Annotated in this window: 47 protein-coding genes and 1 tRNA gene (1 of these 48 running past the window's edge); 23 read left to right on the forward strand and 25 right to left on the reverse strand. The window is 39.8% G+C overall.

The window, feature by feature from the left end; all coding sequences use genetic code 11:
- Both AC5SLP_RS13925 and dut read left to right on the forward strand, forming a co-directional pair.
- A protein-coding gene (locus AC5SLP_RS13925) for a patatin-like phospholipase family protein (RefSeq protein ID WP_495255767.1) crosses the window boundary here: on the forward strand, positions 1–144 show its end. 630 nt of this gene lie to the left of the window's left edge; 144 of the gene's 774 nt are visible here — the last part of the coding sequence; the start codon falls outside the window, past its left edge; the stop codon is at positions 142–144.
- Between the two features lie 22 nt (positions 145–166).
- The gene (gene dut, locus AC5SLP_RS13930; protein ID WP_495255768.1) at positions 167–865 is read left to right on the forward strand and encodes a dUTPase; all 699 of its coding nucleotides are present in this window, start codon (positions 167–169) and stop codon (positions 863–865) included.
- Positions 866–889: 24 nt separating this feature from the next.
- Here dut and AC5SLP_RS13935 read toward each other — a convergent pair whose 3' ends face one another.
- Complete coding sequence (locus AC5SLP_RS13935) at positions 890–1,435, reverse strand: 6-carboxytetrahydropterin synthase (protein WP_495255769.1); 546 nt, start codon at positions 1,433–1,435, stop codon at positions 890–892.
- 180 nt (positions 1,436–1,615) lie between these two features.
- Between AC5SLP_RS13935 and AC5SLP_RS13940 the strand changes: the two genes are divergently transcribed.
- The 5 genes from AC5SLP_RS13940 (at position 1,616) to AC5SLP_RS13960 (ending at position 6,486) form a co-directional block, all read left to right on the forward strand.
- Positions 1,616–3,079, forward strand: a complete 1,464-nt coding sequence (locus AC5SLP_RS13940) for an NAD(P)/FAD-dependent oxidoreductase (RefSeq protein WP_495255770.1) — start codon at positions 1,616–1,618, stop codon at positions 3,077–3,079.
- Positions 3,080–3,170: 91 nt separating this feature from the next.
- A complete protein-coding gene (locus tag AC5SLP_RS13945) occupies positions 3,171–3,320 on the forward strand; it encodes a hypothetical protein (protein ID WP_495255771.1) in 150 nt (49 codons plus the stop codon).
- A 151-nt stretch (positions 3,321–3,471) separates the two neighbouring features.
- Positions 3,472–4,050 (forward strand): 7-carboxy-7-deazaguanine synthase QueE, encoded by a 579-nt coding sequence (locus tag AC5SLP_RS13950; RefSeq protein WP_495255772.1) that lies wholly within the window; start codon positions 3,472–3,474, stop codon positions 4,048–4,050.
- Positions 4,050–4,718 (forward strand): 7-cyano-7-deazaguanine synthase QueC, encoded by a 669-nt coding sequence (queC, locus tag AC5SLP_RS13955; protein WP_495255773.1) that lies wholly within the window; start codon positions 4,050–4,052, stop codon positions 4,716–4,718. The genes AC5SLP_RS13950 and queC overlap by 1 nt, the downstream gene beginning before the upstream one ends.
- 58 nt (positions 4,719–4,776) lie before the next feature.
- Positions 4,777–6,486, forward strand: a complete 1,710-nt coding sequence (locus AC5SLP_RS13960) for a CHASE4 domain-containing protein (protein WP_495255774.1) — start codon at positions 4,777–4,779, stop codon at positions 6,484–6,486.
- Positions 6,487–6,507: 21 nt separating this feature from the next.
- Here AC5SLP_RS13960 and AC5SLP_RS13965 read toward each other — a convergent pair whose 3' ends face one another.
- Positions 6,508–7,071: an NAD(P)H-dependent oxidoreductase gene (locus AC5SLP_RS13965; protein ID WP_495255775.1), complete on the reverse strand. Its 564-nt coding sequence runs from the start codon at positions 7,069–7,071 to the stop codon at positions 6,508–6,510.
- A gap of 126 nt (positions 7,072–7,197) precedes the next feature.
- Between AC5SLP_RS13965 and AC5SLP_RS13970 the strand changes: the two genes are divergently transcribed.
- Genes AC5SLP_RS13970 through AC5SLP_RS13985 form a run of 4 tightly spaced genes read left to right on the forward strand, consistent with a single transcriptional unit; the run spans position 7,198 to position 9,829 of the window.
- Positions 7,198–7,551, forward strand: a complete 354-nt coding sequence (locus AC5SLP_RS13970; protein ID WP_495255776.1) for a winged helix-turn-helix transcriptional regulator — start codon at positions 7,198–7,200, stop codon at positions 7,549–7,551.
- Positions 7,542–7,871 carry a DHCW motif cupin fold protein gene (locus tag AC5SLP_RS13975; protein ID WP_495255777.1) on the forward strand — a complete coding sequence of 110 codons (330 nt, stop codon included), beginning with the start codon at positions 7,542–7,544 and terminating at the stop codon, positions 7,869–7,871. The genes AC5SLP_RS13970 and AC5SLP_RS13975 overlap by 10 nt, the downstream gene beginning before the upstream one ends.
- A 21-nt stretch (positions 7,872–7,892) precedes the next feature.
- Positions 7,893–9,242, forward strand: a complete 1,350-nt coding sequence (locus AC5SLP_RS13980) for a DUF2157 domain-containing protein (RefSeq protein ID WP_495255778.1) — start codon at positions 7,893–7,895, stop codon at positions 9,240–9,242.
- On the forward strand, positions 9,239–9,829 hold the full coding sequence (locus AC5SLP_RS13985) for a GDYXXLXY domain-containing protein (RefSeq protein ID WP_495255779.1): 591 nt from the start codon (positions 9,239–9,241) through the stop codon (positions 9,827–9,829). The genes AC5SLP_RS13980 and AC5SLP_RS13985 overlap by 4 nt, the downstream gene beginning before the upstream one ends.
- A gap of 5 nt (positions 9,830–9,834) precedes the next feature.
- On the opposite strand, the gene AC5SLP_RS13990 is transcribed toward AC5SLP_RS13985, so the two are convergent.
- The 4 genes from AC5SLP_RS13990 to AC5SLP_RS14005 form a co-directional block, all read right to left on the reverse strand.
- A complete protein-coding gene (locus AC5SLP_RS13990; protein ID WP_495255780.1) occupies positions 9,835–10,263 on the reverse strand; it encodes an acyl-CoA thioesterase in 429 nt (142 codons plus the stop codon).
- 65 nt (positions 10,264–10,328) lie between these two features.
- Positions 10,329–11,729: an ATP-binding protein gene (locus AC5SLP_RS13995; RefSeq protein WP_495255781.1), complete on the reverse strand. Its 1,401-nt coding sequence runs from the start codon at positions 11,727–11,729 to the stop codon at positions 10,329–10,331.
- Entirely contained in the window at positions 11,723–12,394 is a 672-nt protein-coding gene (locus AC5SLP_RS14000; RefSeq protein ID WP_495255782.1) for a response regulator transcription factor, read from the reverse strand. The genes AC5SLP_RS13995 and AC5SLP_RS14000 overlap by 7 nt, the downstream gene beginning before the upstream one ends.
- Before the next feature lie 58 nt (positions 12,395–12,452).
- Entirely contained in the window at positions 12,453–13,121 is a 669-nt protein-coding gene (locus AC5SLP_RS14005) for a phosphate signaling complex PhoU family protein (RefSeq protein ID WP_495255783.1), read from the reverse strand.
- A 137-nt stretch (positions 13,122–13,258) separates the two neighbouring features.
- On the opposite strand from AC5SLP_RS14005, the gene olsF reads away from it, so the two are divergent.
- Entirely contained in the window at positions 13,259–14,974 is a 1,716-nt protein-coding gene (gene olsF, locus AC5SLP_RS14010) for a bifunctional ornithine lipid synthase OlsF (protein ID WP_495255784.1), read from the forward strand.
- 121 nt (positions 14,975–15,095) lie between these two features.
- On the opposite strand, the gene AC5SLP_RS14015 is transcribed toward olsF, so the two are convergent.
- The 12 genes from AC5SLP_RS14015 to AC5SLP_RS14070 all read right to left on the reverse strand — a co-directional run bounded on the left by AC5SLP_RS14015 (position 15,096) and on the right by AC5SLP_RS14070 (position 27,741).
- Positions 15,096–16,697 (reverse strand): methyl-accepting chemotaxis protein, encoded by a 1,602-nt coding sequence (locus AC5SLP_RS14015; RefSeq protein WP_495255785.1) that lies wholly within the window; start codon positions 16,695–16,697, stop codon positions 15,096–15,098.
- A gap of 133 nt (positions 16,698–16,830) precedes the next feature.
- Complete coding sequence (locus AC5SLP_RS14020) at positions 16,831–17,607, reverse strand: dioxygenase family protein (RefSeq protein ID WP_495255786.1); 777 nt, start codon at positions 17,605–17,607, stop codon at positions 16,831–16,833.
- A gap of 9 nt (positions 17,608–17,616) precedes the next feature.
- Entirely contained in the window at positions 17,617–17,847 is a 231-nt protein-coding gene (locus AC5SLP_RS14025; RefSeq protein ID WP_495255787.1) for a hypothetical protein, read from the reverse strand.
- A gap of 166 nt (positions 17,848–18,013) precedes the next feature.
- On the reverse strand, positions 18,014–18,805 hold the full coding sequence (gene pstB, locus AC5SLP_RS14030; RefSeq protein ID WP_495255788.1) for a phosphate ABC transporter ATP-binding protein PstB: 792 nt from the start codon (positions 18,803–18,805) through the stop codon (positions 18,014–18,016).
- A 13-nt stretch (positions 18,806–18,818) separates the two neighbouring features.
- Positions 18,819–19,658: a phosphate ABC transporter permease PstA gene (gene pstA / locus AC5SLP_RS14035; protein ID WP_495255789.1), complete on the reverse strand. Its 840-nt coding sequence runs from the start codon at positions 19,656–19,658 to the stop codon at positions 18,819–18,821.
- On the reverse strand, positions 19,651–20,517 hold the full coding sequence (gene pstC / locus AC5SLP_RS14040) for a phosphate ABC transporter permease subunit PstC (RefSeq protein WP_495255790.1): 867 nt from the start codon (positions 20,515–20,517) through the stop codon (positions 19,651–19,653). The genes pstA and pstC overlap by 8 nt, the downstream gene beginning before the upstream one ends.
- Before the next feature lie 69 nt (positions 20,518–20,586).
- Positions 20,587–21,582 (reverse strand): phosphate ABC transporter substrate-binding protein PstS, encoded by a 996-nt coding sequence (pstS, locus tag AC5SLP_RS14045; RefSeq protein ID WP_495255791.1) that lies wholly within the window; start codon positions 21,580–21,582, stop codon positions 20,587–20,589.
- Positions 21,583–21,788: 206 nt separating this feature from the next.
- Positions 21,789–22,232, reverse strand: coding sequence for a YaiI/YqxD family protein (locus tag AC5SLP_RS14050; RefSeq protein ID WP_495255792.1), 444 nt, complete (start codon positions 22,230–22,232; stop codon positions 21,789–21,791).
- Positions 22,233–22,234: 2 nt separating this feature from the next.
- Positions 22,235–23,482: a DEAD/DEAH box helicase gene (locus AC5SLP_RS14055; RefSeq protein ID WP_495255793.1), complete on the reverse strand. Its 1,248-nt coding sequence runs from the start codon at positions 23,480–23,482 to the stop codon at positions 22,235–22,237.
- 150 nt (positions 23,483–23,632) lie between these two features.
- Positions 23,633–25,243, reverse strand: coding sequence for an inorganic phosphate transporter (locus tag AC5SLP_RS14060; protein ID WP_495255794.1), 1,611 nt, complete (start codon positions 25,241–25,243; stop codon positions 23,633–23,635).
- 77 nt (positions 25,244–25,320) lie between these two features.
- Entirely contained in the window at positions 25,321–26,448 is a 1,128-nt protein-coding gene (locus AC5SLP_RS14065; protein WP_495255795.1) for a nucleotidyl cyclase domain-containing protein, read from the reverse strand.
- 18 nt (positions 26,449–26,466) lie between these two features.
- On the reverse strand, positions 26,467–27,741 hold the full coding sequence (locus AC5SLP_RS14070; protein WP_495255796.1) for an O-acetylhomoserine aminocarboxypropyltransferase/cysteine synthase family protein: 1,275 nt from the start codon (positions 27,739–27,741) through the stop codon (positions 26,467–26,469).
- Between the two features lie 117 nt (positions 27,742–27,858).
- Between AC5SLP_RS14070 and ciaB the strand changes: the two genes are divergently transcribed.
- From ciaB to AC5SLP_RS14100, 6 genes are all read left to right on the forward strand, one after another.
- On the forward strand, positions 27,859–29,721 hold the full coding sequence (ciaB, locus tag AC5SLP_RS14075; RefSeq protein WP_495255797.1) for an invasion protein CiaB: 1,863 nt from the start codon (positions 27,859–27,861) through the stop codon (positions 29,719–29,721).
- Positions 29,722–29,821: 100 nt separating this feature from the next.
- On the forward strand, positions 29,822–31,270 hold the full coding sequence (locus AC5SLP_RS14080; protein ID WP_495255798.1) for an acetyl-CoA carboxylase biotin carboxylase subunit: 1,449 nt from the start codon (positions 29,822–29,824) through the stop codon (positions 31,268–31,270).
- Positions 31,271–31,336: 66 nt separating this feature from the next.
- Complete coding sequence (locus tag AC5SLP_RS14085) at positions 31,337–32,047, forward strand: ABC transporter permease (protein ID WP_495255799.1); 711 nt, start codon at positions 31,337–31,339, stop codon at positions 32,045–32,047.
- A gap of 148 nt (positions 32,048–32,195) precedes the next feature.
- On the forward strand, positions 32,196–32,987 hold the full coding sequence (locus AC5SLP_RS14090) for a substrate-binding periplasmic protein (RefSeq protein WP_495255800.1): 792 nt from the start codon (positions 32,196–32,198) through the stop codon (positions 32,985–32,987).
- Positions 32,988–33,047: 60 nt separating this feature from the next.
- Entirely contained in the window at positions 33,048–33,644 is a 597-nt protein-coding gene (locus AC5SLP_RS14095) for an Aq_678 family protein (protein ID WP_495255801.1), read from the forward strand.
- Positions 33,645–33,716: 72 nt separating this feature from the next.
- Entirely contained in the window at positions 33,717–35,486 is a 1,770-nt protein-coding gene (locus tag AC5SLP_RS14100; protein ID WP_495255802.1) for an EAL domain-containing protein, read from the forward strand.
- Here the strand turns inward: AC5SLP_RS14100 and AC5SLP_RS14105 are convergent.
- The 6 genes from AC5SLP_RS14105 to mraY all read right to left on the reverse strand — a co-directional run bounded on the left by AC5SLP_RS14105 (position 35,476) and on the right by mraY (position 40,016).
- Positions 35,476–36,159: a TVP38/TMEM64 family protein gene (locus AC5SLP_RS14105; protein ID WP_495255803.1), complete on the reverse strand. Its 684-nt coding sequence runs from the start codon at positions 36,157–36,159 to the stop codon at positions 35,476–35,478. The two genes, AC5SLP_RS14100 and AC5SLP_RS14105, sit on opposite strands and share 11 nt — an antisense overlap.
- Before the next feature lie 11 nt (positions 36,160–36,170).
- On the reverse strand, positions 36,171–36,566 hold the full coding sequence (locus tag AC5SLP_RS14110; protein WP_495255804.1) for a hypothetical protein: 396 nt from the start codon (positions 36,564–36,566) through the stop codon (positions 36,171–36,173).
- Positions 36,559–37,221 (reverse strand): YdjY domain-containing protein, encoded by a 663-nt coding sequence (locus AC5SLP_RS14115; RefSeq protein WP_495255805.1) that lies wholly within the window; start codon positions 37,219–37,221, stop codon positions 36,559–36,561. Before AC5SLP_RS14115 ends, AC5SLP_RS14110 begins: the two co-directional genes overlap by 8 nt.
- Positions 37,222–37,634: 413 nt before the next feature.
- A tRNA-Phe gene (locus AC5SLP_RS14120) sits at positions 37,635–37,710 on the reverse strand.
- Between the two features lie 51 nt (positions 37,711–37,761).
- A complete protein-coding gene (murD, locus tag AC5SLP_RS14125; RefSeq protein WP_495255816.1) occupies positions 37,762–38,955 on the reverse strand; it encodes a UDP-N-acetylmuramoyl-L-alanine--D-glutamate ligase in 1,194 nt (397 codons plus the stop codon).
- Positions 38,952–40,016 carry a phospho-N-acetylmuramoyl-pentapeptide-transferase gene (mraY, locus tag AC5SLP_RS14130; protein ID WP_495255806.1) on the reverse strand — a complete coding sequence of 355 codons (1,065 nt, stop codon included), beginning with the start codon at positions 40,014–40,016 and terminating at the stop codon, positions 38,952–38,954. The genes murD and mraY overlap by 4 nt, the downstream gene beginning before the upstream one ends.
- A gap of 84 nt (positions 40,017–40,100) precedes the next feature.
- Here mraY and gpmI point away from each other — a divergent pair, with 84 nt between their 5' ends.
- From gpmI to accA, 5 genes are all read left to right on the forward strand, one after another.
- Complete coding sequence (gene gpmI, locus AC5SLP_RS14135) at positions 40,101–41,591, forward strand: 2,3-bisphosphoglycerate-independent phosphoglycerate mutase (RefSeq protein WP_495255807.1); 1,491 nt, start codon at positions 40,101–40,103, stop codon at positions 41,589–41,591.
- A gap of 110 nt (positions 41,592–41,701) precedes the next feature.
- The gene (fabG, locus tag AC5SLP_RS14140; protein WP_495255808.1) at positions 41,702–42,445 is read left to right on the forward strand and encodes a 3-oxoacyl-ACP reductase FabG; all 744 of its coding nucleotides are present in this window, start codon (positions 41,702–41,704) and stop codon (positions 42,443–42,445) included.
- A 78-nt stretch (positions 42,446–42,523) separates the two neighbouring features.
- On the forward strand, positions 42,524–42,754 hold the full coding sequence (gene acpP, locus AC5SLP_RS14145; protein WP_495255809.1) for an acyl carrier protein: 231 nt from the start codon (positions 42,524–42,526) through the stop codon (positions 42,752–42,754).
- A gap of 74 nt (positions 42,755–42,828) precedes the next feature.
- Positions 42,829–44,037, forward strand: coding sequence for a beta-ketoacyl-ACP synthase II (locus tag AC5SLP_RS14150; RefSeq protein ID WP_495255810.1), 1,209 nt, complete (start codon positions 42,829–42,831; stop codon positions 44,035–44,037).
- A gap of 9 nt (positions 44,038–44,046) precedes the next feature.
- On the forward strand, positions 44,047–44,985 hold the full coding sequence (gene accA, locus AC5SLP_RS14155) for an acetyl-CoA carboxylase carboxyl transferase subunit alpha (protein ID WP_495255811.1): 939 nt from the start codon (positions 44,047–44,049) through the stop codon (positions 44,983–44,985).
- A gap of 32 nt (positions 44,986–45,017) precedes the next feature.
- Here the strand turns inward: accA and AC5SLP_RS14160 are convergent, their stop codons facing one another.
- On the reverse strand, positions 45,018–45,425 hold the full coding sequence (locus AC5SLP_RS14160; RefSeq protein ID WP_495255812.1) for a hypothetical protein: 408 nt from the start codon (positions 45,423–45,425) through the stop codon (positions 45,018–45,020).
- Positions 45,426–45,617: the final 192 nt, after the last annotated feature.

The following is a 45,617-nucleotide window of genomic DNA, read 5'->3' on the forward strand; positions in this document are numbered from 1 at the left end:
CAGAGCGATTTATGCATCAGTGATCCTGCTTTAAATGATTTTGGATTGTTTACTTTTCGGCAATTAGAGGCATGTTTTGAGCTAGGATACGCTAAAGGCAATGAATCCATTTTGACATTTATGGCGCAAAAAAGTATAATCTAGCGTTTTAAGAGAAGGACATAGTATGACAAGCAAAGATTATTTAACACAAATGTTTGCATTACAGCAAAAACTCAACGATGAAACCAATGGCATCGGTTGGGAAAATGGATACACCAAAAATAACCGCATGATTAATTGGAAGCGATGTATCTATATGGAGTGCGCAGAACTGATTGATAGTTTTAGTTGGAAACATTGGAAAAATATTCACAAAGATACCGATTGGGATAATGTCACCGTAGAGATTGTCGATATTTGGCATTTTGTGATGAGCCTTTTATTGGAAGATTATAAAACGAACGATAAAGGCAACCTCGAAAAGCTCGTTTTAGACGTGCTTGATGTTCAAGGGTTTGAAGCTTTTACAAAAGAGCCGCTTTCTAATGGGTCTGCCGATCCGATGGAGCTTATCAATGATATTGAGAGCATCATCCACGATACAACCGGGTTTGAGATGGATATGTTCGATGGTTTGCTTCGTGAATATTTTAGATTGGCACGCAAATGTGGTATCAACCTCAAAATTTTATACAAATTTTACGTGGCAAAAAATGTTTTGAATCAATTCCGTCAAGACAACGGATACAAAGAAGGGCACTATAAAAAAGTGTGGAATGGCAAGGAAGATAATGAAGTCATGCTCTCTTTTCTTGCAGGCGAAGCTGCTCCGACAGTGGACGCACTCTATCAAAAACTACAAAAGGCGTATGCAAAAGCCTAAAAACCATAGACCCCTTTACGGGGTTTATGCTTTCGTGTTATAAACGATACTTCTACTTTTGGGTGTTTCTAAAAACTCCACGTGCGATACTTCTACTCCCAAACGACTCATCTTCTTTTGAATAATTCCTAAAAGCCATGTCGAGATATTTTCGCTCGTAGGGACAAAATCAACGATAATATAGCCTTCATACATCTCTACAAGATGTTGCGGTTGATGTGCTACCATGCTTAAATCGGGTGTTTGGTAACCGCTATCATGCGTTAAAAGGTGTTGTTTGTCCGCAAAATGAGGTAACAATGTTGCAAAGAGCGGGTCGTGAATATCGATAATAAATTTGTGGTCTAATGTGGTGTCTAAAAAGAGTTTAAACCAGTTAAGGTGATGAAAGTCTGTTACCATGCCATTCTTAAGGGCATTGCTTTGAAGATAAACAATGATTTTTCCTTGGTGACCATGAAGGTGGCGACAGGCTAAGCACCCGCTTAAAGAGAATTCACTGTCGAGTTCTTGCGACCATACACGGTGTCCGTAACAAAAATCAAATTCTTTACTAATTTGCCAAAGCATTTTTATATCACCTTTCCTCATCAATTGACGTATAATATCAAAAGTTACCTATAAAATAGGATAACCTTTTTCCAACCTTAAATAACACTGGATTTGTCATTGTACAATTTTATTTTATCTTTTATTTGCTATTGAATAGTATACAATCAAAAAAGTTCATATTTTTTATAAGGATAATCTATGGCAAAAGTAGTTGTTTTGGGAGGCGGTGTTGCTGGGCATACTGCCGCACAGTTCTTGCGTAAATGGCTAGGGCAAACGCATGAGGTTGTTGTTGTAACCCCTAATAGCAGGTGGAATTGGATTCCGTCGAACATTTGGGTTGGCGTAGGACAGATGGATCAAGAAGAAGTTCTTTTCGATTTAGCACCTGTTTATAAGAAAGCAGGAATTACATATGTTCAAGCAAAAGCGCTTATTATTCATCCTGAGGGCAAGGGAGAAAATAGTAAAAATTTTGTTACCGTAGAACACACAAGTACAGAACGTGAAGGTGAAAAAGAAGAAATCACATATGATTATCTCATTAACGCAACCGGACCAAGACTTAATTTTGCGGCAACTGAGGGACTCGGACCTGATAATGGATTTACTGTATCTGTTTGTACCGCATCTCATGCAAAACATGCGGCGGATGAGTTAGAAAAAATTATTACTGCGCTCAAACGTGGTGAAGAGAAAAAAATCTTAATCGGAACGGGACACGGTATGTGTACATGCCAAGGTGCGGCATTTGAATATACCTTTAACGTCGATCATCGTTTACGCGCAGAAGGCGTGCGTGATAGAGCAACGATTACGTACATCTCTAACGAATACGAACTCGGCGATTTTGGTGTTGGCGGAATGCATCTTAAAATGGGTGGCTACATTACTAGCGGTAAAGTCTTTGCAGAGTCTTTGTATGCAGAGCGTGATGTGAAGTGGATTACCAGGGCGCATGTCAATAAAGTCGAAAAAGATAAAGTGCATTATGAAACACTTAGTGGCGAGATGAAAGAAGAGCCGTATGATTTTTCAATGCTGATTCCTCCTTTTGCAGGAGCTGGCATGAAAGCACAAGACAAACATGGAGAGGATATTACCTCTGCTATCTTTAATCCGGGCGGATTTATGTTTGTGGATGCAGATTACAGCAAAGCAACGGCTCCGTATGAAGAGTGGGATGCCGCCGATTGGCCACGTACGTGTCAAAATCAAAAATATAAAAACATTTTTGCCGCAGGTATTGCGTTTGCACCACCCCATATCATCTCTAAACCGATGAAATCACCTAACGGTACACCGATTAATCCCACACCTCCACGTACAGGTATGCCAAGTGCGATGATGGGAAAAGCGGTTGCGGCAAGTATTGTCGATATGATTAAAGGGGCGAGTGAGCCTACGCATACGGCATGTATGTCAGAAATGGGTGCTGCGTGTGTTGCAAGTGCTGGAAAAGGACTCTTCTCAGGAACGGCTGTGGCAATGACGATGTATCCGATTATTCCTGATTATAAAAAATACCCTGATTACGGTAGAGATTTAGGGGTTACTTTTGGAGAAATTGGTCTTGCGGGACACTGGGTGAAACACCTCTTGCACCATGCATTTATCTGGAAAGCCAAAATGAAACCGTTTTGGTCCATCATTCCTGAATAAAGAGGCTTAACGTAGGCTCTTTTAGGCTTTACCTAAAAGGCGTGATAAAAAAGTTCTGAAAGAACGAACAAGAGACATAAAGGAGAATCTTATGAAATTAACACCGTATTCACAAAATGCATTTACGCCCATTCCATCAAAGTTTACACTTTTTAGACGAACGTGTGTTATTTGGCAGTTTATCAAATTCATTATGATTAACATCAGAATGACAATTTTAATCCTCAAATCACACCACTAAAAGATTACATGTAATACTTACTTGCCTCTTGTTTAAATGAAAACAAGAGGCATTTTTTCAAATAAAGCTCTAAACCATTTCTTTGTATAATTAAGACAATAACGTATGAACCATAGTTCTGTTTGGTACGATTTACAAGGATAGACGCACGATGTTAAAAGTGGTAGAAATTTTTTATTCGATTCAAGGTGAGGGCACGCAAGTGGGTGTTCCTTCTATTTTTATTCGCCTCTACGGGTGCAATCTGACGTGCGCTTTTTGCGATGAGTTATTGCATAAAGGCGAATATGAAACTCTCAGTTTTGATGAGGTCTTAAATCGCATAAAATCCTTTCCTTCGATGCATGTTATCATCACGGGCGGCGAACCGAGCATCTATAATCTGAATGGATTTATCGAATATTTGCAAGCGTACATGTACTCCGTAGCCGTTGAGAGCAATGGGTTTAACTTTCAAAATATCGTGAACGCCAATTGGATTACTTACAGCCCAAAAAATTGGGACGATATCGCAAAACATGGCTATGATGAGGTGAAATTCATTGTAGCACAAGACTCTCCTGTGGAAAAAATTCTCGATTTTAAAAGCTATAAACCTATTTTTATTCAGCCACAAAATGAGGTAGACCGCCCCAATATGAACAATGTAAAATTTTGCATTGAGTTTGTCAAAGCGCATCCTCAATTTATCTTCAGTGCGCAATTGCATAAATTTTTAGGAGTTGCATAATGAGTCGGGCGTTGGTGGTCTTTAGCGGTGGACAAGACAGTACAACATGTTTGGGTTGGGCAAAAAATCGTTTTAAGTATGTAGAAACCATTACGTTTGATTATGGACAAAAGCACCGTGTTGAAATTGCTCAAGCCGGAAAAATCGCATCACTGTTGGGTGTTAAAAATACGTTGCTCAGTTTAGATGCCTTTACTCAACTGAACGATTCGGCGCTGATTGATGGCACGCAAGACATTGGGGCCCATCATAGAACGCACACCAATCTCCCAGCGTCCTTTGTACCCAATCGTAATGCCATCTTTTTTACACTCGCACACGCTTTTGCGCAAAAACAGGGCATCAATCATATTATCATTGGAGTCAATCAGACCGATTATTCTGGGTATCCTGATTGTAGAGAACCTTTTGTAAAAGCGCTGGAAGTTGCTCTTAATCTTGGAAGCGAAGCAGACATTACGTTTCACTATCCTTTAATGCATCTAACAAAAGCAGAAACATTTAAACTCTCGCAGGACGAAGGTGTTTTAGAACTCGTCCTCAATGAATCGCACACATGCTATAATGGTGACCATGGACATAAACATGCTTGGGGTTATGGCTGTGGGGAGTGCCCTGCGTGCGTGCTACGAAAAATTGGTTGGGAGACATATGCTAAAACGCTTTAAAGCGTTTTACATGTAAAAATAAATATGCGGTTTTGGCATAATGTCAAAGGAGCTTTTAATGAGTGTTAAATCTTCTTTTTTTATGTTAGCGATGCTGACATTTTTGCTGATGATTGGCTTTGAGTTTATTAACTGGAAAGATGATCGAAAAGAAGTTACCTTAAAAGCGGAACAGTACGCACAAGAGAGCGTTCAAAGTTTTAAAAAAGTCTTAACACTTAAATCAGATGCTTTCAAAAAACAAGCATTGGATTATGCGAGTTGGAATGATTTAGCGCATTACACTCATACAAAAGATGCGACATGGGCAGACGATAATTTAGCAGGCAGTAGCACTTCGTTTGGTATTGATGCTTTTTACATCGTTGATGCATCGAAAAATGTTCTTTTTGCCGAGACGAAAAAAGCATTTTTGAAGCCTATCGCTTCTTTGATTGATTTGACTCTTCTTGATATTAAAAGCCCAAAATTACGTCATTCTTTTATCAAAACGGAACATGGAATCGTTGAGTTTTTTATTGCACCGATTCATCGAGTCGATCAGACAATCAGTAATGATGTTTTAGCGCAAGGCTTTGTGATTATTGCGAAAATGTGGGATGAAACGTTTATGGAGGAACTTAATGCTTATGGCATTGCTCATATCAGCACACGCCTGCTTCCCCTTCATACGTATAACATCATGCATGAACTTCCTTTGCATAGGCTTGATGGAAAAGTAGCGGCAAAAATTTATGTGTATGTGCAAAATCGTATGGGCGAAGTGTTAGATACGTATGCGATGGAAGATATGAAGCTGAGCGTCATTCATACGCTTATTTTGATGGTTGTTTTTGCCCTATTGATTGCTAAATTTATCTCTGTGCCTTTACGTGATATTACGCTTGCATTAAAGAAGCAACACAAAGAGCCTTTAAAGCCTTATTTATCAAAAAAGAATGAGTATGGTTCCATCGCAATTGCTTTAAATGAAGCGTTTGAAACGAAAAAAGCCCTTGAAATCCTCAATCAAAATCTTGAAAAGAAAATCCATGATGAAGTCGCCAACAATAGGCTTAAAGACAGAGTGCTCTTTCAGCAAGCAAAACTTGCCGCACTTGGGGAGATGCTGACAAATATTGCGCATCAATGGCGACAACCTTTAGCAACCATTAGTGTGATTGTCAGTAAGCTCTATTTGAAAAACCAAAATGAGAAAATAACCCCTGAACTTCTAAATGATGAAATTCATCATTTAAGAGTCTTGATTCAAGAGATGTCCACGACGATAGATGACTTTAAAGACTTTTTCCAACCTGATAAAGAAAAAAGTGAATTTTCTCTTTTGACATGCATAGAAGAGAGTGTACGTATTAGCGATGGGGGACTTTCAAAGGGTATGATTGCTATGAACATCGACTGTCCGCCATCTCTTCTCATACATGGTTTTAAAAAGGAACTTTCGCATGTTTTTTTGGTGTTAATCAATAACGCGAAAGATGCCATCGTGGAACGGAAAATTGACCAGGGTACAGTGCTTATCAAAGCGTATGAACAAGAGCATTACGTCATTATTGAAGTCTGCGATAACGCTGGAGGCGTGGAGGAAGGCTTGCTTCCTCGTCTGTTTGACCCTTTCTTTACGACAAAAGCTGAAAAACAAGGAAGCGGTGTAGGGCTTTATATCTCCAAGCAGATTATCGAGCAGGGGATGCAAGGTTCTATGAACGCTATGAATGCTGAGGAAGGTCTGTGCGTTAGCATCGTTTTACCTAAAGCAGAATCATGAGTTCAAAGCATTTTCCCAAACCTACTCGGCAAGAAATTTCACAAGAGATGTACCCCAATCTTCACTTTTGAGTATGGCTTGATAATTTGCGATATCACGTTTGAGCGATTCTGGTTTGAGTTTCATCGCCGCATACGATGCAAAAATTCCACGAAATTCCATGCCTATAAAAGCAATCGTTGATTGCAGAGGTCTGAGGTATTCGCTGAGGGTAAAGTTGTTGTAAAAACCTGCTTGATAAGCGTACTCAGGTGAGCCAGCACTGACAACGATTTTACTCTCTTTTCCTGCTAGTTTATTGCCATCAGGTCCAAATGCAAAGCCATAACCCAAAACTTTATCTTGCCACTCTTTTAAAATAGCAGGTGTGCTGTACCAGTAAAGTGGAAATTGAAAGATAATACGTTCATGTTGTAAAAGAAGTGCTTGTTCTTTCGCAACATCGATGGCTTCAACGGTTTTGTACGTTGCATACAAGTCATGTACGGTAATATTCGGCTCATCTTTAATACTTTCAATCAAGGCTTTATTGATGGTCGATTCTTTGATATTGGGGTGTGCCAAAATAATCAGTGTTTTTTTCATAATTACATCTCCTTAAATATTTGATAAAAATATACCTTTACATACCTTAAAGTTGTTTATAGAAAAAAAAGTAAGTAAAGAACAAAAATGGAGATTGTGGTATAATAATCGAAAGAGGTGAATATTATGATAACAATAGATGACAAAACATTTCATTGTCCCGTAGAACTTACATTGGACATCGTTAATGATAAGAGTAAAATTTATATTGTGTATATTTTACTGGGTGGTCAGAAACGCTTTAAAGATATTTGCGAAGCATTTCCACAAATTACGCAAAAAACAGTGACGCAGAAACTCAAAGAGCTTGAAGCAGACCATATTATTGAGCGTACCGTGTTCGCAGAAGTCCCACCACGTGTTGAGTATGCCTTAAGTCCTATCGGAAAAGAGCTTGAAAAAGTACTGGGTTCTATGCACGCTTTTGGTGAGGCCTATGCAGCGCAGTATGGCTGTAAAAAAGATGTCTCATGCAAATGACCAATATTCCGTTTGATACAACCGATTGGAGTAGTATTGAACCCATAGAGCACAAAGGCGAGAGCGGAAGTGCCTTTTGGCGAACGAAACAGTGTGGTACTATTCGCGTGCGTATGGTGGAGTACACCGCAGGGTATAAGGCAGACCATTGGTGTCAAAAAGGACATATACTTTTGTGCCTAGAAGGTGAGCTTTACACGGAACTTGAAAATGGCGAAGAGCATCTTTTAAAAGCGGGCATGAGTTACGAAGTCGCCGATGAGACGATGGCACATCGTTCGTATACGAATAGTGGAGCGAAGCTTTTTATTGTTGATTGATTTTTACATGTAAAGGTAGGCATGAGCAAAGAGAATTACCAATGGCTTGAAAGAGAGCTTCCTAAGTGGGTCACTGAGGGCATTGTTACGGAAGAGAATGCAAAAGCGCTTTTAAGTCGTTATGCAGGTGAAATATCTGGGCATCGCTCTTCAGGGATAGCCTTTAGTCTGCTCGGGTTTGTGCTTGTTGGATTGGGAATTATCTCTATCATGGCATATAACTGGGATACGCTAGGACATGTGGAACGTACGCTCTTAGCTATCACGCTTTTAGTCAGTGCACAAGTCTTTGGGTTTTGGGTGAAGCGTTACAAACACAATGACACAGCGTTACGAGAAGGAAGTGGGGTCTTTTGGTTTTTAATGATGGGTGCATCCTTGGCAATCATTGGGCAAACGTACCATTTAGGCGGTACGGTTTTTGATTTCCTCGGTGTTTGGCTCTTACTCTCTTTAGGCATTATGTGGCTGCTTCCTTCTTCTGGGGCTGCATTTTTCTTGATTGTTTTATGGACGATAGTGTGGATCAATCATCGAAGTGACTTAAGTGCATTCTTGGAGATGCATACAGACTCTTTCCTTAATACATGGGTGCTGTTGGGTATAGTGCTTTGTTGGCTTGGCTACTATGTGTGGCAGTTAAGAACAGCCAAAAATGCCAATGCAACCACTCTACTTACTTGGGGACTTGCACTAGCACTGTTTTTGATTTTCCTCGCTGAAATTCTAACGCAAACACGCATGAGCCATCATTTGCGTAGCATGACCAACTATTTTGCGCTTTTCTTTGCACTGTATTACGTGGTAGGCGTGTTGTATCTTTCGCATGGTGACAAGATGTGGCAACGCCCTTTTGAACGAATTGGGAAATGGGGTGCTCTCGTTCTCTTGCTTTCACATGTCTCATTGAGGTCGTGGAATTTAATAGACGAATCGGCTTTAACACTGCAAGAATCTCTCCAGATTGGGTGGTTGGCGATAAGCCTTATCGTGATGTATGTGGTATTGTTAGTGTTGCTTAAACGCAAGGCTCAACAGGTTCCATCAGAGATGCTTGTCATCCTTTCACCTGTCATTTTCTTTATTTACACGTTTTTACAGAACAATCAAGCGATATCGGTTTTTGTTTCGATGCTCTTTCTCAATCTCTCTTTACTCCTTGGTACTTCATGGATGATTGTGCGAGGTGCCAAAGAGGGAAGTTTAGGGCTTATCAATCAAGGTATGCTTTTGATTGCTCTAACGATTTGGATTCATTTTATGGACGCAAAACTCGATTTGGTTGCGAAAGGTCTGGCATTTATCGTCACCGGCATTCTATTTTTAGCGATTAATGCGTTGCTCAGGCGAAAAATGAGGTCAAAAGTATGAAACATCTCAAACTCCTTTCGTGGATTTGTTTTGGGCTTTTATGTGCCGTACAAGTGGGCGTCATTGTTTTTCAGATTACGCGTTATGAGCGAATTCTTAATGAGGGTGAAGTGTTTTATTTGAACGTATCGCCACTCGACCCGTACGATCCGTTTCGAGGACGTTACGTCACGCTTCGTTTTGACACGGCAACAAAAGCACCTCTTGCTAAAGGCGAGTCTATGAAGATGCTTCCTAAGGCGTATGCCATTTTTGAACATCATGACCACAATGATAGTATTAAAGAGATATGCTTTACAAAACCATCTCATCAAAGCTTTTTAGAGGTGAATGTCAATGTTGCTAAACTAAAAGGAAGGCTTGATTATAAAGACACTAAAATGGATTTAGCAAATACGGTCTATTTTTCGTTGCCATTTGACCGTTTTTACATGCGTGAGGAGTTGGCGCCAAAAGCAGAGAAAGTTCTCAGACGAAATAGCGGCATAAGTGTAAGAGCAAAACTTAGAATTTTAGAGGGTAAAGGGGTCATTGAGGATTTGATGGTCGCAGATACCCCTCTTAGCCAATTCATTCTCAATCCATAAAAGCTTTATGCTTTGGATTTGACTTCAATTCCTAAAGCAATAAGCTCATTTTCCGTGTAAGGAATGGGCTTTTTCTTGCCATTTTCATCCACATTGACATACGTGATAACAGCGCTCGTGACATGCAAACAACGATGCGCGGCGCCATAGTATGAGCGCTCGGCATTGACTTCAATGCGTGTGGTGACCGAAGAGGTTCCCACTTTGATGATTTTTGCGTAACAGCTTAAAACATCACCGACTTTAACCGCTTCACGAAACTCCATAGAATTAACGGCAACGGTGACAACCCGTCCTGTATTTAAGTCACGGGCAGCAAGACTGCCTGCAATATCGATTTGTGACATAATCCATCCGCCAAAGATATTACCAGCAGGATTTGTGTCTTTGGGCATGGCAACGATTTTGATACGAGGTTCACCCATATTGTGCATATAACGCCTTTTTCTTAGAGACTTATAGCATCGTAAAGAAGCTTCACGATGCTATTTTGGACGTATCATAATACAACATTGTTTGAAGGTAATTTAAATGAAAAATCAGATCCAACACCTAAGGAACTTTGTATCTCTAGGTTGGTGTTATGGAGCTTTAAAATGTAATTCACAAGCGCTAACCCAAGTCCCATAGAATTATCCCATGAGTGTGAGTTTGTGCGGTAAAATTTTTGGGTCACTTTTTCAAGCTCTTCGGCTTTAATTCCAACCCCTTGGTCTTTTACATGTAAAGTGTTCTCAAAAAGCGTAATGACAACGGTTTCATCAGAATATTTAAGGGCATTGTCAATGAGATTGGAGATGACAATTTCCATCATCGTTCTATCTGCTGTGATGCTAAGATTCTCAGGCAATTCACAGGTGAGTGTGCGATTTGGATTTTTTTCACGAAACGCTTGGGTAATGTCTTGAATCATTTTAACGACATCAAACGTAGTGTTTTGCGCCGTAAAATCGCCATTTTCAAATTTGGTCGTCAGCGTGAGCCTGTCAATCATCGTAGAGATTTTTTGGCCGTTTTGAACAATCTTTCCTAAGAAACGCTCCCTGATTTGTGGGTTGGTATGCGGGTCATCTAAAAGCGTTTGCGCATACCCCATGATGGAGGCAATAGGGTTTTTAAATTCATGGCTAATGGCGGAGATGACATCACTTCTTTGCTGGCTAATCAGCTTGATTTTAGCGGTGTATTTTCGTTTCTGTTTAGCGCGTTTTTCAAGTTTTGCCGCGAGCTTTTTAAGATAATTCGCAATTTCAAAGAACTCCATACTAAAGTGCGATGAAAGTTTGATTCGGTAATCTTTATCGGCAATTTGTTGGAGGTTTTCGACGATTTTATCGATCTCTTGGCGAATTTTTTGGCTAAAAGAGTACGCCCCATACAGACCTATTAAAATGGTCACACTAAAAATGAGCGTGATTTTAATCCACAAGGCGTAGAAGTTGTGCATGATGGTGTCGATATTTTTTGCCAAACGTAAAAAATAGATATGATCATTCATGCTAAAACGATGCGCCACATAGAGAAAATTGCTTTTGATGGTATCTGAAAAACGGATAGAGTAGCCAAAAGGAACTTTATAGGATTTGATAATTTCCTCACGATGAGAGTGGTTATCCATCGTTTCGCTGTCATGGTCGCTGTCTGTGATAACCATGCCATCTTCGTTAATCAGGGTGAAACGAATATCGGTACTTTCACGAAAACGCTTTGCGAAGCTATCCAAATCGTTCATCTGTGGCAATTCGCGTACTAAAATCTTGATGTGGGATTCTAAGTTACTTCGGTAGTGGTCAATGTTGTCGCTTTTGATTGCAAAATAACTGACAATACCTGAGAGTAGAAGCGTGGTTAAAAAAAGTGCCAGAAGCGCTCGTGTGATGTGTTGATGAAGCATCAGCATAGGGTATATCCTACGCCCCAAATGGATTTAATGTACTCTTTATCTTTAGCAGGGTCAATTTTTTGTTTGAGGCGATTAATAGCGACATTGACCGTTTTATCTTGAAAAAACTCATCATTTTTCCAGACATGTTCCAACAAAAATTCGCGGCTTAACACCGAGCTTTTGTTTTCGATGAGCGTACGCAAAAGATCAAACTCTAGCTTGGTGAGTTCCACTTCTTTCGTGTTTACATGTAAACGATGCGCTTCCAAATCAAGACTCAAATCGCGATACGAAAGGATGCTTTTACTTTGCGGAGACGTGCGCGCCAAAATCGCTTTGATACGAAGAAGCAGTTCTTTCATATTGTAAGGCTTCGTGACATAATCATCCCCACCGCGTAAAAAGCCCTCTTCAACATTGTTATCGCTGTCTTTGGCGGTAACAAAAATCACTGCTTGTGAAAAGCCTTTTTTACGTAGACTTTCCACAAATTCACTGCCTTCAACCCCTGGTAAATTACGATCTACAATCAATAAGTCAATAGGTTCTTCTTGTAAACATTTTTCAACATTTTTGGTACTTAAAAAGCCTAACGTTTCATACCCTTCTTTTTGGAGGTGATACTCCAAAAGTTCCAGTAAATCTTCTTCATCTTCAATGATTAAAATAGTTTGTTTCATTTCGCCTCTTATTTTTACATGCACAAGATACTCAAACTTGTCGCACACCTAATCGATTTTAATACGTTTTCATCTCTCCGCCAACGCGAGCAAAAATCATGAGTTGAACGATATTGACACTTCGGTCAGCCATACGCTCTAATTTTCTCATCGTGCTTAAAATTTGAATAAAATCGGCGGATTGGTCAATCATTTTTGCGATGTCGCTTAAGATGTTTTTTTCTAAAATAGAGTACAGATCATCGCTTTTGCTCTCTTCGACTTTGACTTTTCGGTACGTGTCTTCTAAAGTTTCACGGTCTGCAACATCAATGGTGCTAATGGCTAAATTGACGGCTTGAATCGCTGTTTTACACAAATGAACAGAATATTCGTGTAATGAGATAAACGGCACATCGCCTTGAAGATGCAATGCCATACGTTTGCTAAAGCTACGAATATTTTCGGCGATTTTAACCAGTTCATTGGTGATTTTAAGGTAAGCGACCATTTTGCGTAAATCTTTCGCTTCAGGGCCAAATAGAGCAAGCGTCACGACGATTTCGTTGTCGATAGCATTGGCTTTTGTTTCGATGTTTTTGAGTAATGTTTTGGCAGATTCAAAACGAGAGCTATCTAAACTCTCCATTCCTGATAGAGCTTTTTCACTTGCCATCGTAATCTCCGCACCTAAATCTAGGAGCATCGTTTTGATTTGGGCAAGTCTCTCTTCGTATTTTTGAAGCATAGTGATTCCTTATAATAATTTGCTTCCATTGTAAACTCATTTCATTACAATATGGTAACATAAAAAGCGCTCCATCGTTACCACATCGTAATCACCTCTCTTTATAATCAACCCAATAAAACATAAAGGAAGTGAACATGGTAGATGTAGAAAAGACGTTAAGCCTCAAATACCCACGCATTATTTATTATCCAGCGGTTGTGAGAAATTTCGTTGTCTATCTGCTCAAAAAATTATTGCACCAAGATGAAATTAACGATTTCTTACTGCATGGTGAAGCCTACACGGGATTTGATTTTATCGAAGCCGTGTTAGAGTATTTTAACTTTGGTTATACGGTCTCAAACAAAGATAAGACCAATATTCCTCCCTCTGGTCGTGTGATAATCATTGCGAACCATCCTTTAGGAGCACTCGATGCTTTGGCGCTTATCTCGCTTGTTAAAGAGGTACGAAGCGATATAAAAGTGCTTGCCAATGATGTGTTGATGCAAATTGAACCGTTGCAAAACATCTTAATCCCCATCGACAATCTAAGTGGAAATACGGCTAAAGAGGCTATCAAAAAAGTGTATGATGCTTTAGAAGATGATGAAGCGTTGATTGTCTTTCCCTCTGGTGAAGTCTCTCGTGCGCAACCTACTGGGATTAAAGATACGAAATGGAAAAAAGGGTTTTTAAAATTTGCGCAAAAAACCAATTCGCCTATTTTGCCTGTTTTTATTGACGCAAAAAATTCACCACTGTTTTACACGCTTTCGATGGTCAATAAAAAGCTTTCCACTTTTTTACTTGCCCGTGAGATGTTTAAAAAACGCTCCAAAGTGATTAGCTTTAAAATCGGTGAAATGATCACGTACAAGACGATTCAAAAATCAGGTTTTAGCGACCATATGACTATCAACCTTCTTAAAAAACATCTGTATAAAATCAGCAAAGGCAAACGGGGCATCTTTACCACACAAACCGCCATCGCTCACCCAGAAGAGCGAAAAGCGATACGCTCTGAACTCAAAAAATCAACGCTTCTTGGCGAAACGAATGATGGCAAAAAAATCTATTTGTACGAGTACGAATTTGGCTCCATTTTAATGAAAGAGATTGGAAGACTCAGAGAATTTACCTTTCGAAAAGTGGAAGAGGGAACAGGCAGTAAACGCGATGTTGATGTGTACGATAAGCACTATAAGCACATCGTGTTGTGGGATGATGAAGAGCTTGAAGTGGTGGGTGCGTACCGCATCGGTGAGTCCAATTTTATCAATCAATATTTTAGTATGGAAGGATTTTATTCGCACACATTGTTTGAATTTACCCCTTCGTTTGAGCCTTATTTACACAATGCCATAGAGTTGGGACGCAGCTTTGTTCAGCCACGTTATTGGGGAACACGCGCCTTGGATTATTTGTGGCAAGGCATTGGGGCTTATTTGTATAACAATCCGCATATTCGTTACATGTACGGTCCTGTGAGCCTAAGTGATGTTTATCCTAAAATTGCTAAAAATCTTATCATCATGTTTTACGCACTCTATTTTTCAAGCACGCAAGAGCTGGTGAAAGCACGAAATAGTTTCTTTATGAGTCGTTTGGAAAAAGAAGAAGCCCTCGCTTTTTTCAAAGGCAATGATTATAAAGAAGATTTTACTGTCTTAAAAGAGCAACTCTCCCATATGGATTTAAGTGTACCCACTTTGTACAAACAATATACCGAATTGTGCGAAGAGGGAGGCATCAGCTTCTTGGATTTCAATATTGATAAAGAGTTCGCCAACTGTGTCGATAGCTTTATTTTAGTGGACATTGCTAAAATCAAAGAGGCTAAAAAGACGCGGTATATTAAAGGGGCATAAAAGGCGAGGGCGACTTTTTTATAGAGTCGCCTCAACACATTCTCGTGCTTCTAATCAGCTTTTTAACGAGTGTCAAATGTTTTACATGTAAAAGCGCTAGGAGAGCCTAAATAGACTACCTTTAGGCCGTTTTAAATGCTGCTAACGCAAGGCTAAGATTGCTTGAGAGTTTGGAGAGATGTTCGGCTGCGGAAGCAATCTCTTCAACACTACGTGCATTGGTGGATGAAATGTGATGCACTGCGCCGATGCGTTCTAACATCTCTTTTGCTTGAACACTTCCTTCTTTGGCATCAAGGGCACTTTTTTGTACCAATGCTTTGGCATCATTCATATTGGAAACGGTTTGAAGCATGAGTTTTTGAGTTGTTTCAGCACGTTGTCCTAATGCTTGAATCTCCTCAGCATTTTTCTTCATAAGCCCCGAAGAGATGCTGACCGATTGGGTGATGACCGCAACGGTGGCGTTACTCTCCACAAGGCTTTTTTGCGTACGTTCTGCTAGTTTTCGTACTTCATCGGCTACAACAGCAAATCCGCGTCCTTGTTCTCCTGCGCGTGCGGCTTCGATGGCGGCATTCAGGGCTAAAAGGTTGGTTTGTTCTGCGATGTCTGCTATGACAGAGAGAACCTGTTGTACTTGGGTCACTTCTTGGTCTAGATGCTCTAAACGGCTAGAAAGGTCGGTTTGGTTGATGACAACGGTTTGCAAGTCGTTGGAGACGGAAAGGACTTCGTTTGAAGCACTGTTTAATTTATCGGCGACATTTTGGATGACATTTTCAGAGTGGTTGGAACTCTCTTCGCTGGTGTGTAAAATGGTGGCGACATTTTTGGTAGCATTCACAGCATAATCTACCTCTTTGGCCGCTTCTTCGGTGCGCTTACCAATTTGTAAGGATGTGGAAGAGAGCTCTTCTGCCACGGCGGCATTTTCCGTTGCAGTGTGTTTTGCCTCATCGATGGCTTGGCGCAATTGTGCTAAAAGAACATTCACCGTTTGCATCATCATCGCTATCTCATCTTTGCCTTCTGTATCAATGACATGACTCAAATCTTTGGTTGAGCCGATGTAATCACACCCTTTTGTTGCCAGCTCCAGCGATTTTTTAATATGGGTCGCGACAAAGCCAAAAAAGAGATTGGTGATGATTAAAACAAGAACGGCTAGCACAATTCCAAAGAGGCGTGCTTGCTCTAATGTTTTATTCTCAGATGCTTCGATTTCACTAGAGAGTTTTTCAGAGGATTGAACTAAGAAGATAAATGTCTCACGTCCATGATTGGTCATTTTTGTAAATGCCTGACCATCGAGTGTTTTTGCAAACTCAGGAGTATTGACAACCGCGCCGTATTTTTTCATTAAAGCAAAACGATCATCGGTCTCTTGTCTCATACCCGGAAAAACGCTTTGAATTTTTTCAACCAGTGCAATGTGCTCTTGTTCTTTCAGCATCGGCTTGAGGTTATTGACCGTTGCAATAAGATTATCCAGTGCTTTGTAGCAGTTATCGATGAAAACAGGTTTAAAGGCAATTTGATACCCGCGCGATTGCATCAAAAAGTCATTGGTATATTTGGCGATATCACCCACAACTTGAACTTTCTCGACAGCCTTTTCTGCCTTTGTTGTATTGCTGTACAGTAAATATCCAAGGCTTATGGTTCCTACTAAAATAATGGCAAATAATGTGATGAGCTTCGTGCGAATTGTCTGTAACATAAGTTTTCCTTAAATTAAATAAGTAATTATTTAATTATAAGTAGTCTGTGTGAGATTTTGCGTGAGATAGCGCGCTAAATACGGGGATTTCACCTATTTAGCGCTTCTAGAAATTATCAATAAAGCAAATTTTTTAAGAAGAGAGCATAAACCCTTTCATGCTTAAACTGGCATTTTGGAAAATAGGTGTGAGAATGCTCACGTTGTCATCTTCTCTTCGCGTCCCTGCGATGTAAAGTACCGGGAGATAATGATCGACAAAAGGATGCGCTGTTTTAAAATCAGGGCAGAGCGTTTCGATATGGACGAGGCTTTCAATATCATTACATGTAAAAGCGTTTTCAACAAAGCTGTCCACGTTTTTGGTCCATGTGAGTGAGGGAGCATTGATATTGTAAAAATCAACCAAGCCTAAGTTATGGGTCAAATTGCCGCTTCCCATAATCATAATTCCTTCTTCTCGAAGTACACGAAGCTTTTCGCCTAACTTTACATGTAAATTCATAGGCACGTTTTTATTGATACTCAGTTGAATGACAGGGATGCTTGCTTTTGGAAATAAAAAATGAAGCGGCATCCACGCGCCATGGTCAAGCCCTCGCTCGATTAAAGGGACATCTAACAAATCGGCAATGCGTTTTGAAAGCGTATTATTGCTAGGAGAAGGATAATTCAGTTCATATAACGAAGGCGGGAATCCGTAAAAATCATAAATCGTTTCATAGCTAATATTAGAACTTATACTCACGGCTGTTTGGTTGGTAAACCAATGTGCGGAGATGACAAGAATGGCTTTTGGCAAAGGGAGTGTTAAAGAGAGCTCTTGTAACGCTTGCGTAAAACTATTGTCTAACACAAGGTTCATCGGTGAGCCGTGTCCTAAAAAAAAGCTTGGCATAATCTCTGACATTCATGTTCCTTATAATGTTTTAAAAGCACACCGTTGGGTAAGGGCTGCTTGAAGGAATATCTGATTACGGGCGAGACTTTGAGGAATTTTGTGCAAGTGTGATGGGCGTAACAAGTGAATAAAAAATGTCACACATGCGTTCAGTCGTAAGGAATTTTGGCGTAATGGAAGCCTAAAAAACGTACCAAAAACAACGATGCAGCGTGCAAAGAGGCGTTTGGTACGAAGTGTTTGAACCATAAAAATCCTTATAATCAATCAATTCATTAACGATTATAGCCACAGATTCTTAACAATTAAATAACGTTTGATGAAGAGATAGACGAAGTTTTAAAATATGTGCAATAATGAGCTAGTTTGGGAGCAAGAAAGTGTTTTACATGTAAAAAAATTTGGAAGACTGGATTTACCCAAATCTTCCCGTAATGTACTCTTCAGTTAATTTTTCTTTTGGATTAACAAACATGTCTTTGGTATGGTCAAGCTCGATGAGTTCACCTAAATACATAAATGCCGTATAGTCTGAAAGACGTGCCGCTTGTTGGAGGTTGTGCGTAACGATAATGACGGTGAGTTGTTCTTTAAGCTCCATAATAAGTTGTTCAATAGAAAGCGTTGAAATAGGATCAAGTGCGCTGGTTGGTTCATCAAACAACAAAACATCAGGCTCAACCGCAACGGCACGAGCGATGCAAAGGCGTTGTTGTTGCCCACCAGAAAGTGCGGATGCACCATCTTTCAGCCTATCTTTGACTTCATCCCACAGTGCCGCACCGCGAAGGGCTTTTTCAACTTTCTCTGTGAGAATTTTTTTATCTTTTAATCCTTGAAGTCGCAAACCATAAGCGACATTATCAAAAATACTCATCGGAAAAGGGGTCGGTTTTTGAAAAATCATACCGATTTTCATACGAAGTGCAATCAAATCAATATTTTTATCCAGAAGGTTTTGGTTGTCGCCTTGAAAATGAATTTCTCCCTCGTAACGATTGCCTGGGTAGAGGTCATGCATGCGATTAAACGAGCGAAGCAGGGTTGTTTTACCGCATCCGCTAGGTCCAATGAGTGCTGTTACTTTTTTCTTAGCAATAGGCATATCAATTGATTTAAGGTTTGGATCACTCTTTCCTGCGTAATAGAAATTAAAGTTTTTAACTTCTAATTCAAGAGGATCCGTCATTGATGTGATGGTAGCCATAAAATTCCTTTACTTATTTTTTCTTAATGAGGAGGCGTCCGCCGATATTGATGGCAAGAATGGCAAAGGCTAAAATTGCCGCACTTGCCCAACCAATCGCTTGCCAGTCTTCAAAAGGACTCATCGTGTAGTTAAACATCGTTACGGTGAGTGATGCCATGGCTTCTGACATATCGGTGGAAAAAAAGTTGTTGTTAAAGGCGGTAAATAGAAGTGGTGCTGTTTCGCCAGCCACTCTGGCAACCCCTAAAAGTACACCCGTGGTAATACCCGTAATCGCACCTTTATAGACGATTTGTACGATGACTTTCCATTTGGGTGCACCAAGTGCGTAGGCGGCTTCTCGAAGTTCCACAGGTACAAGGGCAAGCATGTCATCGGTGGTACGAATAATCACTGGAATCATGATAATGGCTAACGCAATACTTCCAGCCCATCCTGAAAAATGACCAATAGGCATGACTAAAATCCCGTACACAAAAACACCGACAATGATAGAAGGTGCTGACATCATAATGTCTGAAATATCGCGCGTAAAATTGGCAAAACGGGAGTTTCTGCCGTATTCGCTGAGATACGTACCTGCTAAAAGACCCATCGGTACGCCAATTGCCGTTGAAGCAAGCGTGAGCATCAAGTGTCCAACGAGCGCGTGACGAAGACCACTTGGCGTAATGCCAGGAGGCGCTCCATCTTTCATAAACAGCTCTAAAGAGATATGTGAAAGTCCATTTACAAGCAGTACGCCTAGTATCCAAAAGAGAAAAAAGATGCCAATGGCCGTTGCAACAAAGGCAAGGGATAGAGCGATGATATTTCTAATTTTTCGTTTTTTATAAGATGTATTAACCATTTTTTCTCACTTTTCGTAAAAAAGCAAATTTAGCAATCGCGATGACAGAAAAACTCACCACAAACAAAATCAGTGCTAAGTAAAAAAGGCTAGAGTAATACAAGTCTCCATCTGCCTCACTAAATTCATTTGCTAAGATGACAGGAATGCTGGTTGCCGGCTCTAAGATAGAAGAGGGCATATTGGTGCTGTTTCCCATGACAAACGTTACCGCCATTGTCTCGCCCAATGCCCTTCCTAAAGAGAGGATAATGGAACCGATAACCCCTACTTTGGCAAAAGGGATGATGACATCTTTAATGACATCCCATTTCGTAGCGCCAAGAGCATACGCGGATTCTTTTAAAATGTCAGGCGTTGTATCCATCGCGTCGCGTGAAACGGCTGCGGTAAAAGGGATAATCATAATGGCAAGAATAACACTCGCCGTTAGCGTGCCGATACCTGAACTATGGGTTAGTTTTTGAATGATAGGCACGAAGAAAAACAGACCCCACATACCATAAACAATGGATGGAATTGCAGCAAGAAGTTCTATCATGGTTCCGATTAATGATTTTAAACGTCCTCTTGCAATTTCAGAGAGGAAAATGGCAATGCCAAGCGCAAGCGGTGTAGCTAAAACCATCGCAGTTGCTGTGCTGGTCAGTGTTCCATAAATAGCAGGAAATGCACCAAATTTTTCCATATTAGGCGCCCAATCGGTATCGAAAATAAATTTGAGACCGAGAATATCAATCGCAAGTTTAGCGTGGTCATACAGAACATAAAAAATACTGACAAGAATAACAAGTACAGAGATAGACATGAGTCGTGAGAGATTTTCAAAGATAAAATCGCCAACATTAAAGTTTTTCATTGTTTCAGTATTTCCTTGGTGTTTTAAATAAGATAACAAAAAAGAGCAGGGAAAATTCCCTGCTTGACGTTATTTTGCTCCGTTTGCTTTCCAGTAAGTTACAATTGCGTCAATTGTCTCTTTTGGAAGTGGAACATAACCTAATTTTTGAGCTTCTTCAGCACCTTTGTTAAATGAATAATCAAAGAATGTTGCTACTTTTTTATTTTCCGCTGCTTTTTCAGTTGGTAATAAAATAAAGGTTGCTGCTACGATTGGGTAAGTGTTTTTACCTGGTTGGTTCGCTAAGATTTGATAAAATCCTTCTTCAGCTTTCCATTTAGCATTTGCTGCTGCTGCTTTGATGTTATCGGTTGTTGGTTTAACCCATGTTTTCTCAGCACTTTGAACAGTTGCCATTGGAAGGTTGTTTTTCTCAGCATAAGAAGTTTCGATATAACCGATTGAACCTGGAGTTTGTTTGATCATGTTGGTAACGCCTTCATTACCTTTTCCACCAATACCCACTGGCCATTTAACGGTTTTACCAAGACCTACTTTTTCATGCCATACGGTACCAATTTTGTCTAACCAATAGGTAAAGTTCCATGTTGTACCACTTCCGTCTGAACGGTGTGCAATCGTGATTGCTAAATCTGGAAGTGCAACGCCTGCATTGTCTGCTGCAATTTTTGGGTCATTCCATTTTGTAATCGTACCCATAAAAATGCCTTCAACGACTGCATTTGAAAGTTTGACTTCTTTACCATTAAGGGCAGGAATATTATATGCTAAACCAATCGCACCAACGACTGCTGGGAACTGCAATAATTTATCCGCAGCAAGTTTTGCAGGCTCTAATGGTTCATCAGATGCACCAAAGTCTACTGTACGTGCTTGGATTTGTTTGATTCCGCCGCCACTACCGATAGATTGGTAATTCACTTGAATACCAGTTGCTGCCTCATATGTGTGAGCCCATTGGTAATAAATAGGAGCAGGAAAACTCGCACCCGCACCACTGATTTTATCTGCTGCAATAAGACTGACCGCTGCCAATGCTGAAAGAAGAAGCATTTTTTTCATTGAGAAACCCCTTGTTTTTTTGTTTTCTACAGGGTGAAGTTTAATAAGATTTGATTACGATTTGATTACAGATAAGTAAGAAAATAGGGGAATTTTTCATGTGAATTTGTGCACACTTCATGCTTTTAAAAGTACCTACAATAGGCTTTTAAAAGCATGTTTAACTGTGCTGGTAGTTTGGGTGCATAAGCGAGGAAAAATAAAAATTAACGTTTTTGTAAGAGCGCGTTCAGCGCGTCTGCAAACGCTCTTTTTTGCTTCTCACCAATCGCACTAGGACCACCTGTGATTTCGCCTGCGTCTCTGAGTTCTTGCATTAAATTGCGCATAGCAAGAAGGCTTTTAATATTACTTTCATCGTAAATCGTACCGCGTGGGTCGAGTGCTAGCACACCTTTGCTAACGAGCCTATCCGCTAGAGGAATGTCAGCGGTAATGACCAAGTCTTCAGGCATTGCGTGTTCAACAATGTAATGATCCGCTTCATCAGCACCTTGCGCGACGATAATCATCGTCAGCAAAGGCGAATCTTGAAGCGGTATCTTTTTGTTGGCAACAAAATACGTTGTGATGTTGCGTTTGAGTACGGCTCGAAGAAGAATCTCTTTTAGAGCATTGGGAAACGCATCGGCATCAACGTAAATCATCATTGTTATCGTTCTCTTCTTTTGGGGGTGTATTCACGTGGCGCGTTGTCTCTGCGTTTGGGTTGTCCTTGTGGCTTTTGTCCTCTGCCTTGCTGAATAGGCACAGCTTTAATAGTTGGGTCAGGTTCAAACCCTTCAATGATTTCACGTTTAAATTTACGATTGATCAGTTTTTCAATGTTGGCTAAATACTCGTGTTCATCCACACATACGAGCGAAATTGCCTCACCATTGTTGCCTGCACGTCCCGTTCTGCCGATGCGGTGAACGTAATCTTCTGCAATATTTGGAAGCTCAAGATTGATAACATGCGGAAGTTGGTCGATGTCAAGACCTCGTGCGGCAATGTCAGTGGCTACAAGCACTTTAATGGCGCCATTTTTAAAATCACTCAGTGCTTTGGTTCGGGCACTTTGGCTTTTGTTTCCATGAATAGCCGAAGAGCTAATGCCGATTTTAACCAGATATTCCGAAACTTTATTGGCATGATGTTTGGTACGGGTAAACACTAAAACTTGCTCCCATCTATTTTCTTGAATCAGTTTGCCAAGTAGTGCCGTTTTACGTTTGCAATCAACTAAAATGACCCGTTGGTTTACGAGTTCGCTTGAAGTATTACGACGTGCCACTTCGACAATAGCAGGGTTTTTTAAAATAGACTCACAGAGCTTTTTAATATCGTCACTGTAAGTCGCTGAAAAAAGCAGGTTTTGACGTTTTGCTGGAAGGAGGGCAATGACACGACGAATATCTTTGATGAAACCCATATCGAGCATTCTATCGGCCTCATCAAGCACTAAAATTTCAATATGTTTAAGATCAATCGTCCCTTGAGAGACATGATCCAGTAGTCTTCCTGGTGTTGCAACAAGAATATCAATGCCTGCACGCAAGGTTTGAATTTGAGGGTGGATGCCTACACCGCCAAAAATAACGGCACTTTTAAAGGGTAAATATTTGCCATAGACTTTGACACTTTCGCCCACTTGCGCTGCGAGTTCACGGGTTGGGGTGAGAATGAGCACGCGAAGAAGCGGTTTGGCTTTATTGCGTGGTTTTTGAGAAAGTATCTCTAAAATAGGCAGCGTAAAGCCAGCTGTTTTACCTGTCCCCGTTTGCGCGCCTGCTAACATATCGCGGCCTGCGAGGATAGAAGGAATGGCCTTTTCTTGCACGGGTGTGGGCGTGGTATATCCCTCTTCTTGGACGGCTTTTAAGAGGGGTGAACTGAGGTTTAATTGTGAAAATAACATAAAATTAGGGTTTCCTTTAGGGTTGTCATAAAGACAGTGTGTCACAGTGGTTGAACGACATTTATCATTTACATGTAAAGTAGAGACGCTTGTTGTTTTGGAAAAGTCAAAGAGGATGACTTAGGGCATTATACCCTAAGCCTTTGAAAATTATAGAAGCATGCCACGAATCATAAAGTAGAAGATTGCTGAAAGAAGTGCGGAGGCTGGTACGGTGATAAGCCAAGCCGCAATAATCATTTTAAGCGCTGAGCGTTTAACCAGTTCATGTTTACGCACCGCTTTAATCGCTTTCTTCTCAATTTTACTGAGTTCTATCTCTCCTTCGTAAATATTGCGGATGATAGATTTTTCTTCGTTGATTTTATTCATTAAGTTTTTAACAAGGTATGGGTCTACTTTTTTGAGTTTTCCCAATGATTCTAAGGAGTGTTTATACTCTTCTAATTTATCCATTTCATCATCAAGTTTATGTTGCTTGAGTTCTTCTTCCGTCTCTTTAATGCGGTTTCTCATCAAATATTCACGTAAAAAACCAACACCAAAAACGGCACCAACAGCAATATGGGTTGAACTTACCGGTAAGCCTAATTGGCTCGCTACGATAACCGTTAATGCCGCAGAAAGCGCGACACAGAATGCGCGAATTTGGTCAAGTTCCGTAATCTCACTTCCTACCGTTTTGATGAGTTTGGGTCCATAAAGTCCTAGCCCCACAACAATACCAAGCGCACCTACGAGCATAACCCAAAAAGGGATACCCGCTTTAGTAGCAATACCACCTGTTGTCAGGGCATCATAAATACCCGCCAAAGGTCCAACGGCATTGGCAACATCGTTCGCACCGTGCGCAAAGCTTAAAAGTGCGGCTGAGAAAATAAGGGGAATATTAAAAAGTTTATTGATAGCTTCACGGGTATTGGGCAGGGAGTCAGCCATTCGTGCGATGGATGATTTTGTAAAGGAAAAGATGCCAATGGCAACGGCAAGTCCAATAGTGGCAGCTGTGATAAAATTCACATGGACCATATGGTTAAAGCCTTTAAGAATGATATACGTTCCAAAAGCCCATGTCATGACAGAGAGTAAAACGGGAACCATTGCTTTTGCTGCAAGGCGCTTGTCCTCTTGATAAATAATGGTCTTTTTAATCAAGAGCAGACACAATGCCGCAATAATACCGCCTAGAAACGGTGAAATAACCCAGCTAAAGACAATCTCACCCATCTTTGCCCAATTGACCATATGAAAGCCAGCGGCGGCAATGCCACTTCCTGTCACACCTCCTACGATAGCGTGTGTGGTCGAAACGGGTGCTCCTGAAGCCGTGGCAATATTGAGCCAAATTGCACCTGCAAGTAATGCCGCCATCATAATCCAGATAAACGTATTGGTATCTTTAATCATGGCAGGATTGATGATGCCGTTTTTAATCGTACCAACAACATCTCCGCCCGCAATAAGCGAACCTGAGGATTCAAAAATAGCCGCAATAATAATAGCACCAAAAATAGTCACTGCATTGGCGCCAACGGCAGGTCCTACGTTGTTAGCGACATCGTTTGCTCCAATATTGATGGCCATATAGCCACCAAAAATAGCGGCAACAATTAAAAGAGTTTGATTGGGAAGGTCGCTAGAGAGGCTGGATACATACCAAATAACAATCAGAATAAAAATGAGAGCTCCGCAGAGTTTCATAAAATCGGCAATTCCAAAACTTCTGATATTTTGAACATCTTTGATGGATTTTAACTCCATACCATTCCTTTTTGTAATCAATCGGTAATTGATTTTTTGTAGAATGGATAATGTAGTGTAATTTCACTTTAAATCTACTAAATAAGATGCTTGAGCTGCTGTCTTAACTCCATTAAAAGCCTATTTTGTCGCATTGCGATGTACTGTTTAATTTTTGATTTCATAAAAATATTTGGCAAAATATTGAGCACAATTGTTTCATTAATAATGCTAAAAATAGAAGCGGGCGCTGAGATAATCGTTAAGAAACCTTTCTCTGTTGGGAGTTGGAAATATATCTCAAATTCTTCATCAATTAACTGCTTTTGCAGGAGTTTTTCAACATCCACCATTTTTACATGTAAAACAACGGAACTCTCCGAAATATTCTCAATCGTTCCATCAAGCAGTTTGATTTTGGTACGTGAAAGGGTTGCGTTAATCATTTTTTCCGGTTGCACTCTAATATGGCTTCTATCCAGTGGGGATGCGTCTAAAAACTCCAAATTGGTAAGAACGACCAACGATTTTGGCGGGTCTACTTTGATGATTTTTGCTTTGATAATGCTTGGAATTTTATCGTGTTGTAAAAACGTAAAAGACTCTTTGGTGTAGTAATGAATTTTAGGTGTTGTAATTTTGAGTTGTGCGACACCTTCATCAAAATGAGCAACACTTGCCTCTTCTTGAATGGGGATGCCATTATAAAGATTGTGCAGTGTCAAGCGTTTGTCTTTACGTAAAATAGAGGTAAGCACATCATTTTTATTTTGTGTCTCATAAAAGTCAAAATCAAGGGTTCCATAAAAGATTTTTTTTCGGGTCGAAAGACGTGACATGACATAATATTTATCGAGTCTATCGAGCAGTGATTTATAGGTGTCCGTTGGGTCAAAAAGAGTGATACCAATATTTTTTAACTCAATTTTGAAATGCTGTTTCACCGTATGTTCAAGCTGTTTGAGCACTTTTTTTGCCTGATGGATTTTATAATCTCGCAAAATAACGATAAATGTGTCGATGCCTTGTTGTAAGATGGTATGAAATCCAAGTTCGGTGTGAATAAACGCTATCAAATCTTTAAAGAAAAAGCCATCTTCCAAATCGACTTCACATCCAAACTTCGCGAGACAAAAAGAGGTTTCGTGCATTTTTGCAAAGTTCATATTGGCTTCAAGAATCCCTCGGTTCATGTAGGTATTCACAGATTCATAGTGACTGGTCATGGCTCTACCTTTTTGATGTTAAATCGTATTGAGTGCTTGGTTAAAATCTGCGATAATATCGTCACTATTTTCAATTCCCACAGTGACGCGAATGAGATCCGGTGTGACGCCTGCTTGGAGCTGTTCAGCATCGCTTAATTGACGGTGCGTCATACTCGCAGGGTGCAATACGCCCGTTCTCACATCGGCGACATGCACGACAATGGCGGCAAGCTTTAGGGCATTCATCACTTTTTCGCCTTCTTCACGTCCGCCTTGAACTCCAAAGGTTAAAACACCACTCGCCCCTTTAAGGTATTTGAGTGCTAAATCATTGTGTTTGTGGCTAGAAAGTGCTGGGTAATTGACCCAACTCACTTTGGGATGGTTTTCAAGAAAAGTCGCTAGTTTATAGGCATTTTCACAATGTCTGTCCATTCTTACATGTAATGTTTCCATCCCAACATTGGTTAAAAAAGCATTCATAGGCGCAAGGTATGAACCGATGTCTCGAATCCACTGTACTCTGGCTTTTACGATATAGGCTTGATTGCCAAAATTTTTGGTATAAACCATACCATGATAGCTCTCATCGGGTTCTGTGAATTCTGGAAATTTACCATTACTCCAATCAAAATTACCGCCATCGACGATGACGCCACCCACGCTAATCGCATGTCCGTCTAAGTATTTGGTTGCAGAATGGATAACAATATTGGCTCCATGTTCAAATGGACGGCATAAATACGGTGTTGCAAAGGTATTGTCCACAATAAGCGGTACACCCATCTCTTTGGCTAGGGATGAGAATTTTTCAAAATCTAGAATATCCAGTTTTGGATTGGCGATGGTTTCACCAAAAATAGCTTTTGTGTTTGGTTTGAAGTAACGTTTCAGCTCTTCTTTGGAAAGCTCAGCATCAACTAACGTGACTTCGATGCCCATTTTTTTGAGGGTATTGGTAAAGAGTGAAACCGTTCCGCCATAAATAGCGCCCACGGCAATAAAATGATCGCCCGATGAGCAGATATTGGCAATAGCGATTGTCGAAGCATTTTGACCCGAAGAGGTCACTAACGCGCCAACACCGCCTTCAAGGGCTGCAATTTTTGCTTCAAGAGCTTCACACGTTGGATTGGAGATACGAGAATACATATGACCCGCGGCTTCAAGATCAAAAAGCATTGCCACTTCTTTAACACTGTCGTATTTATACGTTGTGCTTTGGTAAATAGGAAGAACGCGCGGTTCACCGTTTTTAGGTTCCCATCCGCATTGGATGGTTTTTGTCTCTATCGCCCAATCATTTGACATAGGTTTCATCCTTTTAGAAAGAGTAAAGTTCGTGAGAATCATTCTTGTTAATCTCTTCATGAGATAAAAAGAGATAAAATTATACTTAAAAAAACACAAAAAAACACGAGAGCAACTATGAAAGAAAAATTTCAAAATGATTTAAAACGGTTTTACGAGTTAGTAGGGGATCGACAAAAAGAGCTTGGCGAGTATTTTAGTATTGTCGAGCAAAAAGAGTACGATAAACGTATTGAAACTTTGATTGATACGTTTTTAGAAAGCGTTGAACTTACTTTAGTGCGTGAAAACAGAGTTGCGGCATTGACACGTCTCATTAATTTGCGGGATGAACAGCTGGTACAAGCGCTTGAAAAAGAGAATAAAGATGCACTATTTATTGCACAGGCAAAAGAAAAAGCGTATCTTTGGGTGAAAGAGTTTTACCTCAAACGCCACCAAATGTTGCTTGAACAGTTGGAAAAAGAGTGGTTATTTTCAGCATTTTACAGACGTATTTTACGAGGTGTTCATGAAGTAGGGCTTGTGATGAGTACATGGCAATCTCGTTGGACAGAACACATTATCAATACCATCAATCCTCTTTTGGAACTGGAATACAACAAAGATGAGCAAGCCATTGCTAGTATGTTACATGAAAAAGGGCTGTATGACCCCGATACCTCCGGCAATGATGGCGATAGATCGTACTCTGTTTTGGAAAAAGTAGCCGGTGGTTATGAGGCCAAAGCGTACGCCCTTGCGTTTCCCGAAGATGTTTTACATGTAAAAAGTGCGCTGTCTTCTTTAGTCGATGATTTATCGGAGATGGAAGACCCTGATTTTGGTCAAGAAAAAGCGTATATTTCCTATTTTAAAGCTTTAGAAGAAGCCTTTGGTGAAGAAGATAGAAGCAAATTGATTGAAAAATGGGCTGATGTCGATAGGAAATGGATGGATGTTACAACGCCCATTCAAATTGGTCATCCTTTGGAATATTACGAAGATCATTATAAAAAAGCCGTTGCGCTTGAGTGGGATGTACGACTTTCACGCCCTGAAGAACATGATGTGAATCAGACATATGAGCGCATTCATAATGCGTTTACAACACTTTTTAAAGAGAGTGGTTCTGAAAATTCTGCTTTAAAAGAGGGTGTTTTAGCCAATCTCAAACGCGTGCAACTCTATATTGGAAGACCTGCACTCTTTTATGCGGCAGAATTTAATGGTCTTTTTTCAGCACAAGTTGTTCCCAACGATGAAGTCGTGAGTTCAGAACGGGGAAAAAAAATCTTTGCATTTGCGGATAACGTGCTTGATTCTCAACGTGCAAAACCATTTTTAAAAATTCACCAAACTGTTTTTGGTAAAGACTTTATGGACCACGAGCGCGAAATTATTTTTCATCAGCCAGAACTCTGGCACAAAGTTTATGAAGTCAGTACGATAGGCCATGAATTTGGGCATATTTTATGGATGGACGGTGACACGGAAACCAAGATGAATCAAAGCGGCGTCTTTAAAAACATCGAAGAGTTTAAAGCAACTACCGGTGGTTTGGTGGCCTTTTTTCTTGATGAAGACGCGTCTCTCAAAACAGCACTTTTAAGCGATACTATTAAGCGTTCGGTTGGATTGATTGGTTGGATGAAAACAGGTGAAGTCGAGCCTTATTATTGCGAAGGGCTGATTCATCTTAGCGGACTGTTTGAGAGTGGCGTGTTGCGTTTTGATGAAACCTTACATATTGATGCAAGCGATGAAGCGTATGAAAAGCTAAAAACATGGTATGTGCAGACGTATCAAAACTTAGCCGCACATTATTTGGCTAAAAAAGATGCCAAGCTCTTTTTAGAGCAGTTTGCTCGTAAAAATGAAGAGGGGTATTATGTGCCAATGAACAGGACTGTTAATGCGTTTGTTTCGTATTATTGGGAGTTGCACCAAGATATGGGACGTGAAATTGATGAGAGCATTCAGCGTTCCGATTGGCTCTGAAAATAGTGTCAAAATAGTGTCAAAAAAAGTTATTTTTTGGGTGAATAGTTGATGGTTTAGTGGTATAATTACATCTTTCATTTTCCTCTAGGAGAGAGTAGTGCACGCACAGAAAATCACAAAGGTGTTGATTGCCAACCGCGGTGAAATCGCGCTTAGAATCATTAGGGCATGTCAAGAGTTGGATATCAAAAGTGTTTGTGTTTTTTCAACAATTGATGCGAGGGGTGTATGGGTTCGTAAGGCAGATGAGTGTTATCTGTTAGAAGGCGATCCTATTCAAGTCTATTTGGATTATAAGAAGATTGTAGCATTGGCTAAAGAGGTGGGTGCAGATGCTATCCATCCAGGGTATGGCTTCTTATCTGAAAATCCAGATTTTGCACAACATTGTATCGATAACGGTATTACGTTTATTGGTCCAAAACCTGAACATATTGCCCTTTTCGGTGATAAAATGGCTTCAAAAGTCGCGATGAAGGCTGTAGGTGTTCCTGTGATTGAAGGAACCGATGAGCCGATTACGAATATCAACGAAGCTGTTAAAGTTGCAAAAGAGATTGGCTTTCCTGTTATCATCAAAGCAGCCTTTGGCGGTGGTGGTAAAGGTATGCGTATTGTTAAAAAAGAGGAAGATTTCATTCCGATGTTTGAAGCGGCGACAAAAGAAGCGGAGCGCTTTTTTGGTAGAGGCGATGCCTTTATTGAAAAATATCTTTCCAATCCACGCCATATCGAAGTGCAAATTGTTGCGGATAAATATGGCAATGTGATTCACTTAGGTGAGCGTGATTGTTCGATTCAGCGTAAACATCAAAAAGTTGTAGAAATTGCACCAAGCCCACGCCTTAATGATGCGATTCGTAAAGAGTTGCTCAGAACATCTAAAAAAGCGATGATAAAACTTGGTTACGAGAGTGTCGGTACGATTGAGTATCTTGTCGATGAAGAGGATAACTTCTATTTTATTGAAATGAATACGCGTGTTCAAGTGGAACATACGATTACCGAGCAAATTTCAGGCGTGGATATTATCTACCGCATGATTCGTATTGCAGAAGGTCAGCGCTTGCCATTTATGCAAGAAGACATCAAATTCAGAGGTTATGCCATTGAATTTCGTATTAACGCAGAAGACCCAAAAAATGGCTTTATCCCTTCATCAGGACGTATGACGCGTTATCTCTCACCCGGAGGTCCTGGGGTGAGAATGGATTCTATTGGACATAAAGATTATATTGTGCCAACGAATTACGATTCGATGATTGGAAAGCTTACGGTTACGGGATTAGACTGGGAAGGTACGGTACGCCGTGCACGAAGAGCTTTGGGTGAGTTTATCATTTCAGGTATTCCTACAAACATCTCTTTACATCGTCAAATCGTACGCGATGACGATTTTAAAGACGGTATCTTCACGACAACCTATCTTGATCATAAATTGCCAACATTTACCCTCGATGCAATTCATGACATCGAAGAAGATGAAAATAAAGAAGAATATATTGCCGCTATTGTTGCTGCGATTAAAGAGCATAAAAAAAGTTAAGCTCTATTTTTAGAGGCTATTCGGTATGCTTTGATGTACCGAATAGTTTTCCTAAAGGTTTCAAAGATGCATACCATTCCGTTGATAAACCTCTTGTACATGCTTGCTCCTTTAAGTATTGTTGCTTTTATCTATTACAAATGGATAGGAAAAAAGACAGAAATTATCCAAGCAACACTCAGAATGAGTGTACAACTCATTGTCATAGGGTATGTTTTAACATCTTTGTTTAAAACCAATGCAACGTGGTTATTGGCTCTTTTGATTGCTATTATGATTACAACGGCTTCACTCATTACCAGACGAAATCTTCGCAATCAAGGTCTTTCACTGTTTTGGATTATTCTTGTTTCCATAGCTGTAGGCGGTACGCTTAATTTAGTGTTTGTTTTATGGGGAGTCTTAAGTCTTGATAATCCGTTAGAACCTCGTTTTGTGATTCCTCTTGCGGGTATGATTTATGCCAATGCCATGAATGCCGTTTCTTTAGCTGCTGAACGCTATGAAAAAGAAAGAGAACACCATCCGTATGAGAAAGCGCGTGCTATTGCGTTTAAAGCAGCCATGATGCCTCAAATCAACCAATTTTTAGCCGTCGGCTTGGTCTCATTGCCGGGCATGATGACCGGTCAAATTCTCTCTGGAGTAGACCCTTTAATTGCCGTTCGGTATCAAATTGTCGTGATGGGGATGATCTTAAGCAGTGGGGCAATGAGCAATATGATTTATCTTCTTTATATGACTCGCAATGAACACTCTTCTACACTCTCTTCTTAATGTTTCTATCCATTTTGTCACACCTTTTTGTTTTCTCTAAGATTTTAAGTGTTACAATTTTAGATTTATTTTAAAATGTTTCTTTAAGATTTTACTGCCTTTTGGTTCGACGCATTGGTGAATATGATGAAATGATTAAGGACATAAAATGCATCTTCGAGCTCTTTCAATATGTGGTATTTTATTAGTTTTACTAGGCTTAATTACTCTATTATATGCCGATCCAGTCGTCTATGCAGGACCAAATCCTCCTTTTAATTTTCGAGAAAAAGGTGTTGTGAAAGGATTGGGTTTTGATCTGTTGGAAGCAAGTTTAGCAACGATTCGTTCAAAATTTTCGCAAGACGAGATTGACCTTGATATTTGGAATAAAGTCTATAATGAAGCGTTGAATCACCCTACCACTTTTTTAATAAGTACAGCACGATTGAAAGACCGTGAGTCGCTTTTTCAATGGGTCGGTCCATTAGCAACGGTACGTTTAGGTGTTATTACCAAACGTCAAACGCAAATTCCAAAAGCGACGACAACGATGGATGTTTTGCGTCCTTTGCGCATCGCCACCATTAAAGAAACAGCAGCTGAGAAAATTTTGTTTAAAGAGTTAGGCGAGCATCCAAATCTTACCATCACACGCCTTTCGACACCTATTCAAGGGTATAAAATGCTTGAATATGACCGCATTGATGCATTAGTCTATACGGATATTCCGTTTGTCTATCATCTTGTTAGTGAAGGACAGGATGTGCACAACTACAAAATGGCGTATGTTCTTCTCAATACCGATTATTATATTGCAGCGGGGAAAAATGTGCCAAAAGAGCAGATACATATCATGCAAACGCAACTGGCGAAACTCAAAGAAGTGGATGCTAATGGAAATAGCCCTTATGCACAAATGATGGCGCGCTATCTCAAAGGAGCCGTTTTAGAGCCCTAATCCTTCAGAAAGAATTCACGATTTTTCTCTATAATATGCCAAAATTTTAAAAGAGGTATTATGGCGCGTATTTTACTGTTGGTATGGATGCTTTTTTTAGTAGGCTGTGGCCCTCGTTATGTAATAAAAAATCAATACATTCCGCCTTCTACTGCCGCATCCCAACCCTGCATTGAAAACTGTTCACGTATGCGAGAAGGGTGTCAAAATCAGTGTCAGCAAAACTATCAGTACTGTTTAAACGATGCGTACATGAAAGCCCAGTCGGTAGATATGGATGAACAAAGAACCTACGACATTGCATACAGTCACTATATGTTAGATGTGTCACGTTACCGTATGGCTTTACATGAATGGCAAAGAGATTATTATGATTACAGCAGAGATTTTGAGCATTTTCAAAAGCAGTGTGAACGAGATAAAGATGCGTATGCTTGTAAAAAAAGAGATGAATTAAAACATTATCTCAATCGTCTGAATCGTGACAGGCCACGTGAACCTTGGATGCCAACTCGTCGTAGTTTTGAACAAATTTTAGTAGCACAACAAAGTTTTTGTACGACTAATTGTGGCTGTGAACAGGTTTATGATAACTGTTTTGTCGGCTGTGGCGGTCAGGTAATCCCTCATAAAATATGTGTCGATAATTGCGAGTGATGTTTTACATGTAATGATTTAGTAATCGCTTTGGCGTATGATTTTGCCATTTTATGGAGGAATCATACGGCAATGTTAAATGAAAAATGGCAAACATTGGTTGAAGTTGCGGACTTTGCTTTTCAACCCATTGTTAATATTTATACGGGAAAACTTTTTGCAGTTGAAGCGTTAATTCGCAATTATGAAGCTGCTGGGTTTAATACCATTGATGCTATTTTTGACACCGCTTACAGTGAAAAAGTCCTCTACCTTCTTGACGTAAAATTGCGTGAAAAAGCGATTCATAAATTTTCACTGCTTCCTTTTTTTAAACACATTAAACTCTTTTATAATCTCGACAATCGTATTACGATGATGCCTGATTTTAAATCGGGGTATACCTGTGAATTACTTTCAACGTACGAGATGGATACTTCGAATATTTGTTTTGAACTCTCTGAAAAGCATCAAGTAGGTATGTATGCAGGTGTGGATAAGCTGGTTTTAAATCTGTATAAACAGCAAGGCTACAAGATGGCGATTGATGATTTTGGTGTTGGCTTTTCTGGACTTCAAATGCTTTTTAATGCCGACCCCAATTTTATTAAGATTGACCGTTTTTTTATCAATGAAATTCATTTGAGCAAAAAGAAGAAGCTTTTTGTTAGCTCCATCGTGCAAATAGCTCAAGCCATGGGAATCTTTACTATTGTCGAAGGCGTTGAGTGTGAAGAGGAGTATTTGGAGTGTAAAAAACTAGGTTGTAACATGGTACAAGGCTATTTTGTTCAAAAGCCCACACAAAATGTTTGGGAAATTTTACCAGGATATGACCATGTTAAGGCATTATCTCAAAGCGAAAAACGCAAAAATGGTAAAATATCCAATATTGAAAAATATATACAAAAGAGCCATCCTGTTTTTGTGGATTCGCATATTAATGAAGTGTATGAACTCCTAAGAGAAGATAAAAAAATCTATTTTGTCCCTGTTTTGGCACGTGATTTAACTCCTATTGGTATTATTAAAGACGCCGACATTAAGTCCTATATTTACTCCAATTATGGCAAATCTTTGTTATACAACATTACGCAAGGCAGTCTTAAAAATATCGTTTCACATTGCGGACGCGCCGACATAAATGACCCTTTGGAGAAGATTTTAAAAATCTATGCCTTTGATGATGATAACGACGCTATTTTAATTACCCAAGATGAAAAATACATTGGGTATTTGAGCTCCAAAGTGCTTTTAGATATTGTGAATGAAAAGAATATTGTTGATGCCAAAGACCAAAACCCTCTTACTGGGCTTTCAGGTAACCGCATTATCAATGAGTTTGTCGCCAATGCTATGGAATCCAAAGAAAAAGTGATGATGGCGTATTTTGACTTTGATAATTTCAAGCCTTTTAATGACTACTATGGTTTTCGCAAAGGGGATCGTGCCATTACCCTTTTTGCCGACATTCTTAAAAGTTCTGTCGGATTTGATGAGTGTTTGATAGGTCATGTAGGCGGGGATGATTTCTTTTTAGGTTGGAGCCTCAAAGAAGAGGACAGTTTTGAAAAAGTTTATGGTATCGTCGATGACATTGTGAGTAAATTTGCAGAAGATATTAAAAGTTTTTATTGTGAACAAGGCATTTGTTCAGGGTATATTATGGCTAAAAATCGTGATGGTGAATTACAGAAATTTCCATTAATGACGGTTAGTGCGGCTGTCATTTGTCATGGATTTGGGCATCAGCATGATTTAGACGATAATGAGCTCAATGAAATATTTGGCATTTTGAAGAAAAATGCCAAACTCTCACCAACACATATCTCTTGTGTTGATTTAGGCGTTATCAAACATTAGTCGTTTTTTTAGCGTCGTACATTTTTTTGAAAATATAGATGATAATACTCAGTGCAAACAGCATTAAAAGTGTGATAAAGATCATCTTGCCGCCGCCACTTAAATTTTGACCAAAATAACTGTACACGAGTGTTGCTGGAAGTTGTCCAATACCTGTTGCAACCCAAAAGCTCCAAAAGCGAATAGAAGTTAAGCCTGCGGCATAGCTTACGACATCAAATGAAACAAAAGGAAGCAATCGACACACCATAATCGTATGTTTCCCATAACGTTCAAAAAAAGTGTCAGTCGCTTCTAAGGCTTGTTTACTGGTAATCTTTTCAACCACATCACGCCCTAAAATTCGTGCGATAAAAAAACACAAAGCTGCTCCAACCATTGCGCTACTCCACGATAACATAGCTCCCCACACCCACCCAAAAATGGCAGCATTGGAAAGGGTAATCAAAAAAGCAGGGATAGGTGCAATAATAGACTGAAGAATCATGAGTAAAAAAGAGATGAGCGCAGCATAGGTACCAAATTCTCTCAAATAGAGAATGACGCTTTCTAAATTGAGTGAGCCTAAGACACGAACAGCATGATTGAGATGCGCATGAATACTCGGAACCATAAAATAAAGCCCTAAGCAGAGTAGGACAGAGAGAAGTAGAGCTATTTGTGATTTTTTCATAGGCGCGCCTTTTACGATAACTTGGAAAAGAAAGAGACCTTTTTACCAAGTAAATGATAGACAATCATAAAATTAATGAGTGTTAAAATCCCCAAAAAAACTGTTTTTATGGTTGAAATAGAGATGTCATAGAGATAAAAATTACGCATACTATAATAAATCAAATCTATTTTAGAGAACCAAAAACAGAGGAGGAACATCATGCTTTGAAGTACAAAGAAAAGAGCCACTGAGGCACTGTTTTTAAAAAAAGAAAAAACAATGCCCAATGCTACACACACTTCAATGACAAGCCTTTCATGAATGCGCATTTCCAACCATACATTGGTTGAAATAATCAGATTGATGCTAAGCGCTAAAAGTAATCCACAAAAGGCATAAAAAAGTGCAAGAAAAAGCTTATTCATTGATAAGTTTATAGTTTATTGCAACCAATGTGCCATCTTTTGGAAGAATAGATGCATTTCCATGAAAACTCACTTCACCGCGTTTCTCAACAGCGCCATAGGTATACACGCGATTAGAAATAATGCCAACAGAACAGCTATCTAGGCACGTAATACAACCAGTATTGAACTCTTTAGCATTTTTTTCATTACCGCCAAAGCGCAAATCGATAAGGTTTTTGTTGCTATCCACAATGACTTCATTGATGTCATAACTTTTTGGAGCACCATTCCATGTGACACTCATGGCAATTTTCTGACCTTCGACATGAGTTGTTTCTCCATTGGCTTTGGTCATATTGTTACCTGCAACGCCACCAATTTCAAGCATCGCTTGTAAAAAATCATTTTGATTTTGATAGGCGATAAAAACCGGTTTGTCACCAAATTTTCCATCTTTAAAAACAACAGCATGGCGCGTGTTTTCTGTTAAATATTTGCCGTTTACCGATGCTAAAATCGTGATGGTTTTGTTCTCTTTATCTACTTTCATAGGAGCACTAAGCGAGACACCATTGACGGAGACATTTTGAGTAGTAGCTGATGATTCATCTTTTTTTTGGCATGCACTAAAAAAAAGAGCCACAACAGCAAGAAGAGCAAGTGTTTTTTTCATGAGGATTCCTTTGTCTTTGTTTATTTTCCACGAAAATCTAAGAAGCATTGTAGTGCAGAAAAACTTTAGACTTAATTAGTCATAATTTTTTAACTTTAGTTTTTTTTAAGCAATATTTGAACGTGAAAAGAAAGAGATAGCATTTGAATTGCACTGCATTTCAGTGTTTTGTTAGTGCGGTAAAATCGCTATTTATGTGAATTTAAAGCATAAACTATTGATACGAATTTATTGTTTGAAGATATATTTTACTTTAAAGAGTAATATTTTGAATAAATTTTATACAACACTATTTAATCGTCATTTTTGGAATATTCATTAAAAATACAATCCAAGAAAGATTATTGTAATATAGCTATAAGATGAACTTTTAAAATATTGAGTAAAAATTATAATGAGAAAATGAAATGTGGTGGTGGCTGGAGACGGAATCGAACCGCCGACACGGAGATTTTCAGTCTCCTGCTCTACCGACTGAGCTATCCAGCCACGCTTTGAAGAGTTGAAATTATAGCTTAAAAACTTTAATACTAGCTTATGTTAAGCTAGCGCCAACTCTTTAAAGCGATCACCTCTATGTGCATACGATTTAAACTGGTCCAAACTGGCAGCTGCAGGGGAGAGGAGAGCAACCGTTTTTTGTGTATGCATCGCATGAATTTGTTGCATCGCTTCTTCAATGACATGGCATTTTGAGAGCCAAATATTCTCTTTTTGTGCAAAGGTTGCTAGTCTTTCGGTATTGGAACCAATGGCAAAGATTTTTACATGTAACGGTTTCATAAAATCAAATAACTCTTGCAGATCAACACCTTTGTCATCACCGCCTAAGACGAGTAGTATCTCTTCATCTTTGTAGCGCTTCAGTGCTTCAATCGTCGCATCAACATTCGTTCCTTTTGAGTCATCGACCCAAAGTCTGCCTTGTTTATCATGAAACTCTTCAATCTTGTAATGATCAATTTTAAAGGTATTGAGGTGTTGATAATTTACACGGTCTAGCAAGATTTTTTGTGCGCATGTTGCTAAAACAGCATCGAGTAAAAAAGGTGATTTAAACGCAATTTGCGTGATGTCTATACCCATTTGTTCCGCTAAATCGTCTTCCGTGTCATAGCCAATAACATGTGCCAAGGTGTGTGTCTGCGCATATGCTTTGGGCAAAATAGCGACGCTGCCTTCTTTCATGCGCCCTAAAATTGAAAGTTTGGCTTGAATATACGCTTCCATGCTACCATGCCATGTCAGATGGTCAGGTTTTATAGGAAGCAGTAGGTAAATATCGGGAGCTGTGATTTTTGTGTAGTGAAATGTAAAGGAACTGGTTTCTAAAATCCAGATAGGTGCTTTTGCGCTGAGCTCCGCCAACGGTGTGCCAATATTGCCACCGGCAACAGCGCCTTTGTCTTTTAAAAGGTACTCGCACATTTGCGTGGTCGTCGTTTTGCCATTGGTTCCGCTAATCCAAATTGAAAAAGGCATGTCATCTTTGAAAAAGTCATATTCACTGGTGACATGTTTGGCTTTTTGAATCAAAGCGTGATTGGCTGGAAAGCCGGGACTTGGAATTTCGACATCGCTTGTCGTAGGGTCAAAGTCTGAAGGAGGCAACAAAAGATTGCCAAACGCGTCTTCACTTTTACATGTAAAGTGATCATCAAAAATTTGGCATTTGCCGCTAAATTTTTCAGCAATTGCCTTCGTTGTTTTTCCGTGTCCAAAAAGTGATATCATCTGATTTTCAATGCCGTAAGTGCTAAGAGATTTGACATGAGAGCGATAATCCAAAATCTCACGATAATCTTGTTTTCTGGCCAACCCTTCACCTCAAAATGGTGATGAATCGGCGCCATAAGAAAAATGCGTTTTTTACGCGTTTTATAACTCCCCACTTGTAAAATGACTGAAACAGTTTCAATTACAAAAACAAAACCAACCAATAATAATAAAAATTCATTTTTAGAAATAATGGCCATATAGCCTATAAATGCGCCAATGCTGAGGCTTCCGCTGTCGCCCATGAAGATTTCAGCGGGATAGCAGTTAAACCATAAAAAACCGACCAATGAGCCAATAACCGCTGTTGCTAGAATAACAACTTCACCACTTCCGCCAACTTTTGGAAGCAAAAGATAACCACTTAAAAAAGCATTACCGCCCACGTAAACAAAGACACCCAGTGATAAAATGGAAAAAATGGAAGGAACCGTCGCAAGTCCATCCAATCCATCCGTCAAATTAACGGCGTTACTGGCTGAAATCATCACTAAAATCCAAAAAGCGAGGGCTAAGAGTTGCATATCAAAAAGAGGGTGTTTATAAAATGGAATAAAAAGATTTGTGTCCATATCGATGGAACTGTATAACACAATGGAGATAATTAAAGCTGCCATAAATTGTAAAAAAAGTTTTCCACGTGGCGTTAATCCCGCGGTGTTGCTTTTACCTAAAATTTTGGAGAGGTCATCTTTCATTCCAATGAGTCCAAATAGCAATAAACATCCAAGCCCTGCAAGCACAAAAAGATTGTCTAAGCGCGCATTAATCAAAATTGCCAAAGTGGAAGCCACTAAAAAGACGATGCCGCCCATGGTTGGTGTTTTGGATTTTTGCTGGTGTGTTTGAGGTGCTAGAGAGTATATCGGTTGGCTCGCGTTACATGATTTTGCCCATTTGATGAATTTTGGCATCAAATAAATGGTGAAGACAAAGCCGAGAAAGAAAGCGATGCCTGCTCGAACAGTAATATATTGAAAAAGATTGACATACGTGATTTGGTATAAGAAATATAGCATAAAAGTGTTTTCCAGAGTTTTAGGGATATTAAAAGCAATATTCTAGTAACATAATGCTTATAAGCTTATAACAAAGGGTGCGATTTGAAACCAGAAGTTCAAAAAACGTTACTTATCATAACGGATGGGATTGGACATAACCGTTTAGATGAAGCCAATGCGTTTGCCAAGGCTCATAAACCAACGTATGATAAGCTTTTTAAAGAAATTCCGTACAATTTTATTGCTACCTCAGGACTGAGTGTCGGTTTGCCAGAAGGGCAAATGGGCAATAGCGAAGTTGGGCATATGTGTATCGGAAGTGGTCGTATTTTATATCAAAATTTAGTCAAAATTTCGTTGAGTGCAAAGGATGGCACGCTAGCGCAAAATCCGGCTTTGGTCAATCTTTTACATGTAAAAGGTGACATTCACATCATCGGTCTTTTAAGCGATGGTGGTGTGCATTCGCATATTGACCATATTTTAGATTTAGCACGTATTGTGGATGCGCAAGGAAAAAAAGTATATATTCATGTGATTACCGATGGCCGTGATGTCTCTCCCACATCGGGTATGCACTATTTAGAGCAGCTTGAATCCATCTGCAATGAAACGATTCAAATCGCCTCCATCTCAGGGCGGTTTTTTAGTATGGATCGTGACAACAGATGGGAAAGAGTTGAACAAGGTTACCGTGCTATCGTTGATGCAGCACCGCAAACATCTTTACATGTAAAAGCGTATTTAGCGTCGATGTACGATAAAGGTATTACGGATGAATTCATCGAACCAATGGCGTTTGAGCCTTATAAAGGTATGCAAAAAGAGGATGGTGTTATCTTCGCCAATTTTCGAAATGACCGCATGCGTGAGCTGTCTCGTGCCATTGGTTTTAATGAATTTCATGAATTCACACGAACGCTCAATGGCGTTGCGTGTATCACTATGAGCGAATACGATAGCAGTTACCCTTTTCCGATTATGTTCGAAGCACAAACGCCACAGAATATTCTTAGCGATGTCATTTCTCGTGCAGGCCTCTCGCAATTTCATACCGCAGAAACTGAAAAATATGCCCATGTGACATTCTTTTTCAATGGTGGCGTTGAAGAGCCAAAAGTTGGTGAAACGAGAGTATTGGTGCCCAGCCCAAAAGTTAAAACATACGATTTAGAGCCTGCCATGAGTGCCAATGCGGTGGGTGATGCCGTGCTTAAGGCCATGGATGAAGCGTATGAGTTTATTGTTGTCAATTTTGCAAACGGTGATATGGTGGGACATACGGGCAATTTGGATGCGGCGATAAAAGCCGTAGAAGCTGTCGATACAGAATTAGGACGCCTTTTTACTAAAGCTAAAGAGAGCGGATATTCTGTTGTATTGACCAGTGACCATGGAAATTGTGAGCAGATGATAGATGCGGAAGGTTCAAAACTAACCAATCACACCATTTTCGATGTATTTTGTTTTGCGAGTGATAAACGCGTTAAAAGTGTTGAAAAGGGTGGTTTAAATCAAATTGCACCAACCATTTTGAAGCTAATGGGTTTACCTATCCCCGCGGAAATGGATACGCCACTCGTAGAATTTTAACGTGTGTCGAAAAGCAAATATAACGCATCGTTTTTGTGCCATTAGGGCCAATGTGTTCCAAAAGTGTTGCTTTTGGGGTGTTAAAAATATTACATGTAAAAAGGAAAATCATGCAATTTAGTGGAAAAAATGTTTTAGTAACAGGTGCCGCAAGTGGTATTGGTAAAGAAATCGCTTTGACGTTAGCAGCGTATGGATTAAAAGTGTGGATTAATTATCGTTCCCGTCCTGAGTCAGCCGATGTTATCAAAGCAGAAATTGAAGCCAATGGTGGCGTAGCAGCCGTTATCGGTTTTGATGTTGCAGATGAAGAGGCGTTTGTTGAAGGCATTAAGGCCATTATAGACGCAGATGGTGAACTGTCTTATCTTGTGAATAATGCGGGTATTACCAATGATAAACTAGCGATTCGTATGAAAAAAGAAGATTTTACGTCTGTCATTGATATCAATTTGACATCAGCATTTATTGGATGCCGTGAAGCATTAAAAGTCATGAGTAAAAAACGTTTTGGTTGTGTGGTAAATATCGCGTCTATCGTTGGGGAAACGGGTAATGCGGGACAAGTCAATTATAGCGCTAGCAAAGGCGGCTTGATTGCAATGACCAAAAGTTTCGCGCAAGAAGGAAGTGCACGAGATGTCCGTTTTAATGCCGTAACGCCTGGTTTTATCGCAACCGAGATGACTGATAAACTCAGTCCTGAGATTAAAGAATCGTACACGTCAAAAATTCCACTCAAACGTTTTGGTAGCCCAAAAGATATCGCAGAAGCTGTAGCTTTTCTCCTCAGCGATAGCGCAAGTTATATCACGGGAGAAGTTTTAAAAGTGAATGGTGGTATGTACATGTAAAGGTAACTTTACGCATATCAAATTCAAATTAAAGGTTTTTTTGATAAAATAGTGGAAATTTTTTTAAGGAGCTAGTAAATGGCACTATTTGATGATGTAAAAGCGGTGGTTGTTGAACAATTAAATGTAAATCCTGACGAAGTAAAAGAAGATTCAAAATTTGTAGAAGATTTGGGTGCAGATTCTTTGGACGTTGTAGAACTCGTTATGGCACTTGAAGAAAAATTTGACATCGAAATTCCAGACACCGACGCTGAAAAAATCGTCACTGTAAAAGATGCTATGGCTTATATCGAAGCACATAAATAATTTTATAATACATAGCCCGCTTTAAAAGCGGGTTCTCCCCACTCCCCACGAAGATCACAAAAGAGGATAAAAAATTGAAAAGAGTTGTTGTTACTGGTATAGGAATGATTAATTCATTAGGTTTGGATAAAGAGAGTTCTTTTAAAGCTATTGTTGAAGGTCAATGTGGCATTAAAAGCATTAGTTCGTTTGACACAACCGAGCATTCTGTTTCTATCGCCGGTGAAATTACCGATTTTGATCCTAACACTATAATGAACCCTAAAGAAGTGAAAAAAGCTGACCGTTTCATTCAGTTAGGTCTTGCAGCTGCTAAAGAAGCAATGGCAGACGCTAAATTTGAGAACTATGCGTCTGAGAGTTTTGGTGTAAGTTCTGCTTCAGGTATTGGTGGCTTGATTGTTATTGAAAAAAATTCGGTCATTGTGAATAGCGTTGGTCCTCGTAAAATCTCTCCATTTTTCATCCCTTCCGCTCTTATTAACATGCTTGGCGGTATGGTTTCTATTGAATATGGACTTAAAGGCCCTAATCTTTCTTCCGTGACGGCATGTGCGGCAGGTACACACGCGATTAGCGATGCAACGAAAACCATGATGACAGGTGGCGCTAAAAAAATGTTGGTCGTGGGTGCAGAAGCGGCAATTTGTGCGGCGGGTATTGGCGGATTCTCTGCCATGAAAGCTCTTTCAACACGCAATGATGATCCTAAAAAAGCTTCTCGCCCTTTTGATGCAGAACGTGATGGCTTTATTATGGGTGAAGGTGCGGGCGCATTGGTTCTTGAAATTTATGAAGATGCAGTAGCCAGAGGGGCTCACATTTACGGCGAAGTGGTAGGATTTGGCGAGAGCGGTGATGCCAGCCATATTACCTCCCCAAGTTTAGATGGTCCACTCCGTGCAATGAAAGCGGCCTATGAAATGGCAGGTCGTCCAAAAATCGATTATATCAATGCGCATGGAACAAGTACGCCAGCGAATGATAAAAATGAGACTGCAGCAATTAAAGAGGTTTTTGGTGCGAATGTGCCACAAATCAGTTCGATTAAAGGTCAAATTGGTCACTGTTTAGGTGCGGCAGGTGCGATTGAAGCAGTTGTCTGTTTAATGGCAATGCGTGATGAGATTTTACCTCCAACGATTAATTATGAAAACCCTGATCCTGATTGTGATTTAGATTATATCCCCAATGTTGCGCGCAAATGTAGAGCAGAATATACGATGAGTAACTCGTTTGGCTTTGGCGGAACGAATGGTTCTGTGATTTTTAAGCGTGTATAAGGAATTCTAGTGGCTACTTATTTAGATTTTGAGAATGGGATTAAGCAGATTGATGAGGATATTTCCAACGCCAAAATCAAAGGCGATAGCCATGCTGTCGAAATTTTAGAGAAAAACCTCTCCAAAGAGATTGCTAAAACATATAAGAATTTGAGCGAATACCAAAAGCTTCAACTTGCACGTCACCCAGATCGCCCGTATGCACTTGATTATATTAGAACGCTTCTAAAAGATAGCTATGAAATTCATGGTGACCGCAATTTTGCAGACGACGCGGCTATTATTTGTTATATCGGTTATATTGCTGATCGAAAAGTGATGGTGATTGGCGAGCAAAAAGGGCGTGGAACAAAAAATAAGATTAAACGCAATTTTGGTATGCCTCATCCTGAGGGGTACCGCAAAGCACTTCGTTTAGCTAAAATGGCAGAGAAATTTGATCTACCAATCCTCTTTTTAATTGACACTCCGGGTGCCTATCCTGGCATTGCTGCTGAAGAGCGAGGTCAAAGTGAGGCTATTGCTAAAAATCTTTTTGAGCTCAGTCGCTTAAATACGAAAAGTGTGGCTGTTGTTATTGGTGAAGGTGGAAGTGGAGGGGCATTGGCTGTTGGCGTAGCAGATCGTGTCGCTATGATGCGTTACTCTGTTTTTTCCGTTATTTCTCCAGAGGGATGTGCCGCTATTTTATGGAACGATCCAAGTAAGCAAGAAAATGCTACGAAGGCTATGAAAATTACTTCTGATGATCTTCTAGGGCTTAAATTGATTGATGCAATTATTGATGAGCCTTTGGTCGGTGCGCACCGCGATAAAGAGAGTGCCGCCAAAGCTTTGGCTGATTATTTTATCAAATCACTTGAAGAGTTAGACCCATTAAGCAATGATGAACGTATGGAAAAACGATACGAGAAGATTGTTTCTATTGGAGCTTATGAAGAACGCTAAGAGATATTCTCTTAGCGCAAAATAATGCGTTTCTACCAACCACGAATTAGTGTGTGGCAATCTGTACAAGCATTGACGATTTCTGCAAAGGCACCGTGTGCTTTTTTCATTTGATTAAGTGCTAAATAACCCTTCATCTCTTCAGCCGCATTATCAATACGTTTTGAAGTGATAAATGCTAAATTTTCCATCTGTTTTTTCGTATCAGGCAAAAATGCTTTGATCACATGATGGTTCTGATAGGAAGCATTTTCTTTTTGAACTTGCTCAACACCACTTTTAATTAAATCAAGATTATTGTATAAAAAGCCTTTTTGAATACTTGCTAAACCATTTTCCATATTGAGCATAACAATGGCATTAACTTTTTCTTCTTCGGATGCATGTAGAGAACCAAGGCATAATAGGGAAGCAAATAATAGCGTCGTTAATCGTTTCATCGTTTCCTCCTTTTTTAGTCGCCACTCATAACCCGATGAGTGGCGTTACATGTAAACTCAATTTAACTTAGTGAACTTCTTTCCAGATTTTGACTTTCCAAGCGAAAGCTAAGAGCGTAAAGATAGCCATAAAAGCGATCAGTTTATAGCCAAGGCCTTCTCTTTCAGCTTTTTTGCGATCACCCACTTTTT

Source organism: Sulfurospirillum sp. E15m (assembly GCF_059415145.1).

Excerpts from the sequence above, each read along its gene's own strand:
- AC5SLP_RS14160 (WP_495255812.1), bottom strand. The coding sequence starts at position 45,425 with ATGAAACGATTAACGACGCTATTATTTGCTTCCCTATTATGCCTTGGT.
- AC5SLP_RS14110 (WP_495255804.1), bottom strand. The coding sequence starts at position 36,566 with ATGAATAAGCTTTTTCTTGCACTTTTTTATGCCTTTTGTGGATTACTT.
- AC5SLP_RS13960 (WP_495255774.1), top strand. The coding sequence starts at position 4,777 with ATGAGTGTTAAATCTTCTTTTTTTATGTTAGCGATGCTGACATTTTTG.
- AC5SLP_RS13940 (WP_495255770.1), top strand. The coding sequence starts at position 1,616 with ATGGCAAAAGTAGTTGTTTTGGGAGGCGGTGTTGCTGGGCATACTGCC.
- acpP (WP_495255809.1), top strand. The coding sequence starts at position 42,524 with ATGGCACTATTTGATGATGTAAAAGCGGTGGTTGTTGAACAATTAAAT.
- AC5SLP_RS14055 (WP_495255793.1), bottom strand. The coding sequence starts at position 23,482 with ATGTTATTTTCACAATTAAACCTCAGTTCACCCCTCTTAAAAGCCGTC.
- murD (WP_495255816.1), bottom strand. The coding sequence starts at position 38,955 with ATGATATCACTTTTTGGACACGGAAAAACAACGAAGGCAATTGCTGAA.
- AC5SLP_RS14100 (WP_495255802.1), top strand. The coding sequence starts at position 33,717 with ATGTTAAATGAAAAATGGCAAACATTGGTTGAAGTTGCGGACTTTGCT.
- AC5SLP_RS13945 (WP_495255771.1), top strand. The coding sequence starts at position 3,171 with ATGAAATTAACACCGTATTCACAAAATGCATTTACGCCCATTCCATCA.
- ciaB (WP_495255797.1), top strand. The coding sequence starts at position 27,859 with ATGAAAGAAAAATTTCAAAATGATTTAAAACGGTTTTACGAGTTAGTA.
- pstC (WP_495255790.1), bottom strand. The coding sequence starts at position 20,517 with ATGAAAAACTTTAATGTTGGCGATTTTATCTTTGAAAATCTCTCACGA.
- AC5SLP_RS13990 (WP_495255780.1), bottom strand. The coding sequence starts at position 10,263 with ATGCACAATATGGGTGAACCTCGTATCAAAATCGTTGCCATGCCCAAA.
- AC5SLP_RS14020 (WP_495255786.1), bottom strand. The coding sequence starts at position 17,607 with ATGTCAGAGATTATGCCAAGCTTTTTTTTAGGACACGGCTCACCGATG.
- AC5SLP_RS13995 (WP_495255781.1), bottom strand. The coding sequence starts at position 11,729 with ATGCTGATGCTTCATCAACACATCACACGAGCGCTTCTGGCACTTTTT.
- pstS (WP_495255791.1), bottom strand. The coding sequence starts at position 21,582 with ATGAAAAAAATGCTTCTTCTTTCAGCATTGGCAGCGGTCAGTCTTATT.
- AC5SLP_RS14005 (WP_495255783.1), bottom strand. The coding sequence starts at position 13,121 with ATGCTTCAAAAATACGAAGAGAGACTTGCCCAAATCAAAACGATGCTC.
- pstA (WP_495255789.1), bottom strand. The coding sequence starts at position 19,658 with ATGGTTAATACATCTTATAAAAAACGAAAAATTAGAAATATCATCGCT.
- AC5SLP_RS14070 (WP_495255796.1), bottom strand. The coding sequence starts at position 27,741 with ATGTCAAATGATTGGGCGATAGAGACAAAAACCATCCAATGCGGATGG.
- AC5SLP_RS13975 (WP_495255777.1), top strand. The coding sequence starts at position 7,542 with ATGCAAATGACCAATATTCCGTTTGATACAACCGATTGGAGTAGTATT.
- AC5SLP_RS14060 (WP_495255794.1), bottom strand. The coding sequence starts at position 25,243 with ATGGAGTTAAAATCCATCAAAGATGTTCAAAATATCAGAAGTTTTGGA.
- fabG (WP_495255808.1), top strand. The coding sequence starts at position 41,702 with ATGCAATTTAGTGGAAAAAATGTTTTAGTAACAGGTGCCGCAAGTGGT.
- mraY (WP_495255806.1), bottom strand. The coding sequence starts at position 40,016 with ATGCTATATTTCTTATACCAAATCACGTATGTCAATCTTTTTCAATAT.
- AC5SLP_RS14015 (WP_495255785.1), bottom strand. The coding sequence starts at position 16,697 with ATGTTACAGACAATTCGCACGAAGCTCATCACATTATTTGCCATTATT.
- olsF (WP_495255784.1), top strand. The coding sequence starts at position 13,259 with ATGGTAGATGTAGAAAAGACGTTAAGCCTCAAATACCCACGCATTATT.
- AC5SLP_RS14095 (WP_495255801.1), top strand. The coding sequence starts at position 33,048 with ATGGCGCGTATTTTACTGTTGGTATGGATGCTTTTTTTAGTAGGCTGT.
- AC5SLP_RS13985 (WP_495255779.1), top strand. The coding sequence starts at position 9,239 with ATGAAACATCTCAAACTCCTTTCGTGGATTTGTTTTGGGCTTTTATGT.
- AC5SLP_RS13935 (WP_495255769.1), bottom strand. The coding sequence starts at position 1,435 with ATGCTTTGGCAAATTAGTAAAGAATTTGATTTTTGTTACGGACACCGT.
- AC5SLP_RS14115 (WP_495255805.1), bottom strand. The coding sequence starts at position 37,221 with ATGAAAAAAACACTTGCTCTTCTTGCTGTTGTGGCTCTTTTTTTTAGT.
- AC5SLP_RS14050 (WP_495255792.1), bottom strand. The coding sequence starts at position 22,232 with ATGATGATTTACGTTGATGCCGATGCGTTTCCCAATGCTCTAAAAGAG.
- AC5SLP_RS13970 (WP_495255776.1), top strand. The coding sequence starts at position 7,198 with ATGATAACAATAGATGACAAAACATTTCATTGTCCCGTAGAACTTACA.
- AC5SLP_RS13950 (WP_495255772.1), top strand. The coding sequence starts at position 3,472 with ATGTTAAAAGTGGTAGAAATTTTTTATTCGATTCAAGGTGAGGGCACG.
- AC5SLP_RS14065 (WP_495255795.1), bottom strand. The coding sequence starts at position 26,448 with ATGACCAGTCACTATGAATCTGTGAATACCTACATGAACCGAGGGATT.
- AC5SLP_RS14090 (WP_495255800.1), top strand. The coding sequence starts at position 32,196 with ATGCATCTTCGAGCTCTTTCAATATGTGGTATTTTATTAGTTTTACTA.
- AC5SLP_RS13980 (WP_495255778.1), top strand. The coding sequence starts at position 7,893 with ATGAGCAAAGAGAATTACCAATGGCTTGAAAGAGAGCTTCCTAAGTGG.
- AC5SLP_RS13965 (WP_495255775.1), bottom strand. The coding sequence starts at position 7,071 with ATGAAAAAAACACTGATTATTTTGGCACACCCCAATATCAAAGAATCG.
- queC (WP_495255773.1), top strand. The coding sequence starts at position 4,050 with ATGAGTCGGGCGTTGGTGGTCTTTAGCGGTGGACAAGACAGTACAACA.
- pstB (WP_495255788.1), bottom strand. The coding sequence starts at position 18,805 with ATGGCTACCATCACATCAATGACGGATCCTCTTGAATTAGAAGTTAAA.
- AC5SLP_RS14000 (WP_495255782.1), bottom strand. The coding sequence starts at position 12,394 with ATGAAACAAACTATTTTAATCATTGAAGATGAAGAAGATTTACTGGAA.
- AC5SLP_RS14025 (WP_495255787.1), bottom strand. The coding sequence starts at position 17,847 with ATGGTTCAAACACTTCGTACCAAACGCCTCTTTGCACGCTGCATCGTT.
- AC5SLP_RS14085 (WP_495255799.1), top strand. The coding sequence starts at position 31,337 with ATGCATACCATTCCGTTGATAAACCTCTTGTACATGCTTGCTCCTTTA.
- dut (WP_495255768.1), top strand. The coding sequence starts at position 167 with ATGACAAGCAAAGATTATTTAACACAAATGTTTGCATTACAGCAAAAA.
- AC5SLP_RS14105 (WP_495255803.1), bottom strand. The coding sequence starts at position 36,159 with ATGAAAAAATCACAAATAGCTCTACTTCTCTCTGTCCTACTCTGCTTA.